The organism is Nonomuraea sp. NPDC026600 (genome assembly GCF_040638335.1).
Lineage (GTDB): Bacteria > Actinomycetota > Actinomycetes > Streptosporangiales > Streptosporangiaceae > Nonomuraea.
Map to the genome: position 1 here is coordinate 57,672 of NZ_JBEZYD010000016.1, position 56,068 is coordinate 113,739.

Here is a 56,068-nt window from a genome sequence, read left to right on the forward strand (position 1 = left end):
GCGTCCAGCGGCACCTACACCGGCGCGCCCGCGAGCCGGACGAACGTGGTCGAGCTGGTCGCGGGCACGCAGGCGTCCGCCGTCACGCTCAACGGCACCGCGCTCACCCAGCACGCCACCAAGGCGGCCTTCGACGCCGCCACCAGCGGCTGGTACAACGCGGGCGGCAACCTGATCGTCGCCAAGTCGGCGAGCACGGGCGTCACGACGGCCAAGACGTTCGCGTTCACGCTCGGGCAGGCGCCGGCGTCGATGACGTTCAGGTGCGACAACGGCACCACCACCGCGGGCCAGTCCGTCTACGCCGTGGGCAGCGTCCCGCAGCTCGGCGACTGGTCGGTGGCGAGCGCGGTCAAGCTGTCGCCGACCGCGTACCCGACCTGGACCGGCACGATCGCCAAGCTGCCGCCGAACACCCCCGTCGAGTGGAAGTGCGTCAAGCGCCAGGAGGCGAACTTCCCCGACACCGCCGATCAGTGGCAGCCCGGCGCCAACAGCACCTTCACCACCCCCGCCTCGGGAACGGGAGGCACTACCACAGGGGCCTTCTGACCGCCGGATCCGGCACGTCCATCGAGGTCGCGATGTTAGCCTCGAAGACGTGCTCGGATCCGGGACCACACTCAACGACCGCTACACGCTGGTCAGCCGCGTGGGCGGCGGTGGCATGGGCGAGGTCTGGCGGGCCTCCGACACGGTGCTCGGCCGGACCGTGGCGGTCAAGGTGCTGATTCCCGCGCTGACCGAGGATCCGAAATTCGCCCAGCGGTTCCAGAACGAGGCCAGGGCGATGGCCACGCTGCACCATCCCGGCGTGGTCGACGTCTACGACTACGGCACCTGCGAGGTCGACGGGCGCCGGGTGAGCTTCCTGGTGATGCAGTTCGTCGAGGGCGAGTCGCTCGACCGCGTGCTGCGCCGCGAGGCGCTCGACCCGGCGACCACCATGCGACTGGTCGCCGAGGTCGGCGACGCGCTGGCCGCCGCCCACGCGCAGGGCATCGTGCACCGCGACGTCAAACCGGCCAACCTGATGATCCGTCCTGACGGCAGCGTCGCACTCACCGACTTCGGCATCGCCCACTCGGTCTCCGCGGTCCAGTTAACGGCCACGGGCGCCATGCTCTGCTCGGCCGGCTACTGCGCCCCCGAGATGGCCACGGCCAGCGACGTCACCCCGGCCGTCGACGTCTACGCGCTCGGCGTGGTCGCCTTCCGGTGCCTGACCGGGCACCTGCCGTTCGATGGCGACACCCCTGTCCAGATCATCTACAAGCACCTGCACGCCCCCGTCCCGGACCTGCCCGCCGACGTGCCGCCGGGGCCGCGCCACGTCGTGACGAGGGCGCTGGAGAAGACGCCGGACCGGCGCTGGCCGACCGCCGCGGTGATGGCCGAGGCGGCGAGGAAGGCCCTCGACGCGCCTGACTCGCTGGTCTCGCTGGAGTCACCGGACCCACCGGACCCACCGGACCTGCCGCCCACGCCGGACTTGCCGGACCTGCCGCCCACGCCGCGTGGCCGCCGCGCGCTGACCGCCGCGCTGGCCGTGGCCGTCGCGGTCCTGGTGACCCTGGCGGTCGTCGGCTCGGTGTGGATCCGCAGCGACCAGGCGGCCGAGCAGAGCGGCAGCGTCCTGCCGCCCGTCACGCCCGCCACGAGCACACACCCGGCCTCCGCCACGCCGAGCAGGAAGCCGCTGGCGCCGCCGTCGAAGCACTCCCCCACCGCGCGGCCGATCGTCTCCCAGACGCCGACCGCCACCGCGACGGCCACCCCCCGCCCGACCGTGACCGCGCCGACGGCCACCCCGACCTCCAGCGACCCCGAGCCGACCGACAAGCCCACCACCACGCCCGAGCCGACGGAGCCCACGATCGAGCCCCCGGCCAGCGAGCCGCCGAGCGACATCCAGTGCATCAAGGCGCCCTGCCCCAGCTAGCGTCTTGAATTCTCTGTAGTTCCCTGAAGGAATCAGGCAACTCGGACGGGCGTGGCCTGGCCTGGGCCGCTCTCGTGCTCGGTGAAGGTGAGCACGGGGGTGGCTTTGGCGTGGTGGAAGCCGGTCCGATGGTGAGAGTTCCTGACATGCCCTGTCCGGTACGGCTGGCGCCGTCCCGGCTTGGGTGCATGGCCCGCCGGACGCTGTCCACCGCCGGTGGGCGATGGGGCGGGCACCGTACGCCGGTCGGGCACACGGCTGAACGTCATCGAGTTGTTTCGTGGGTTGGCTGAGGTGCGGGTGGGCCGTTTCGGGGTGGGGCGGTTCTTGGCTCTGTCGCGTGCTGCCGGTCGGGGGTGCAGGTCTGCTCGGGTGCGGCGGGCGCGGCGGGCCGCCCGGGTGGGTTTGCGCGTTCGGCGGGCGCGGGCCACGTTGCCCTCCACGACGGTGGCGATGGTGCGGGCCCCGGTGGCGCGGCGGGTGCGGGTGGCGTGTTGGCCGAGCAGGCCGCGGGAGACGATCCGCTCGGCCGCTGCCCAGTCCCGGTCACACGACAGGCCGCAGGCCGGGCAGGAGGCCCACCTCCAGCCCCGCTCGGCGAGCCGGTCAGGGGCCGGGCAATGCTTGAGCACCGACGCGCCCTGGCCGCAGCGGGGGCAGTACCTGGAGGTGCCGCGCGCCGGGACGGAGACCACGGCGATGGTGTGCTTGGCGGCCAGGTGCCGGATCGCCTCGACGATCTGCCCGCGCACTTGCCCCGACAGCCGCGCGTTCGCACTCCCCCGGCGTCCGCGCGCCTCCAGGGTGGACAGGTCCTCCACATAGATGACCGTCGCCCCGACGGCCACGGCCTGATCGACCGCCCAGCGTGCCGCCGACCAGGCCAGCGCCTTGTTCAGGTTGCGGATGCGCGCGCACAACCGCTCATGCTCGACCCCGATGCGCTGCCAGGCCGTACTCAACGCGGCGTAGCGGGGATCGGCGACGGTCATGCCCGCCAGGAGCCGTTCCTGGTGCCGGTGCTTGACGGCCAGGTGCTCACGCTCGGCCCGCAGCCGGTGCAGCTTGGCCGCCACGCCGCTCGCGTCGTAGGCGAGCGGCCGCCCATCACAGATCACCCGGCCATCGGTCAGACGCCCGGCGACTCCGGTCAGCAGCGTGTTGAGGCCCCAGTCGAAGCCGCACCCGATCACATGACCGGTAGCGGGCACGAAATCGATCGGGGTCTGGAAGGAGAGATCAACGCGCACCCGGCCTTTGGCCACCCGCAAGGTAGGGGTGCACAACGCCGCCTCCGGCGGCACGGTCGGCGGCAACGCGACCGGCAGCACATGCCACGCCCAGTCCCTAGAAGACGCGGGAATCTCGACCAGCGGAAGCCGCACCCGCAGCCGGGCGCTGCGGTTGCCGATGCGCTCCAGGGTGACCAGTTGCCGATCGGCCGCCGCCAGCACCACCTGCGCCGCAACGTTCGGCGGCTCCTCCAACTCGATCAGATCAGCCGGCAACACGCCATGCTCGTCGAGGTAGGCGCGAATCTGCCGAGTCCGGTTACGGATGTCCGCCGCCGTCACCCCGTCCGGCAGCAGCGCGCGCAGCGCCTCCCACTCGGCGCCGGTACGCGCACCCGGCTCCTGCGGCCAAGTCGCCACGATCGCCGCCACCAGGCGGCGCCGGTGCAGCGCCAGCCGCAACAGGCGAGCGGCCTGCTCCTCCGCGCACCGCATCACCCGATCGCACACATGTACGCCCGCGGGCGGGCTCACGCCCCAGCCGAGCCGGCGCAAGGCCATCCAGCCCTTCGACGGCAGCACCCGCCCGTCCAGCCCCACCCCGCACGCCAAAGCGTCCAGATCAACCGGACTCCACCGGGCGGCCACCAGGCGGGCGGTCAGGTCCCGCACAACAGCGGTCAGCCAGGCCACCCGCCGCACCAGCAGCGCCTGAGAGACGACCTCACCCGTTTTCTCCACCATGGCGGTGTGGGCGGTGCAGGGGGCGGTCGCAGTGAGCTTACTCACGCACCGCCCCCGGATAGGCGGCGGCATCGACACACGTACCGCCCAACCTGCACCCTGCCCACCCCCACCTGCACGATGTGCGACCGTAACGCTACCAAGAGTTGACGCCTTTGGGTAGAACATGTGAGCGATACGCAGCCGCCGGATACCGATACCGGCCACCCCCTCGCCCCACCGTCCCAATGCCGGCATATCTGCTCAGGCCGCACGCCCAAGCACCACCTGCGGGCAGCGCGCCACCATCCACGCCGAAATCCGCTGCACCCAACACTGGCTCGCCATCACCAGCCCGAACCCGACCCACCACCAAGACCAGGCGACGACCATGTCCAACCACCGGGCCGTGGTGGTGAACAGTGGCGATGAACAGCGGATGAACAAGGACCCCGGATCGAGCGGCCGCTACCTCGCCCGACAGCGCGGCGACCACCACACCGGGCCGGAAAATGACGGTCACTGCCCACCCGGCGTGCAGGCGAACGCCACCCCACACCCCATGACCCGGTCGGAAACCCACTCACTCGCCGCGGCTTCCGAAGACGAGACCGGATCCGTGCCACGGACCAGGTTTCACCGGCACAGCACGAACTACGAGCCCAGAGCAGAACCCTAGGTTTTCATAGCGAAGATGCGGAGCGGTTCATACCCTTCTGGCCGCCTCGTCCGGACAGGCGGTCATCCGGCCATGAGAAGGTAATCGGGTGGATACGACTCGCGATCTGCTCGTAGCGCTGGCCAGTCGCTACGCCTTCGCCGACCTCGGGGCGCTAGCCCCGTCCGAGGAGATCGCCGGCGTGTGCGAGTTCGGTCAGCGGCTGCTCTCACTGGACGCGGAGGACTTCGCGGCCGAGGCGAAGGCCGTGCCTGCGGAGCTGCGGCGGCGGGCACGAGCCTGCCACATGCCGCAGACCGCGCGTGAGCAGCCACGCGGCGCCCTGGAGTCGTTGCGGCCCGCCTACGGGCTGCTGCTGGAGGTCATCGCCATCCGCTGGCACCGCCGCGAGCTGAGCTCGATGATCGCCGCGGTCCACATCGCCAGCGAATACCTGCCGCTGCTGGCCTACGAACCCCACCTCGGCCATGCGGGCGACCCCGCGCGCTGGCCCGCGGGGCTGAGCGCGCCGGGCAGCAGGTTCGGCGTGATCGGCGACCGCGAGTGCGACCACACCAAGTCCGAGCAGTCGGCCACCAACCGGACCCTGCGAGTGGCGAGCGAGCCGCCCGAGGGCTGGCGCGCGTACTTCGACCGGCAGCACAGCCAGGTGGCGGGCGCGTTGGCCGTCTGCATCGCCACCTGCCGCAACCCGTGCACGGCGATGGACTGGATCGAGCCGGAGGAGCGCGCCGACCTGCACGTGCGGGCCCGCACCGCGCTGGCGTTCGCGGAGACCCCGCTCGTACGCCTGCGGCATGCGGCGCCCGTCGGCCACGGCTTCGGCGTGCCCTCGCCGGAAGAGGTGCTCGACGCCTGGGAGCGCAGCCGGTCCGTGCTCGACAAGAACGAGATCGGCTCGGCCGCGCTGAAGGACGACGGGTTTCCGCTGCCCGGCCTGCCCGCGCTGTTCTCGGCCATCGCCCGCGCCCCGATCGCGCCCGCCACGCTGCTGGCCGGCGTCAGCGAGCACGTCGCCGGCCTGCTGCTCCGCTGACCCTCTGGAAGCCTCCAGGCTGACCCCGGCGCCTGCCTCGCTTAGAAAGGCGGGGTGGGCGTCGCCTACCGCGGGGGCGCAGGCGACGCCCGCTCTATCGCCGGGCGGTGGCCTGCTCGCCCAGCGTGCCGATGCCGTACAACAGCCCGCCCACCAGGTCGCCGACGCTGAACACAGTGGCCATGGACATCGCGGTCATCCGGCACGCGCTGTCGGGCAGCCTGCGCCGGGCGCTCTCGCCGGTCACGATCTCCAGCGCCCGGCCGGCCACGTCCACGAAGATCACCACCGCCTTGTCGGCCTCGTCGCCGAGCGCGGCGTGCAGCCGCTCGGCGAAGTGCCGCCGACCGCCGACCGGCGCGCCGAGGAAGGCGCCGAAACGCAGGCCGCTGCGCCGCTCCGCGAGGGCGAGTGCCTGCCTGATGTCGTCGGCCTGGGCCGAGGTCAGTCCACGCATCGCCATCACCACCCCGCCGAGGCGCCGCCGACGCGGCTACCGGGTTCGGCCGTCGCCGCCATCGCGACCCAGTCGGACTCGGGCACCGGCGCCCACCGCGCGACCTGGTCGGCCAGCACCAGCCCCGACGTGCTCACGCCGTGCTCGCTGCCGGACGGACCGCCCAGCCACACCGGGCCCGTCTCCGTCCCGCGCGCCGAACCCCGCCCGGGCACCAGTACCAGCAGGCTGATCAGCACGAACAGACCGAGCGAAACCCCCAAGAGAAAAGCCAGAATCTCCAGCGCGCTGTCCACACCACGAACGTAATCCCGGTTCGGCTGTCCGGCCAGACCCGGTCGTGAGAGAGTCTGACTCAAGATCCCCCAGACGAGGTCAACTTAACTGTGGATGCGATCGGAAGGTATCCCGTCGAGCGCGTTCTCGGCTCGGGCGCGTTCGCGTCGGTATGGCTCGGCCGTGACGACCGGCTCGACTCCTATGTGGCGATCAAGGTGCTGGCCGACAACTGGTCCGTCGAACCGGCCGTGCGCGAGCGGTTCGTCAAGGAGGCCCGGCTGCTGCGCCAGGCCGACTCGCCGCGCATCGTACAGGTCTACGACATCGGCGAACTCCCGGACAGCCGTCCATACTTCGTCATGACTTATGCCGACATGGGGTCTTTGGCGGGGCGCGTCCTCGACGGCCCGCTGCCGGTGCCCGAGGCGCTCCGCGTCCTCGGCGAGATCGCCGAGGGCGTGGCGGTGCTGCACCGGCTCGGCATCGTGCACCGCGACCTCAAGCCGTCGAACGTGCTGTTCCGCTCGCTTCCGGGCGGTGGCGAGCGCCTCATGGTGGCCGACCTCGGGGTCGCCCGATCGCTGGCCGACGCCACCAGCCACACCATCGCGGCGGGCTCGCCCGGGTACATGGCGCCGGAGCAGATGCGCCTCGACGGCGCACCGGACGAGCGGGCCGACGTGCACGGGCTGGGCGCCATGGCCTACCACCTGCTCACCGGCCAACTGCCCGCCTCGGGGCCGGTACGCCTGGCACCGCACCGGCTGCGACCGGAGGTGCCGGTACGCGTGGGGGCGGCCGTCATGAAGGCCATCGACCCGGACCCGGACCGCCGCTGGCAAAGCATCGCCACCTTCGCCACCGCCCTTTTGACCCCTGCCGACGGGCTCCCAGAGACGGACTCCGAGCGACGACCGGTGGCCGCCGACGCCGACCCCACGGCCGACGAGGCCACGGTTCACAGGAGCGACCACGCCGGTGCGGGCGCGGTGGTGGGCGATGACGCGGATGCGGGCCCAGGCGCAGAGGCGGACGCGGAAGTGGACGCGGGCGCGGATGTTGACGCAGACGCCGGTGCAGATGCAGGTGCAGATGCAGGCGCGAATCCGGGTGCGGGGCGGGGCAAGGGGGTGGTGGCCGGGGTGGGAGCTGCGGCTCTTGCCTTGGCTCTGGTCGTCGCGGTGCTCACGCTGCGTCCCGGCCACCAGCCGTCCACGGCGCTCGGCTCACCGTCCGGATCTCCAGGCCCGTCCGGGTCGGCAGGACCGACCGGAACCGCACAACCGACCGGAACCGCAGGACCAACCGGGTCGGGGCGGCCGACCGGGACGGGCGCTCTGCGGGCGGGTATGGGGTTGCGGGGCGATACGGACATCCCCCAGAAGTACCGGGGCCTGATCATTCAGGCGGGCACCTGGTGCGGCGACGTCGAGGGGCTGTCGCCGGCGCTGGTGGCCGGCGTGCTCAAGATGGCCAGCGACTTCGACCCCGGCCTGAGCGACCCCACCGCCGACGAGTACGGCATCGCCAGATGGACTCCCAGAGTCCTCCAGTACTGGCAGCCCAACGGCGGCAACGACCCGATGCCCAGGCCGCCCTTCTCCCCCGAGCTGTCCATTCCCGCCATGGGCCGCTTCTTCTGCGGGCTCGGCCCCCAGGTCGCCAATGTGCCGGCGGATCCGGCCGCCAAACTGGCCGCCCTCTTCGTCTCCGGCGTGGTGCCGGTGCGGCGGGAACAGGGCGTGCCGGCCAAGTGGAAGGCCCACGTGCAGCAGGTCCTGAAATATCGGGACCAGTATCAGTCCTGACAGGGGACGCACACCTACGGGCAGCCGCAGGTTGTCACGGCAGCAGTCGCAGGTCCGCGTCCGTGACCAGGTCGAACCGGAGTGCCAGGTTGATCAGCGCGACCCGCTGCCAGTCGGCCTTGCCGCCCTCGTCCGGCTGCTTGACCCGGAGCTTGGTCCTGGCCAGGTAGTCGATGTGGAAGTTCACCCCGCTCCTGGTCAGCTCGTGTCCCGCCAGCCGCTCGATCAGCTGCGGCACCGTCGGGACGACCGTGCTCGACGGGTCGTGCAGCCGGGCCTCGCAGAGCGCGACCAGGATGAGGAAGTACTTGGCCGTCCGGTCCAGCGGGAAGACGCCTCTGGTCGTCGCGCCCGTGCCGGGGACCGCCGCCGACGTGCCGTACACGTGCTCGGGCGCGAACACCAGGAAGCCGGTCGTGCCGTGCTCGGCCGGCAGGATCACCCGCGAGAACTCGAACGGCACCGGCATCCCCATCCGCAGCGGCGGCACCTTGACGAACTCGCCGCCGCCCTCCGGGTTCTCGACCACATAGGTGCGTTCGACGCTGAGGTTGCTGATGAGCCAGTAGTCCTCGACCGCCTGGATCCGCCCGGCCAGCCGCGACACGGCCCGGTCGGCCACCACGATGTCCACCGGGACGTCGTCGGCACCGCGACCGAACGTGGCGGTCTCGCCTGGCTTGAGGTCGGCCGCCACGGCCGTGTCGGTCTGGATGAGTACGGTACGCATGCGGATGGTTGTACGCCTTTGCCGGCGACCCCACCAGCTATAAGGTTCCAGGGCTTACCAGATGGGCGGTCGCCGGTCGCCCCAGAAGCCGCCTCTGGCCGACTCGATCTGGGCCGACAGCGAGATCAGCGTGCCTTCGCCGCCCAGGCGGCCCGCCAGCATGACGCCGATCGGCAGCCCGTCGGCGGTCCAGTGCAGGGGCAGGTTCACGGCGGGCTGGCCGCTGACGTTGTAGATCGCGGGGAAGGCGGCGAACCGCTTCATCCGCTCGAACGTCTCCTCGACGTCGTCCACATCCTCGAACCAGCCCACCGGCCGCGGCGGCTGGGTGACGGTCGGCGTGAGCACCGCGTCGTAGGCGTTGGTCACCGCGAGCCCCGCCCGGGTGGCCAGTTGCAGCGCGCCCTGGGCCTGCAGGAACGCTGGGGCGGAGGTGGCGAAGCCACGCTCACGCAGCCACCTGGTGAGCGGCCGGAGCAGCTCGACCTGGTCGTCGGCCACAGGGTGCATGCAGGCGAAGGCGAACCACATGACGGTGAACTCCGGCACGGTCTCGGCCCCGAACGGCGGGTCGATCTCGACGACCTCGTGGCCGAGCTCGGCCAGCGTCGCGGCGGCGGCCTCGTAGGCGGCGAGCACCTCCGGAGCGACGTCGGCGCCGGGCACGACGGGCCGGGCGTAGCGGGCGATGCGCAGCCGTCCGGGCTCGCGTGTGGCGCACTCCAGGAACGTGCCCTCGTGCGGCGGCGCGAGGTAGAGATCGCCGGGGCTGTTGTGCGCCATCACGTCGAGCAGCGCCGCGGCGTCGGCGACGGTGCGGGCGAGAGGACCGTTCGTCGACAGGCCGGCCAGGTCGGGGATGATCGGCGCGAAACTGATCCGGCCGCGGGTGGGCTTGATGCCGAACAGCCCGCACACCGACGCCGGGATGCGGATCGAACCGGCCCCGTCGCTGCCCTGCGCGGCCGGCGCCAGCCCGGCGGCCACGGCCGCGGCGGCGCCGCCGCTCGACCCGCCCGCGGAGGTGCTCAGATCCCATGGCGAGCGGGCGGGCGGCGAGAGGTAGGTCTCCGTGTAGCAGGGCAGCCCGAACTCCGGTGTCGCGGTCTTCCCCAGCATCACCGTGCCCGCGTCACGCAGGCGCTCGACCACCGTGTCGTCCACGGGAGCGACGAATCCCCGGTATGTCGAGGACCCGAACATGATCGGGACGTCCTTCACCAGGTTAAGATCCTTTATGGGGATCGGCACTCCGGCGAGCGGTCCGTCTGGCAGCATCTTCGTCAGGCGACGCGCCTGTTCGAGTGCTCTCTCTGCGGTCACGGTCACATACGCGCCCACACGCGGATCGATGCGCTCGATCCGATCGAGGTAGTGCTGTGTGAGTTCGACCGGCGAAATCTCCTGGTCACGGATGGCTTGCGCCTGCTCGAGCGCCGAAAGCTCGTGAAGTTCTCGCACGCTACCGCACACTAGGCATCTCTAGAGAAGAACGTAATAGATACCCGGAAAACGGGCGTAGAACACGGTGAGCTGGGCCATAAAACTATGGACAAGGCAACACTAGGAAACGACAAGACCCACGGGCTACGGTGAGTTACGTGGACTCCGATCATCAGCGAGAAGACGGTCACAATTCGTCACCCATCTGGGTGAGTGACCGACCCGAAGGCGAGCCGGCACCCGCCAAGCACTCGGCGCCCACGTCAACCTACGCGCCTATCGAGCGCGCGTCCCTGGGCAGCCTGCTCCAGCAACCGCGTGTCCGCCAAGTGCGCAATCGCGCGCTGCTGGCGATCCCGGTCGGCGTGGTCGTGGGCATCCTCGTGGGCGACTGGCGGGTGGGCGTGACCGCGGGCGTGATCGCGGCCATCCTCGACACCGTCTACCGAGCGCGGTCCAAGTCGACCGTGCCGGCCTGGCGACGTGCCTCCATCGCGGAGCGCCGTACCGAGGCCCAGCTGCGCAAGCTCGAACGGAACGGCTACCGTACGCTGCACGCCAGGGCGATCCCGGACAGCGAGGCCCAGATCGACCACCTCGTGGTCGGCCCGACAGGCGTGTACGCGGTCGACTCCGAGAAGTGGGACAAGCGGCTGCCCGTACGCGTCCAGATGGGCAAGAAGCTCTTCCACGGGCCGTTCGACATGAAGCCGCGCCTCACCGAGGCCAAGTGGGAGGCGTCGCGGGCCAGCGAGCTGATCAGCGAGGCCTACGGCAAGGAGATCTCGGTCGTGCCCTCGCTGGCCATCTACGGGCCACCGGTGCCGTGGAAGATCATGACGATCCGCGGTGTGGACGTCTACGAGGGCGGCCGTGCCCGCAAGTGGATCACCAAGCGGGAGCGGGCGCTGACCAAGGCCGAGATCGATCGCCTGCACGAGATCGCGGCCCAGGTCCTGCCCGCGAGATACGGCGAGGGCTGAGCCGGAAAGCGCGCCGCCGGCAGCACCGAAGGCATCATGCCGTCCAACCGACGCGCCGCAAGGGCGGGCCGAGCCATCGGCTCCTGGCCAGGTAGACCCAACTGGCCGCCGTACGTGTTCCGAGCAATGGACAACTGTCTCAGCAACCGGGCGATGGTCGTACCATGTGAGGACTCGTAACGATGGGAGAAGTCCAATGCCCGCCCTCAGGTCACGTACGGTCACCCACGGCAGGAACATGGTCGGTGCCCGGGCCCTGCTCCGGGCGACCGGCGTAGCCGGGAGCGATTTCGGCAAACCCATCATCGCCGTGGCCAACAGCTTCACGCAGTTCGTCCCCGGCCATGTTCATCTGCGCGACGTCGGCGACGTGGTGTCCGCCGCGATCCGCGAGGCGGGGGCGATCCCGCGTGAGTTCAACACGATCGCGGTCGACGACGGCATCGCGATGGGCCACGGCGGCATGCTCTACTCACTGCCGTCGCGCGAGCTGATCGCCGACGCCGTCGAGTACATGGTCCAGGCCCACTGCGCCGACGCGATGATCTGTGTCTCCAACTGCGACAAGATCACGCCGGGCATGCTGCTGGCCGCCTTCCGGCTGAACATCCCGACGGTCTTCGTCTCCGGCGGGCCGATGGAGGCCGGCAAGACGCCCGGCCGCAAGCTGGACCTGATCGACCCGATGGTCGCCGCCGCCGACAGCAGCGTCTCCGATGAGGATCTGCTGGAGATGGAGGAGAACGCCTGCCCGACCTGCGGGTCGTGCTCGGGCATGTTCACCGCCAACTCCATGAACTGCCTGGCCGAGGCGATCGGCCTCGCGCTGCCGGGCAACGGCACGATCCTGGCCACGCACAAGGACCGCAAGAAGCTGTTCGAGGACGCCGGCCGCCAGCTCGTGGAGATCACCCGCCGTTACTACGAGGAGGACGACGAGTCGGTGCTGCCGCGCTCGATCGCCACCAGCGAGGCGTTCGAGAACGCGATGACGCTGGACGTGGCCATGGGCGGCTCGACCAACACGATCCTGCACATCCTGGCCGCGGCCCGCGAGGCCGAGGTCGACTTCGGGCTCAAGGAGATCAACGAGATCTCCCTGCGCGTGCCGTGCCTGTGCAAGGTGGCTCCGGCGACGAACAAGTACCACGTCGAGGACGTGCACCGCGCGGGCGGCATCCCGGCCATCCTGGGCGAGCTCGACCGCGCCGGGCTGCTCCACCGCGACGTGCCGACGGTCAACGGCGGCACGCTCGGCGAGACGATCGCCGCCTGGGACCCCCAGTCGCCCACGGTGCTGCCCGAGGCCGTCGAGCTGTGGCACGCGGCGCCCGGCAACGTCCGCACGGTCAAGCCCTACTCCCAGGACAACCGCTGGGAGTCCCTCGACCTCGACCGGGCCGAGGGCTGCATCCGCGACCGGGAGCACGCCTACAGCGCGGACGGCGGGCTCGCGGTCCTCTACGGCAACATCTCGCGGGACGGCGCCGTGGTGAAGACGGCTGGGGTCGACGAGTCGATCTGGAAGTTCAGCGGGCCGGCGGTGGTGTTCGAGTCGCAGGATGACGCGGTCGAGGGCATCCTGGGCGACCGGGTGAAGGCGGGCGACGTGGTCGTCATCCGCTACGAGGGGCCGAAGGGCGGGCCGGGCATGCAGGAGATGCTCTACCCGACGTCGTTCCTCAAGGGCAGGGGCCTGGGCAAGGCCTGCGCGCTGGTCACCGACGGCCGCTTCTCCGGCGGCACGTCCGGGCTGTCGATCGGGCATGCCTCTCCGGAGGCGGCTGAGGGCGGCACGATCGCGCTGGTCGAGGACGGCGACACGATCGAGATCGACATCCCCAACCGGTCGCTGGAGCTGCGGGTCCCCGAGGCCGAGCTGGCGGCCCGCCGCGAGCGCCTCCTGGCCGACCTGGGCGGCTACCGTCCGCGCGACCGCAACCGCCCCGTCAGCGCGGCCCTCCAGGCGTACGCAGCCATGACCACCTCTGCCTCCACGGGCGCCTCCCGCGACCTCACCCAGCTTTCTAGATAGCTGTTTTTTCTAGAGCGCTGTTTTACGGCCAAGCGCGGTGGGCCCCACCCACCGTGCGGGGCTGGGGTCTGTCCAGGGGCACGCTCCTCCGGTGGAGACGGCTGGGCGCCGTGACGTGCGTCTTCTTGGCCATGGCTTCCGTGTGGTCGTGATGGCGAGCGATTTCTTGGCCATGGCTTCCGTATGGTCGTGATGGCGGGCGAGTTCCTGGTCGTGGCTTCCGTATTCGGGGCGTGGTGGCAGGCGGCTTTCCTGCCCTTATCTGGGCGATACAGGGTGCTTACCAGGCGTACAGGCTTTCGAAAACTGTCGGTGGTCGTCTCTATTGTGGGGGTATGGCTACAGGCGTGAACTCTCACACTCGCCCGCTGACCACCGCCGAGATCGCTGCCCTCGCCCTGTCCCTCGCTCATCTGGGGACCGGTCCGCAGGCCGTCACCGCCAGGCGCGGTCTGCAACACGCGTTCGAGCATCTGGAGCTCGACGACGACGTCATCGCCACCACGCTCACGACGCTCACCGAACCGTTGCCCGTGGACATCGCGTCGCGGGCCAGGCTCATGGCGGATGCCATCACCAGCCGCCTGATGGTTCGCCTGCACTATCGCGACGCCTCCGGACATGTCACGGCTCGGGATGTGGAGCCCGTGACGTGTCTGGTGCACCGCGAATACTGGTATCTCGTCGGGGTCTGCCGGATGCGGCGGGCCATCCGGGCGTTCCGGTTCGACCGGATTCTCGCGGTCGAACCGACGCTGACTCCGTCCCGGCCGCACCTGGCCGACCGGTTCCTGCCGTTCCAGCGGCGCAAGCGGGCTCGCGCCGCGTAAGAAGCTCCCTGCCGGGAATCTGGGCGAGCCTTGACCCTCCGCGCCCCAGCCGTTGGCGCGGCGGGTGGCAGGCTCCCGCTCATGGTTTTTCGAGGGATCCTGCTGGCTCTGGTGGCCGGGGTGTCCGGCTGCGCCAATGGCGGCGTGGCCGGCGCTCCTCCCGCCTTGGCGGTCGCTCCTGAGCGGCTGCCAGGGGATGGGGCGTCGGGTGCCGCCGCCATGCGGGTGGCCAACGCCCCCCAGTTGCCGAAGGCCGCACGGCAGGCGCTCGACCTGGCGCTGGATCACTACCTGCGGGGGCGGCCGGGCCGGACGGCGGTCTCGGTGCACGACCGGACCACCGGCGTCCAATACGCCTTCCATGGGGAACAGTCGTTCATGCTGGCCAGCGTGGCCAAGGTGGACATCCTGCTGGCGCTGCTGCTGCGGGCGCAGCGCGAGCACCGGCAGTTGGACGCCCACCAGCGCGCGCTGGCCGACCGCATGATCCGCTTCAGCGACAACGAGTGCGCGCACGATCTCTACGTGGCGATCGGCCGCCAGGCGGGCCTGACCAGAACCCTGCACCGGCTCGGCGTGCGCGACACGTATCCCGGCGCGGGACGGTTCTGGGGCTCGACGCGCAGCAACCCGTCAGATCAGGTGAAGGTGCTCGGCGTACTGACCGACCCGGACGGTCCGGTCTCGGCCGCCAACCGCCGTTACGCGCTCGGCCTGATGTCGTCCGTGACCCCGGACCAGGCTTGGGGTGTCAGCGCCGCGGGCGGCAAGGTGGCCCTGAAGAACGGCTGGCTGCCCGCCGAGGCGCACGGCGGCCTGTGGACGATCAACAGCGTGGGCCGCCTGCTCGTAGCGGACCACGACCTTCTGATCGCTGTGCTGTCGGAACGGAGTCCGGACATGCCCACGGGTATCACGACAGTCGAACGCGTGGCCGGCCTGGCGGTCAAGGGATTCACCGGTGCACGTGCGCCCGTCACGGCGCTCGGCCGGTGAACCGGATTTCGTGGACCCTGCGGTGCCGGCGGAGGATTTCACGGTCATATCGATGACGGGCAGGGGGCTCGCATCGACGGTTTCATGTTCTCGCCGGAGTTGGCGGAAGCGATCGTGCCCGACAGTTACCGCGTGCACGTCAGCGGTACCCGTAGACAGGGCGGGCGATCACCGGCCGGTAGCCGCCCGTGTGGGCACTTTGAAGCTCACACGGGCGCATCGGGGCGTGCGACGCACGGCGTCGCGTCTGGGATCAGTCGAATACCCACAGGGCCCAGTAGGGGCTGTCCCAGACGCAGTTGAAGTTGTCTACGAGCCCATCATTGACGAGCTTGTTGCCCGCGCGTTTGCAGGAAGCCAATGTGCCATAGACGCCGTGCACCCACGAGCGCTGGGCCGTCCCTACGGAGGAGTTGGTCGACACCGAGTGCGCGGTGCTGGAGGCGTGGGCGGGAGCGGTGGCCAGAGCGCCGGTGATCAGCAGGGTTCCTGCCAGCAGGGCGCTCCCGGCGAGGTGTTTTGACATGCAGTCTCCACGGTTGGAGCGAGTGCGATCTGCGATCAAGGATGACTGCAAGCGCCACAAATCGGCCATACGGCGGCTACAGGTTGCCCATATGGGGGACAGAAGCCGTCCGCGCCTCCTTCTGCAAGGAAAGGGGACGAGCCGCCTGCCACTACGGCCCGAATAGCCACGACCAGGACATCGCCCGTCATCACGACCGGTGCGACCACACGGAAGCCATGGCCAAGAAGACGCACGTCACGGCGCCCAGCCGTCTCCACCGGAGGAGCGTGCCCCTGGACAGACCCCAGCCCCGTGCGGCGGGTGGGGTTCACCGGGCCGGCCGTAAACAGGAGCCTCTAACCACCAACTGAGCGCGGGCTGATCAACTACAGCAACCCACCACAGCTAACTACAGCACCCTCCACCACAGCACCCACCTGAGCGCGGGGCGGCGGCGCCGCCGGTCATCGCGACCGTGGAGAGCAACCTGACGGTGTCGTCGTGCCCCTCGGGGCACGCGGCCGCCTCGTCGGAGGCGGACATCGGACGGGTCACCTCGAAGGTCGACCCGCAGGCACGGCAGCGAAAGTCATAGCGCGGCATGCCCAAAGACTACGGCAAAGATCCGAAGCTCACCTGGGCGTAGTCGGAGACGGGTTCGTAGCCGATCGACCGGTAGACGGCGTTGCTCGTCGGGTTGGCCAAGTCGGTGAAGAGCACCACCTGCTCGCAGCGCGTCTCCAGCGCGACCTGGCTGGCGAACGCGGTGACCGCGGCACCGTACCCACGCCTGCGACGTGTCGGCGGCGTGTACACCGGCCCGATGCGGCAGACCCCGCCCGCGGCGGGCGACAGGGCGGCCAGCGACACCGGGGCCCCGTCCGCCTCCCACAGGAAGAGCTGCCGGCCGGCCAGCCGGTGCTGGACCTGCTGAGCGGGATCCCGGCCGATGCCCAGCCCCACCTCGTCGCCGAACGCCAGGAACCAGGCGACCAGCAGGGGGAAGTCGGCGACGGCCGCCAGACGGCCGCGGCCGTCCGTGTCGGGGATGGTCAGGGTGCCGAGGCGGTAAAGGCGCTCCGACAGCACGGAGCCGGGTTCGCCGAGCGCCTCGGCGAGCGCTTCGGTCAGCTCCAGCGGGCCCATGACCTCAGGGATCTCCCCCTTCAAGGCGGCGACCAGCGGCGCGATGGACTCGACCGGCATGCGGGCCAGCCCGACCGGATGCGGCGGCGTGCGGAAGGCCGCCCCGCGGACTTCGCCGTCGCTGGTCCACCAGCCGAAGTAGGCGTCGTCGGCCGGCATTCCGGCGCGGATGTTCGCCAGCACGGTCAGCGGCACCGTGTTGCCCACGGGGTCGGCGAGCAGGAACGCCTCGGCGACGGCCGCGTACTCCTCTACGTCGGTGGTGAAGGTCCACATGTCCTGGGATCCTGCCAGGAGCCGCGAAGCCGGACAAAGACATTTCAGGCCCGGATCCGAGGGATCCGGGCCCGAAGGTCAGGCAGCCGCTTCCAGGTAGGGCGCCCATTGGGGATCGCCGACGAGTGAAGCGCCGATGAGCCGCCAGTGAGCGCCCCGTGGCACCGCCGGGGCGACGCGTAGCGTCCACCCCAGCTCCTCCAGGAACTTGTCGGCCTTCCGGTGGTTGCACGGCGTGCACGAGGCGACGCAGTTCTCCCAGGTGTGGGGGCCGCCCCTGGACCGGGGCACGACGTGGTCGATGGTCTCGGCCCGCAGGCCGCAGTAGGCGCAGCGGTAGTCGTCGCGCCGCATGAGCGCGGCCCTGGTCAGGGGGATGCGAGACCGGTAGGGAATACGGACGTATCTGCGGAGCCGGATCACCGAGGGGACGTCCAGCGTGCAGGTCGCGGAGCGCAGGACCGCGCCCCGGCCGTCGCGATGGACGATGTCGGCCTTGTCCCGCAGCACGAGCACGATGGCGCGATGCAGCGAGAGCGTGGTGAGTGGCTCGTAAGTGGCGTTGAGCAGCAGGACTTGGCGCGTCATCGGGCCTCTCCCTGCTGCATACGTATCAAGGGGGACATGCCGTGGCATGTCCCGGCTGTCGGCCCCTCCTGGGGCACTGGTGCTTCCGTCACGTGGACCTCCGCCGGACGGTCCAGCGGATGGTCACCACGGCACCGTCCTATCACCAAGTCTGACGTTTACCGCATGCTCCCCGCCACCCCATAACCCCCAGCCGGAATGACCAGAGGGACGCACGGTACGTTTTATGCCCACTTCACCAGGGCTTTACGCGCGCTGCATGGCAGTAGGGTTCGGGCATGACGCGAGAGCCCTACCCCACAGCACGCCGCGCGGAAAGCGACGAGATTTTGCACGACACTCCCGTCGCGGACCCCTATCGATGGCTTGAGGATCCCGACAGTCCGGAGACGCAGGGATGGCTGCTCGCGCAGGCCGACCTGTTCAAGCGGCAGAGTGAGCCGCAGCGGTTCAGGGACCGCATCGCCGAGTTGCTCAGGTCGGGTTCCGTGGGGGTGCCCACGTGGCGCGGCACGCGTCACTTCTTCAGCCGCCGCACGCCGGACCAGGAGCACGCGGTCTACTACGTCGCCGAGGACGACGGAGCCGGCGGCAAGGAGCGGGCGCTGATCGACCCCATGGCGATCGACCCGTCGGGCCTGACCACGCTCGACGCCGTACAACCCGACAAGGAGGGCCGCCTGCTCGCCTACCAGATCTCGGTGGGCGGCAACGAGGAGTCGGTCCTCTACCTCATGGACGTGGCCACCGGCGCCCGGGTGGAGGGCCCGATCGACCGGTGCCGCTACTCCCCCATCGCCTGGCTGCCCGGGGGCGAGGCGTTCTACTACGTGCGCCGGTTGCCGAGCACGGAGCTGCCGGAGGGCGAGTCGCAGTTCCACCGCCGCGTCTACCTGCACCGCGTCGGCACGTCCACCGAAGACGATGTGATGATCTTCGGTGAAGGCCTGAAGATGACCAACTACTACGGCGTCTCGGTCTCGCGTGACGGCCACTGGCTGCAGATCTCCGCCAGCGAGGGCACGGCGCCGCGCAACGACCTGTGGGTGGCCGACCTGACCGCGTCCCCGCCCGACCGGCCCGATCTCCAGGTCGTACAGGAGGGCGTGGACGCCCAGACGGGGCTCTCGTTCGGCCGCGACGGCAGGCTGTACGTCCACACCGACCGCGATGCGCCGCGCGCCCGGATCTGCGTCACCGATCCGGCGACGCCCGGTGCCGAGGCCTGGCGCGACCTGATCCCCGAGGACTCCGAGGCGGTGCTGTCCGACTTCGCGATCCTCGACGACCTCGACCGCCCGGTCATGCTGGTGGGCTGGACCCGCCACGCGATCAGCGAGATCACGGTGCACGACCTGGCCACCGGCGAACAGATCGGCGAGGTGCCCGCGCCCGGCCTCGGCTCGATCGGCGGCATCGCCGAACGTCCGGAAGGCGGCTACGAGGCGTGGTTCGGCTACACCGACAACACCACGCCGCCGACCATCCAGCGCTATGACGCCAGGACCGGCGAGACCACGCTCTGGGCCGCCTCGCCGGGCGCGGTGGACGTCCCAGCGGTGCGCACGTCCCAGGTTGTCTACCGGTCGAAGGACGGCACCGACGTCCGCATGCTGATCATCTCGCCGGTCGACGGCGACGGGCCGCGGCCGACCATCCTGTACGGCTACGGCGGCTTCGGGCTGTCGATGACCCCCGGCTACTCCGCGTCGGTGCTCGCCTGGGTGGAGGCGGGCGGCGTCTATGTGATCGCCAACCTGCGCGGCGGCGGCGAGGAGGGCGAGGACTGGCACCGCGACGGCATGCTCGGCAACAAGCAGAACGTCTTCGACGACTTCCACGCCGCGGCCGAGCACCTCATCGCGACCGGGGTGACGACGCCCCAGCGACTGGCGATCTCCGGCGGCTCCAACGGCGGGCTGCTGGTGGGCGCGGCGCTGACACAGCGTCCCGAGCTGTACGCGGCCGTCGCCTGCTCCGCGCCGCTGCTCGACATGATCCGTTACGAGCAGTTCGGGCTGGGGGCGACCTGGAACGTCGAATACGGCTCCGCGGCCGATGCCGAGGGGTTCGACTGGTTGTTGAGATACTCGCCGTATCACAATGTTCGGGAAGGCGTGGCGTACCCCGCGACGCTGTTCACGGTCTTCGGGTCGGACACGCGGGTGCATCCGCTGCACGCGTGGAAGATGTGCGCGGCGCTCCAGCACGCGTCCACGGGTGAGGGGCCGATCGTGCTGCGCAACGAGACCGAGGTGGGCCATGGCGCCCGTTCGATCAGCCGGTCGGTCGAGCTGTCGGCTGACACGCTGACGTTCCTGGCCAGGCATACCGGCCTATAGTCGGAAATATGAGCATGCTGGGGCTGGCCATGGTGGAGGCCGTCCCCAGCTTTGCTCTGCGACCGTACGTGACGCGGCTGACCGCGTACCGGGAGCACTACGCCTCGCCGTTGACGCGGTCCGAGGCGGCGATGCCGGGTGCGGTGCTGATCCTCGGGTTCGGCGCGGCGATGGGGGTGGGCGGGGCGCGCGTCACGTCGTTCACCGGCGGGCTCGGTGACCGCTTCACCGTGACCCGCACGCTCGGCCCGGCCGAGGGCGTGCAGGTGTTCCTCACTCCGTTCGGGGCGCGGCGCCTGTACGGAATGCCGATGCGGGAGCTGACGAACCTCGTGGTCCCGATCGAGGACCTTCTGGGCGCCTGGGCCCGCACGGCCGTCGAGCGGCTGGCCGAGACGGCGTCCTGGCCCGAGCGGCTGGCCCTGACCGACCGGCTGCTGACAGAGCGCATCCTGGCCGGGCCGGAGATCGGCCCGGAGGTCCCGTGGGCGTGGGCGCGGCTCCTCTCCTCTGGCGGCGGTGTGGGGCCGTCGTGGCTGGCCTCGTCGCTCGGCTGGAGTCACCGCCATCTCGTCGCCCGCTTCCACGACCAGGTCGGCCTCACGCCGAAGACGGCCGCCCGGGTGATCCGCTTCCAGTCCGCGCTGCGCCTGCTCCGCTCCGGCCGGGCGATCGCCGGCGTCGCCGCCGACTGCGGCTTCTACGATCAGGCGCACATGAACCGCGAGTTCAGGGCGCTGGGCGACACGACGCCCGGTCAGATTCGTCCAAGACCCGCGGCCGTCCCCGTCTGATACTGACCGCATGACACGAACGGTTTACGCCCTGGCCCGCTACCGGAACTGCGCGACGGCCATCGACTTCCTGACCGCCGCCTTCGGGTTCCGGGTGCACGAGGCGTCCAAGAACGACCAGGGCGTGGTCAACCACGCCGAGCTCCTCGTCGGGGACGATCTGATCATGGTCGGGGAGGGCAAGCCGGGCGGTCCCGGCATGTACATCGCCGTCGACGACCCCGACGCGCACCTGGCCCGCGCCCGGGCCGCCGGGGCCACGATCACGATGGAGCTCACCGATCAGCCTTACGGGTCGCGCGAGTACGCCTGCCAGGATCCCGAGGGGAACGTCTGGTACTTCGGGACTTACCGCCCTTGAGCCTCGATCCACCGACCGATGCCTTGCGGTGATCGACCGGACCAAGCAGGGCCACCGGCATCCTGGTGTCATCCCCCGCGAGAGCTACCCAGGCCGTCCGCACTGCGGCTGACGAACTCAGGTGCCGGCCGCGGATAGCGTCGCAGCAGCGCCGGGCGGCCCGGCAGCGACAACTCGTCCGGGGAGACAGAATGACCCGCAGCACCCCCGTACCGTCCGGCCGGTACGCCGCATCCCCATCGTCCGAGCCGACCACAAGGAACCGGCGCGCGACGGATCAGCGTAGTGAGGCGACCGTGAAGACCCATGTGTCGCGGGTACTGAACAAGCTCGGGCTGCGGGACCGGGTGCAGGCTGTCGTGTACGCGTACGAGACGGGCGTCGTGGCGCCCGGGGACAACCCTCCCTGACCGGCTGAGCCCTTTGGGTGGCCCTGCCGGTGCCCGTCTTGACGCGGCCTTCCTCACCCGCGCCGGGACCGGCAGGTTGGGGCGTATGACCAGCGAAACAACGGCCATCGGCCGTCCGATACGGGTTGAGGTGTACGCCGACCTCGCGTGCCCCTGGTGCCGACTGGGCACGCACCGCTTCCACCGCGCGGTGGCGGCGTTCGGTGGCGCCGCCCAGCTCGTCCACCTGCCCTACCAGCTCGCCGCCGACGCCCCGCAGGAGGCTCGGCCGCTGATGGAGGCGATGGCCGAGATGTTCGGCCGTGACCAGGCGGCCTCGATGACCTCGGGCATGGCCGAGTTGGGGGCGAGTGAGGGGGGTGGAGTATCGCTTTGATCGGGCGGTGGCGGTCAACACGTTCACCGCGCATCGGCTGCTGTGGTTCGCGCTGCGGGAGCACGGCGCGGGGGTCCAGGCGACGCTCGCTACGGCGCTGTACGAGTCGCACTTCCGTGACGGCGGCGATCTCGGCGACCACGCCGCGCTGAGCGACGCGGCGGCGCGGGCCGGGATGCAGGGGGCCGGGGCGCTTCTCGCCTCGGCGGAAGGCGTCACCGAGGTACGCGAGCAGGTCGCCGCGGCTCGGGCGGCCGGGATCACGGCGGTGCCCACCTTCGTCTTCCCCGGCGCCGAGCCGCTCAGCGGGGGGACCGACACCGCCACCCTGCTCGCCACCTTGCGGCGGTCATCCGGCACATCTCCCGGTCCCGAGTCCTGGCCACCCGCCGCGCCTCTCGATCCGGTGTCGCAACCGTCCGCCGCGACCCGCACCGGCCGTCGGGGATCGCGGGAGGGGGCGTGACCACGTTCACCGAGGCGGAGATCTCGTATCTGACCAGCCAACCTCTGGGCCGCTTCGCCACGGTCGGCGCCGGGGGCGGGCCGCACGTGACGCCGGTGGGTGTCTTCTACGATCCCGAGGCCGAGGTCATGGTGATCGGCAGCGTCGCGGACATGGTGGCGAGCAAGAAGTTCCGCGACCCAACACCCCATGCGCCCTGAACGGCCGCTCAGGCGCGGTGCGCCGCCGACGTGAAGTGCGTCTCCTCTGGAGCGGGGACCGGGAGTGGGTGGGCGGCCGCGGGACGCAACCCATCGAACATCATGCTGAGATAGCGCCGCCAGAGCCCCGGCACCGTGTCACCGAGTGGCGCGGTGGCCTGCGAGGCGGCGTTGATCAGCAGCACGATGTCGTGTCCGGTGACGTCGTCGCGGACGGACCCCTCGCGCCTGGCCTCGGCCGTGAGCGCCTCCGCGACGGCCGCCAGCCGCTGACTGGCCCGCCGCACCTGCGGATCGGCCCGCGCGATCGCCCCCGCCGCCTGGCAGAAGGCCCGATCACCGACCTGCGCCTCGACACCCGCGCTCATGAACGCCAGCAACGCGTCCGCGCCACGCACCGCCGCCACAGGGCCCGCTCCCGTCCCCCGCAGGAGCGCCTCGCCGATGGCGGCCAAGCCGTCGAGTTGGTCGGCGAAGATCGCCGTGATGAGCTGCTCCTTGGTGGCGAAGTGGCGGAACACGGTCCCCTTGCCGATCCCGGCCCGTACCGCGATCTGCGCCACCGAGACGTCCATCCCATGCTCCGCGAACTCCGCGGCAGCCGCGTCGAGCAGCAACCGCCTGTTACGCATGGCATCGGCCCGCATCGTCCCCACAAACCGACCCTATCCCAACCGGACCGGCCGGTCATATTATGCTGGGCACTCATAACATGACCAACCGGTCCGGTTAAGCGAGGAGACGCCCATGCGGGCATTGGTGGCAAGGCAGTACGGCTCGGCGGACGTACTGGCGATGGACGACATCCCGGCACCGGAACCGGGCCCCGGCCAGGTGCGAGTGCGGATCACCGCCGCGGGACTGAACCCGGCCGACCTCCGCACCCTGAGCGGGGTGATGCGGGAGTCGGCTCCGCTGGTGTTCCCGCACGTCCCGGGCAGCGACTTCGCCGGTACGGTCACCGGCGTCGGCGACGGCGTCTCCCGATTCACCCCAGGGGACGAGATATTCGGCCTCGGCCTCCCCTACGCGGCCAAGGCCATGGCGGACCTCGTCGCCACACCGCCTTCCCTGACCACGGGCACCATGGCCGAATACGCGCTCTTCGACGCCGACACCCCGGCCCTGGCCCACCGCCCGCCGGACCTGCCCGCCGACCACGCCGCCACTCTCCCGATCGCCGGCCTGACAGCTCTGCCCCTGCTGCGCGCCGGAACGTTCGCTCGCGGCATGAAGGTGCTCGTCATCGGCGCGGCCGGCGGGGTCGGCGGCGCGGTGGTCCCGCTGCTGGCCGCGCGGGGCGTCCATGTGATCGCCACCGCGATACCCGACGACGAGCCGTACGTTCGCGCGCTGGGAGCCGCCGAGGTGATCGACTACCGCTCGGCCGATCCGGGCGCGGAGACCCTGCGCCGCCACCCGGACGGCGTGGACACCCTGGTCAACCTGGCCCAGTCGGGCCCCGCCCTGGTCGGCACGGCCCGCGCCATCCGGCCGGGCGGGCGGCTGCTGAACATCGCCTTCCCCAGCCCCGACCCCGCGGCCTTCGCCGGCGTACGGGTGGACACCCTCTACACCCAGGCCGGCCCCGGCGACCTGGACGAACTGGCCGCACTGGCCGTACGTGGAACCCTGCCGAACACCATCACCCACCGCTACGGACCAGCGGAAGCCATGCGAGCCTATACAGACCTCGCGAACAGCCACACGATCGGCAAGCTCCTCGTCATGTGGTCATAAGGCCGCGGGTCAGCGGGGGAAGATGACCGTCTTGTGGCCGTCGAGCAGCACCCGCTGCTCGGCGTGCCACGTCACGGCCCTCGCCAGCGCGACGCACTCCACGTCCCGGCCGAGCGCCACCAGGTCCTGTGAGGAGTGGCTGTGGTTCACGCGCGCCACCTCCTGCTCGATGATCGGGCCTTCGTCCAGGTCCGACGTGACATAGTGCGCGGTCGCGCCGATCAGCTTGACGCCCCGGTCATGAGCTTGGTGGTACGGCCTGGCGCCCTTGAACGACGGCAGGAACGAGTGATGGATGTTGATGGCCCGGCCCGCCAGCTTCTCGCAGAGATCCTCCGACAGCACCTGCATGTATCGCGCCAGCACCACCAGGTCCACCTGATAGTGCTCGACCAGCGCCAGCACCTCCGCCTCCTGCCTGGCCTTGGTCTCAGGCGTAACGGGCAGGTGGTGGTAGTCGATGCCATACGACTGAGTCAGGGGGCGGAGGTCGGGATGGTTGGACGCGACGGCGACGATCTCGATGTCCAGGGACTTGGCGCGTACGCGGTAGAGCAGATCGTTCAGGCAGTGGTCGAACTTGCTGACCATGATGAGCACGCGCGGCTTCCTGGCCACCTCACGCAGCTTGACCTCCATGCCGAACTCCGGCGCCAGGGCGGCGAAGGCCGTACGCAGGTCGTCTTCCGGCAGCGGCGCCGCGAACTGGACCCGCATGAAGAACCGCTGCGCCTGCTCATCCCCGAACTGCTGGCTCTCGATGATGTTGCAGCCGCGCCCGGACAGCAGGCCGGAGACCGCGGCCACCACACCGGGCCGGTCGGGGCAGGACAGGGTCAGGATGTACTCGGCAGAGCTCATGGTTTCACTCTCGCGGGCAGGGGATCGTGGGGTGGCTTCTGGCTGACCTGGGCAGACTACCTCCGACCGGCCTACTCATGGAGCGCCCGCCGTTGGAATCCGCCGTACTGATCGCGATCGCGTGCCTGTTCGCGTTCGTGTCCGGGATGAACGACGGGGGCGCCCTGCTCGCGACCGGGCTGAAACTGCCGGCGATACGTCCTGCGGTCGGCATCCTCACCCTGGTGGTGCTGGTGGCGTTGGTGCCGCTGGTCACCCATCGGGTGGCGTTGGCGTTCGTGAATCGGCTGGCCACGTTCCAGGGGGCGGGGGCGAAGATCGCGATGGCGGTCGCGGTGGTCGCCGCGCTGATCGTGGTCATGACGCTCAGCGCGAAAGGCCGCCCGACCAGCCTCACCCTGGCCATCGTCGGCGGCCTCACCGGGGCCGGCCTGGGCTGGGGACTGCCGGTCTCGGCCGGGTCGGTCTCCCTGGTGCTGGCCTTCGGCCTGGCCGCGCCCGTCGTCGGCGGCTTGCTGGCCTGGGGGGTGATCCGGCTGCTGGTCAGGGTGACGACCAGCCACGGGCTGCCGCGCTGGCACTGGGCGGGCTTCCTGTCGCAGACCATCGCCTACTCCGCCAACGACGGCCAGAAGATGCTCGCCGTCTTCATGATCGTGATGGGCTTCTCGGACGCGCCGCTCACCTACACCTCGCTGGGGGCGCTGCTGTTCGGGCTCGGCACCGTGTACGGCCTGCCCAGAGCGGGAGGTGCGCTCAGCCGGGAGATCATCGTCTCCCGGCCCCTGCACGGCGTGGCGGCCGAACTGGCCTCGGGCATCGCGGTGATCGCCTGCTCGGCACTGGGTATGCCGGTGAGCATGACCCAGGCCATCGCCGGCGGCCTGATCGGCGCCGGCGTGGCGCAGGGCGCCGGCCGGGTCCGCTGGTACGCCGCCGTCAAGATCGTCATCGCCTGGCTGCTGACGCTACCGGCGAGCGCGCTGCTGGCCGGGGTCACGGCGTACGCGGTGAAGGCGGTGACGGCGTGAACCACCTGGGACACGCCGACGGGGCTGGGGTGCGGAGAGGGGGCTGGGTGTGAAGCGGTTGCGGCGGATCCGGGCGCTGATGTCGGGACGCATGGACAACGCGCTGAGCGAGGCCCTGCTCGGCCAGTTGGCGGCGACCAAGGAGGGCGCCTGGCTGGCGATGGCCATGATCGGCGGAGAGGTGGGCAGGACGGGCGCGCACGAGAAGATGCGCGTGATCGAGCACCTCGGCGACGAGGAGCGGCGCCACCTGGTGGAGGAGCTCAAGTCGGCCCTGGTCACGCCGATCGACCGGGAGGACCTGTTCCGCCTCTCCCGCTCGATCGACGACGTACTGGACTCGCTGCGCGACTTCGTCCGGGAGTCGTACCTCTATCGGGTGCCGGACCAGATCCGCTTCACACCGCTCCTCGACCAGGTCATCGAGGGCATCGACGCCCTGGAGAACGCCGTACGCGTCCTCGCCTCCCACCCCTCCGCCGTGGTCCACGACGCGCTGGCGGCGAAGAAGACGGGCGGCTCCATCAGGCGTATGTACCAGTACGAGATCGCCCGCATCTTCTCCGGCGAGCTGACGGCGAACGCGATGAAGGAACGCGAGCTGGTGCGCCGCCTGGAGATCGTCGGCATGGCCATCGGCGAGGCCGCCGACGCCATCGCGGACGGCGCCATGAAGCGCTGACGACACCAAGTACGATACGCGCTTGGCAGAAGGAGGCCCAGATCAACAGTGACCGTCCCGCCGCACGGGTGGTCTGCATGGACGCCGACGGCCGGGTACTGCTCCTGCGGTGGCATGACCACGTCAGTGGCGAGGCGCTCTGGGAGCCGCCGGGTGGCGGGATCGACCCCGGCGAGACGCCGCTGGAGGCGGCCGCCCGGGAGCTGACCGAGGAGACCGGCCTGCCGGGGGCGGCGGTGTCCGATCGGTGGGTGCCCGTCCATCGGGACTTCACCTGGCTCGGCGTGCGGTACGTGAAGACCGAACCGTTCTACCTGGCCTGTTTCACCCGGCGAACCCCCGAGGTGGATCCGGGTGAGCTCACCGAGGAGGAGACTCGGGCCTACCTCGGCTACCGGTGGTTCACCACCGACGAGCTGCCGCACGGCGTCGAGCCGCCCGAGCTGGCCGAAGTGATCGCCGAGCTCACCGCACCGGCCTGAGGCCGATACGAGCGCACGGTCACAGTTCCAGGGTGAGGCCGCCCGTCGCCACGGCGAGTTCGCCGCCATACGTCTCGGCGGCCGCTGCCAGCGCGGGCTCGGGTGGGCTGTCCGGCCACAGGTGGGTGAGCACCAGCCGGGCCACACCGGCACGAGCCGCCGTACGGCCCGCGTCGAGGGCGCTCGACAGATAGGGCGCGTCCTCGTCGGGCACCCGTTCCGGATAGGTCGCCTCGGCCAGCAGCACGTCGGCGTCCCGCGCCAGCTCGGCCAGCGCGGGGGCGGGCCCGGTATCGCCCGTGTACGCGACCACCCGGCCGCCACCGGTCAGCCGGAGTCCCGCGTTGGGCACATGGTGCGGAAGCGACCAGGCGTCCAGGCGGAAGGGCCCGATCTCGTACGGCCTGCCGGGAGCCAGGTCGTGCAGGAGGAAACTGCCGGCCAGCATGCGAGCCTTGTCCAGCGCGAGCACGGCGGTGAGGGCGTCAGGCGGCGCGTACACCGGCAGGGCGGCCGGCGGCGCGTCGCCCAGGGCGCGGGCCCGGAGCAGCGGGTTCAGGTCGGCGCAGTGGTCGGGGTGGCCGTGCGTGACCAGCACCGCGTCGATCGCCTCGGCGGCCGTCGAGGCCAGCAGCCTGGGCAGCGTGGCGTAACCGGGGTCGATGAGCACCCGGAACCCCTCATGCTCGACCAGATAGCCGCTGCACGCCTGCCCGGCCGCGGGCCACGCGCCGCAGCCGCCCAGCACCGTGATTCTCACCATGGCCAGGAAACATAGCGGCTTCAGCCCGCGCGGCGGTGGCCCAGCTCGGTCAGTGTGGTCAGCATCAGCCCGCGCAGCAGGCCGCCCGCCACCTTCTCGTGTTCGCCCTCCACCGGCAGCCCCTCGGTCACCCGAGCCCGGTAGATCTCCCGCTCCCGCGGATCGGTGTAGGGCTGCGCCGTCATCCCCACCACGACCGTCGCCCGGGTGCCGCCCCTGGGCAGCACCGCCACGGCGTGCGTGCGCAGGCAGGTCTCGTCCGGGGCGCCGTACCAGCCGCACTTGATCCCGGCCTCCGGCGAGCCGAGCGCCTCGCGGGCGCCGAACTGCTGCTCGCCCGTGACCTCGCGCATCCACCCGAGGATCGTGCCCGCCACCGCGTCGCCGGCGGCGGCGGTCTGGGCGAGCGCGGCGTAGGCGGTGGCGACCTCGTCGGCCGCCACCTCCACCGAGCCGAACCTCGACGGGTCCCCGTTGGGCGGCGCCCAGAGGACGCCCGTGCGCTGGTAGATGTCGTCCAGGATGACCCGGGGCCCGACCGCGAGCCAGAGGTTGAGCGTGTCGGCGTTGGACGAGACGACCACGGCCGGCTCGGCGTGACGGCGCCAGCGTTCGTGGTCGGGGAAGTGCGCGGCCGTCACCCACGCGTACAGCGGCTTGAGCAGCGAGGCGCAGCGCAGCCGGGCCAGGCCGGAGCGGACGTTCACGGCGCGGGCGGGCGGGCCGCCGTAGCCACGCCTGATGCCCGCCGCCTGGGCACTGGCTCCTTCTTGGAGGTCACGCAACAGCTCGTCGAAGGACACAGGTCCAACCGTAGCCCTAGTGAGTGACCTCCCAGCGCGCTTCGTACCACTCCGTCTCCGGAGAGTCGCCGGGCGGCGGGATGGCGCCCGGCGCACGCGGGCCGTCTGGGGCGATGGCCAGGAGGCGTGCTGGTTCCCCTGTTCAGCCCTCCAGTGCGGCGTCGAAGCGGGCGCGGAGGTCGGACAGGCGTTCGACGGGCTCGGCGCTGAAGACCAGCCGGACGTGCCGGCCCGCCACCGCCTCGCCCCACGCGGTCATCGGCGTGGCGGCGATCCGGCCCTTCTTCAGCAGCCGGGCGGACAGCTCCGGCGCCGTCAGGCCCACGGCCGTCGCGTCGAACAGGCACGACCAGCCGCCACCGGCCCGCACCACGGGCAGGCCGGACAGCTGGGCGATCACGGTGTCGTGGCGGGCCTGGTACTCGGCCACCGCCTCGTCGACGCCCGCGCCGGCCGGGTCGGCGAGCGCCGCCGCCGCGCCGAGCTGCGCGTAGCCGCCCGCCACCGTCGTGTTGTAGATGGCCGCCACCCTGATGCGGGCCATGATGTCGGCCGGGCCGGCGATCCAGCCGATCCGCCAGCCGATCATGCGGTATTCCTTCGACACCGACCCGATCGTGATCGTCCGCTCCGCCAGGCCGTCCACCTGGCAGGGGTTGATCCGGGGCTGCCCGTCGAAGACGATCCGTTCCATGGCCGCGTCGTAGATGAGGTACGCCCCGGTGCGGGCGCAGGTCTCCGCGATCGCCTGCCAGTCCTCCAGGGAGAAGATCACGCCGGACGGCATCGAAGGGCTCATCAGCAGCAGCGCCGCCGCCTGGCGTACCTGGCCGAGGGCGTCCCGGTCGAGCCGCCAGCGGCCGCCGTCGACCGTCAGGGGCACGAGGTGCGGGCGCGCGCCGGACAGCCGTACGCGCTGGAACAGGCCGGCGTAGGTGGGGTCGGTGAGGACGACGGGGTCGCCCGGCTCCGTCGTGGCGAGCAGTGTCGGCATGACCGCCGACGTGCCGCCGGAGGTGATGACCACCTGGCTCAGCGGGTCGTGGTCGAGGCCGGTGCGCCGGCGTAGCTCGGCCGCCACCGCCTCGCACAGCACGGGCAGACCGGTGAGCGGCAGCCAGCTGTTGCCCGTCCCCTCCGCGAGCGCCCGCGTGGTCGCGGCCACGGCGACGGGCGGGGGCGGGACGTCGGTGTCGAGGTTCTCCAGGCGGAGTACGTCGGGATCCGTCCCGGCCGCGGCGGCGACCTCGTCGAGACCGATGGGCTGGACCTGGGCGAAGCGGGAGTTCGGCCGCATGACGCACCTCCACTGTTCCGTATATGGAACGACGCTCTCCCAGACCGGCCACCGTGTCAAGAGGCATGCCGTTGGGCGAGCCACCGCATCAGGTGCGCCACCGTTGACCGGGCTATGGGCCGCGCCACCACCAGGCCAGCGCGATCGCGCCGAACACGAGAGCCGGCACGCCGACCGAGACGACCAGCCGCCTGCCCCTGGCGACCTCCCCGTCCGTCACGAAGGCCGCCATGGCGCCCGCCACCGCGAACGCCGCCGCCGCCGTCACCACGTGGGCGAACCTGAACGACCAGGACGGGAGCACCTCACCCGCCAGCCTGACGAGCACCAGCATGGCCGCCGTCACCCAGGCCACCCGGAAGGCCGGGCGTACCTCCACCCGATTGAGCGCCACCACCGACAAGGCGAACGTGCCCACGGTGATCACCAGGAGGGTGCCGAGGGCAGGGGGCAGGCAGTTCCAGCTCTCGCAGGCGATGGCCGTCCATCCGATGCGGGCGGTGGCCCACCAGAGAACGCCCAAGGCGGCGTAGACGGCGGCGGCCCTGGCCACCCGTTGCTTCGGCATGCCTACATACTGGTCGACCGGAGAAGGGTCGCCTGCTCGTCGTCGACCGCCGCTTCGGCCGGGTGGCCGAGGGCCCGATGGACGACGGCGCGGTTCTCGAAGAGGGCGGGCTGGCCGGGTTCCAGCGTGATGGCCCGCGTCAGGTCGGACAGCGCGCCTGCCCAGTCTCCCGATTCGTAGCGCAGGACGCCCCGGTTGCCCCAGGCCGACGCCAGTTCGGGAGCCGCGCCGACGGCCAGGTCCAGCGCCCGGCGCGCGTCGCTCAGCCGACCGGCCGCGGTCTCCAACTGGCCCAGCACGACCAGCAGGTACGGATTGCCGGGCGACTGGACGAGCCCGATCGTCACGTCGGCCCTGGCCTCCTCGTCCCGCCCGAGCATGGCCAGCAGGCCCGCCCGGTTGATGTAGGCGTCGAGGTAGACCGGGTCCAGCTCGATCACCCGGCCGAGGTCCAGGAGGGCGCCGGTGAAGTCTTCGCGCACGATGCGCAACTCGGCCCGGTTGTAGTACGCCTCGGGCAGCGGCGGTCCGGCCAGCATCGCCCGCTCGTAGTCGGCCAGCGCCTCCTCGTGCCACCCCAGCCGGTAGAGCAGGTTGCCGCGGTCGAGGTAGTGGTCGGGGAACGTCGGGTCGATCGCGATGGCCGCGCCGTACTCCTCCAGCGCCTCCTTGTCGCGCCCGAGCGACGCCAGCAGCTGGGCGCGATTGGCCAGCAGCACCATCCGGTGCACCGGGTGCCGCTCCCCCAGCTCGCGGGCCAGGTCGAGGGCCGACTCCACCAGGGTGAGCGCCTCGTCGGCGGAGCCTCGCCGCAGCTCGATCAGCGCGAGCCCGTTGCGGTCGAAGCCGAGCTTGAAGGCGCGTTCCACGGGGTCGGGCAGCAGGCTGGAGATGGCTATTGCCTGGTTCATCCAGCCCGTGGCCCGGCCCAGGTCGCGCTGGGCGGCGTCGGGGTGGCGGGCGTCGAGCATGGCGGTGCCGTACGCGCTGGCCGAGTGGACGGCGGGATCCTGGCTCGACCGGCGGGCGGCCTCCCACAGTATGCGGGCCTCGAGTGTCTGGCCGAGCGCGCCGAGCGCGGTCGCGGTGCGCTGGGCGAAGAACCACCACTGCGCACCGCCGGGCTCAGTGAGTGAGAGCCCGCGCTGCCCCAGCTCGGCCAGCGCGTGCAGGAAGCCCTCCCTCGTGCAGCGGTCGACGAGTTCCAGCAGCTCATCGGCATCGCGCGAATCATCGGGAGGCTCCGGCCCATCGGCGTAAACCATGATCATCAGGATGTCCGGCGGGATCCGGCGCATCATCACGTCGAGCAGTTCGACGTCAGTGGGGTCGGCCTCGGCGGCGTTGCACACCGCCAGCGCGCTGCCGGGCGGCACCACCGCGCGGACGAACTCCGCGATCCCGTTGGCCAGCCGCAGGGACCGGCGCGGCGCGGGCACCAGAATGCGCTCGTCATCGGCCAGGTCCGCGTCCAAGGACATCCTTCGGGCGGGCACCCGGTCGCGTAGACCGGGTGCCGCCGCTCGGATCTCGATGTCATGGGCCGCCACGAGATCCTGGAAACTGTCCATGGCGGCCGGGACCAGGTGGTGCAGCAGCGCGGAGCCGACGGTGTAGGGACCGAGCGGTCGTCTGTGCCCGTTGATCACCGGCATCAGCAGCTCTACGGCCTCCCATCGGGCGGGCGGTGCCCCCTGAGCCCTGAGATGGGACCTACCCTCAGTCACCCCTTATGGATGACGCTGGAGGTCCCAGCGAGCCTCGCGGTGCCAGGCTTGCGGACGGCGATGCGCTTCATGATGCACCTTCCACTGTGGGTTAATATTCACCACTATCGGACACTTCAGCGAATATCAAGATTTATGGCGAATAAGTGGTCGGTGCATCAATAAGAACCTCTTGTTTTTTGACTGCAATTAGTGGCCTATTGGGACCGAAACCAGCGGGAGATTGACACCGTCCTCTTCTGTCCAGATTTTTCGACCAGCGCGCACAGACAACGGCCGGTGAGGTCGATCGACTGGCAGCCTTCGTGGGAGAGATTCTTCGCTTTGACGATGTTGATGGCCTGTTCGATCAACCGATCAAGGCTGGGCTCCCTTGTCCCCTTGTGCGAATGCGCGTTCCACGGGCACGCCTCAGGGCGTGCACAAGCGCTCTTCGTCGGGTACGACACCGCGGACCGCTCTAACTTCAGCGGGTCGTCCCGCTTGGCCTTCAGGTCGGCCAGCACCTTCCTGGCCTTCCTGGTCGCCATGACCAGAGACCGGTCGGGCCCGCCTCGCGGCGAGCCTCTGCCGGGCACCGCCAGGAGCATCGCCACGGCCATCAGCCCGCCGCCTACGATCATGCTCAGGCCCACCTGCTCGTGGAACCAGATCACCGCGATCGCCGTCACCCAGAGTGGCTGCGACGACATCAGCACGGCACTGGGGACGGCCGGCACGTGCGCCTGGCCGTACGAGCGGGCCAGGAAGCCCAGAGCGCACGAGACGACGGACAGGTGGGCGAGTATCCCCCAGTCGGGCAGGGTGGCCGGCACGGCGAACCCGTCGCGCGCGGCCAGCACGCCGGTCATGGCGCCGATGGTGGCGAGCTGGATGACGGTGAGCGCGTACGCGTCGAAGACCTTCTCGGCCCGCGAGAGCCGCGCGAGCAGCAGGGTGTGGCCGGAGTAGAGTGCGGCGGCGCCGAGCGTCACCACGAGCGCGAGCACGGAGATCTCCCGGTCCTCCGTGCCACGCATCAGCGTGAACACGGTCATGCCGGCCAGAGCCAGCCCCACCCCCGCCCAGACCCGGCGGGGCACCCTGGCCCGGAACATCACCAAGGCCAGGATCGGCGTGATGACCACGTTGCATCCGACGGCGAACCCCGACACCGCCGAGGGCAGGCTGTCGAGCGCGATGGCCTGGGCAGACTGCCCAACCCCGAACATGATGCCCAGGACGACCCCGTTGATCCAGGTGTCCCGCGACAGGCGCCGGAGGCTGCGCGGCCGGATCAGAAAGAGCGTCAACGCCGCGAGGGCGTATCGCTCGGCGAGCAGATCCTCGACGGGTAACCGCAGGATGAGATCTTTCATCAGCGGGAACGCCGACCCCCATGCGGCACTGACGAACAACAGAAGCACGGCTCCCATGAGGGGTCGGGGAGCGGGCACGACTGCCATGCAAAAAAGCATCTCACTACTATCAGCAGCCGTCGGTGTACAGGCAGCAGCCGGTGATGTTCCTCTACCACCGAGAGGAACGAGCCTCACCCGCAGTTGCGTACATCCGTATCCGCAGGAGTGTTCAGTGCACTATTTCCGCCACATCCGCTCGCCCGCACCCACGACGTGACTACGGAGCGTGCCCGCCCGCACAGGAGCACGGGCGGGCGCGTCCGCGTAAGGGCACGTCCGTAAAGGAGAGAGCAAGGGTGGGCGAGTGCGGCGCTACGACTCCAGCGCGTCCGCCGACTCGACGGCCAGCCGGCCACTGCCCGGCCGGAGGCGTTTCTCGCCATAGACGACGATCAGGTCTCCGACCTGCCGCCGGGAGATCTCCCGCCAACCGTGCCGCTCGTACAGCGCCAGAGCGGCTCCCTGGTTGAGCGTGGTGTCGCCGCGTACAAGGTGGAATCCCAGCTCCACCGCTCGTTCCTCCAAAGCCAGCAGCATGGTGGCGCCGAAACCGCGCCTCTGGAAGCCGGGATGGACCCGCAGCCGGCACACCTCGGCCGTCTCCGAGTCGATGGGTCTCAGGCCGCCTATGGCCACGACCCGCGAGCCGAGCTCGCCGACGAGGAAGTCGCCACCGCACGCCAGGTAGAGCTCCTGGATGCGGGGGAAGTCGTCGTCGTAGTAAACACCGTCGCCCGGCGCCAGTCCCACCTCGGCGAGGCAGATCTGATGCAGGGCGAGGATGGTGTCAAGGTCAGACCAGCGATAGCGCCGGATCTTCAGCTTCATGCACCGCCATTCCCTTCCCCGATGGCCAGTTCAGAAGGACGCAGCTCTTCCTGGAACGCGGCCAGGTCGGGATGATTAGCGTCCCGCGCCTTGATCGACTGTTCGAGCGCGACAGCCGGGCGCATGATGAAATCGGTGCGGTATTCGGGGCTGAGCAGCTTCATCGCCTCGATGCCCATGGCGATGGCCTCCCCGACCTCCCCCTCGATCACGCGGCATTGCGCGCGGTCGAGCCTGATCAACGTCTGGTCGATGATGTGATCCTGGTATTTGTCGAGGGCCTGGTCGAGTACGACCTCGGCCTCCAGGGTCTGGCCGAGCTTCGTGAGCACGTCGCCCTGGTAGAAGTACAGCTGGCGTTCGGTGTAGCCGAAGGCCATGTCCTCGCGTTCGTGTGACTTCATGTGCGAGAAAGCGTTCCTGGCCCGCGCCAGCGCGCGTTTGGCCTGGTCGACGACCTCTTTCTTGCTGTCGGTGCCCGAGATCATAGCCAGCGCGCGGGCCTCGACGACCGGGGCCATGGCCTGCGCGGCACACGGTGTCTGGCCGGCCAGGTCGCGGCTCTTCTTGGCCAGGTTGAGCGCCTCGCGGGCGTCGCCGTAGTAGAGCGGGACGAGCGCCTCGCGGGCCGTCACCCAGGCGCGCAGCGCGCGGTCGCCGGTCTCGTCGGCGGCCGTGCGGCCGGTGCGGAAGAACGAGCGGGCCAGCCGGTGGTCGCCGAGGTTGATCATGATCATGCCGCTCAGCCCGGCGAGCTGCGCGGCCATGCGGCACAGGCGTTCCTGCAAATCGATGGGCTGGCGGAAGGACATGGCGCTGCGGACGGCGCTGAGTTCGAGCAGCACGTCGCACAGCAGCCGCAGCGGCGCGGTGGTGGTGTATTGCCGGCCGAAGGCGAGCGTGGCCTCCTCCCACTGGTCGAGCATGGCGGGAGAGACGGTGGCCGACACGAGGATGTTGTCCATCCGCCGTCTGATGCCCTCGGCGGCGCCCAGCACCTCGCCGTCGAACTTGGCGGTCTGGGTGCTGTTGGACAGCAGCTTCAGCAGCGTGCGGCGCAGGATGTTCTCGTCCTCCTCGTCGGAGGGGGCGGGCGCCGTGTCCGGTCGCTGGTGGACCAGCAGCTCGCGCGGGGAGCCGCTCCCGGTGTGGGTCCGCTCCTTGACCTCGGCGCCGAGCACTCCCGGCATCCGGTGGCCATGGCCGCAGATGCACGGACCGTCATAACCGAGGGCGCCCGGCTCGACCCGGTAGACCGAGCAGAGGTAGTGGAGATATTCGGGACCCGGCCGTTTCAGCCCGCTCTCGTAGGCGGACAGCAGGGTCTCGCCGATGCCGGGCGGGGCCTTGGCGTCCCGATCGAACAGAGCCCTGACCTGCTCGATGACGTCAGCCAGCGCGATGCCGTGCGCGAGACGATGTCCTTTGATCTTGGTGGTGCCGAACTGGGGCCCACAGTTTTCGTGGATCTCCTCAGCGATCTGAGCGGAGGTGCGCCCGACGGCGAGCCCTTTGGCCCGGATCCGGCGCGCCATCTCCGTCTCTCTGTGCTGCCTGCCGGACATCCCGGCCCCTCTCACGCATGTCCCGTCGGTCCGCAACTGCTAACCGAGCGTAGCCTTCAGGTCGCGCTGCGCCTACCAATGACTATGGCCCATTGCTGACAGGTTGGAAACGCCTTCTTGGAGGTTGTGGTTAAGGATCGTCCTCCGGCGGACTGTTTCTTACAACCTACGAGGTAGAAGCGACTCCCCGTGAGCAGAAACATGTCGTTGCGCGCTCCGCCGAGTTGAGTCATCTTTGGCCCACCAGCAACGATTCAAGGGAGGGACGAAAGGTGGGGGACGACAACTTCGGGCACCTGGAGCGTTTAGTGTCAGAACTCGACGCTCGCGGGTTGCTCGCACGAGTGGTTCGAACCCAAAGCGGGCGGGTGTTCGTCCGGGTAATCAACCCGAACGCGACAAGCCTTACCGAGAACGTCACCTGCCGGCCTACTGCGGTCGCCGAGCTTCCGGACTGGTGGTACTGCTGGTCCTGGGGCGAGCGCATGCACACGGCCGACGACCCGGCTGGTGCGGCGACCAAGGTCGCACGCGTACTCGCCGCCGTGGGCGAGTGATCCAGCGGTGATCCGGGTGGAGCGCAGCCACCACGGCTCATCGCACCCATGGCGGCTCCTCGGAGCCGGCGGGGTGGTCGGTGCGGAGGGTCTCCTGCCACGCAGGGGCTCTGGCCATCCCGCCGGTTCCGCTTATCGCGGGACTCGTGCTTGTACGGCCAGCCAGCCGTACACAGGAGATGCCCTCCAGGTCCGCCTGGAGGGTGTTCGGGGGACCCCTCCCGGAAACGGCGCGGGACATGCTTCCGGGTGTGTGTCCCAGCCGAGCCGTACGTCACCGGAGCGTCAGGCCTCGCCCTCCGCGGCCCAGGGGGCCTGATGACCCCGTCTTCCCCGGCGTGATGTGACTGCGGCCGGTTCGGTCGGCGGTATCTTTTGGAGCGATCCGCTCGAAAAGACCGTCGACCGAACTGCTTCCGGAAGGGGATCCAACCAGTGCTCCTGCTGGCAACGCCTGTGCTTATGTCGGGTCCGTTCGACCCCACGCAGCTCGCCAATCAGGTGGGCAAGGCCTGCGAGAGTGACACGTTCCTCTGCGGGTTCCTGCAAAGCTGGCTACCTGTGGGCGCCTTCGCACCGATCATCGCCACGATCATCACGGTCGTCCTGATCCTGCTGATCGCCCTCATCGTGCGGAACATCGCCAAGCGCCTGATCACCCGGGTGGTCACCAGCGCTTCGGCCGGCAGCTCGATCACCGGCCGGTTCCGCCGGTCCGGCGCCGCGACCGAGGGCATCGACGCGCTCCTCAACGAGCGCCGCAAGCAACGCGCCGAGACGATGGGGTCGGTGCTCAAGCACATCTCCTCGGTCGTCATCATGGGCACCGCCGTGCTGACCGTGCTCGACCGGCTGACGATCCCCATCGCTCCCCTGCTCACCAGCGTCGGCATCCTCGGCGTGGCGATCGGCTTCGGCGCGCAGGAGCTGGTCAAGGACTTCATCGCGGGCATGTTCATGCTGCTGGAGGACCAGTACGGCGTGGGCGACGTGATCGACACGGGCGCCGCCGTCGGTACCGTCGAGGCGGTCACCCTGCGGGTCACCCGGCTGCGTGACGCCGACGGCCGCGTCTGGTATATCCGCAACGGCACCATCACCAGGATCGGCAACGAGTCGCAGGGCTGGTCGCGGGCCTACCTCGACGTCCCCGTCGCCTGGAACAGCGACATCACGACCGTACGGGCCATTCTGGAGCACGTGGCCGAGGAGATCTGGGCCGACCGCGACTTCCGCGAGACGCTCATCGTGGAGGAGCCGGACGTGTTCGGCGTGGAGCAGCTCTCCGACAGCTCGCTGGTGTTCCGGATCTCCGCCAAGACGCTGCCGTCCAGGCAGGCGCAGGTCGCGCGGGAGCTCAGGCTCCGGGTCAAGTCCGCGCTCGACTCCGCGGGCATTCCCATGGTCGCCACCGCATAGGCTTGTACGGTGACTGAAACCTCCTTCTACGACGCCGTCGGGGGCGAGGAGACCTTCCGGCGACTCGTACACCACTTCTATGAGGGGATCAAGCAGGATCCGCTGCTGCTCCCGCTCTACCCGGAGGAAGACCTCACCGGGGCCGAAGACCGGTTGCGGGGGTTCCTCGTCCAGTACTGGGGCGGCCCCAACACCTACAGCCAGGAGCGCGGGCATCCGCGGCTGCGGATGCGCCACAACCCGTTCGTCATCGGCGAGGCCGAGCGTGACGCCTGGCTACGGCACATGCACGACGCCGTCGAGTCGCTGGAGTTGCCGCAGGAACTGGAGACCAAGCTCTGGGACTACCTGGTCTACGCGGCCCACAGCATGGTGAACTCCCCGACGTAGCGGGCATGACCGCCCCATGGACATCCCCTGGTGGCGTGACGCCGTCGTCTACGAGATCTATGTCCGCAGCTTCGCCGACGCCTCGGGAGACGGCGTCGGCGATCTCGCGGGAGTACGCGAGCGCCTGCCGTACCTGGCGGAGCTCGGAGTCGACGCGATCTGGCTGACCCCCTTCTATCCCTCCCCGATGGCCGACGGCGGCTACGACGTGGCCGACTACCGCGGCGTCGATCCGCTGTTCGGGACGCTGGGCGACTTCGAGTCGCTGGTCACGGACGCGCACGAGCTCGGGCTGAAGGTCATCGTCGACGTGGTCCCGAACCACAGCTCGTCCGAGCACCCGTGGTTCCAGGCAGCGCTGCGCGGCGAGCACCGCGACCGCTACATCTTCCGCGACCGGCCGAACAACTGGCAGTCCACCTTCAGCGGCCCGGCCTGGACGAAGCTGCCGGACGGCCAGTACTACCTGCACCTGTTCGCCCCCGGCCAGCCCGACTTCAACTGGCGCAACCCCGAGATCCACCGGGAGTTCCTCGACGTCCTGCGGTTCTGGCTCGACCGGGGTGTCGACGGGTTCCGCATCGACGTGGCGATGGGCCTGTACAAGGCGAAGGGGCTGCCCGACGTCAAGGACCAGTCGTTCAAGGCGGTCTCCCCGGTATGGGGCCAGCCCGAGGTGCACGAGGTCTACCGGGACTGGCGCGAGCTGCTCGACGGCTACCCCGGCCGGCGGATGGCCGTGGGCGAGGTGTGGACGGACAGCTCCGAGGACCTGGCGCTCTACGTGCGCCCCGACGAACTGCACCAGAGCTTCAACTTCGCCTGGCTGCAGGCGCCCTGGTCGGCGACCGCGTTCAAGAAGGTCATCGACGACACGCTGGCCGCGGTGCCGTTCGCCACGTGGGTGCTGTCCAACCACGATGTCGTACGGCACCGCACCCGCTACGAGACCGCCGACCCGGGCACGGGACTGATGAGGGCCAAGGCGGCGCTGCTCATGATGCTGGCGCTCCCCGGGTCGGCATATCTCTACCAGGGGGAGGAACTTGGCCTCCCTGAGGTGAAGGATCTTCCCCCGGAGGCGCGGCAGGACCCGGTCTTCATCCAGTCGAAGGGCAAGCTGATCGGCCGTGACGGCTGCCGGGTGCCGCTGCCGTGGTCGGCCGACGGCGGGTCGCTCGGGTTCTCCCCCGATGGGGTGGCGCCGTGGCTGCCGCAGCCGGCCGGCTTCTCGGCGCTCAGCGTGGCGGCCCAGACCGCCGACTCCGCCTCGACACTGGCCTTCTACCACCGGGCCCTGGCCTGCCGTCGTGAGCTGGTGCGCTCGATCCCGTACACGCTGGAATGGCTGGACTCCCCCGAAGGTGCGCTCTTCTTCACCCGCGGGTCGCTGATCTGCGCCGTCAACTGCGGCACCGAGCCGGTGCGGCTGCCGCCGCACGACGGCGTCCTGCTGCCCAGCGGGCCGCTCGATGGCGACCTGCTGCCACCTGACACCGCCGTCTGGCTACGCGCCTCGTCCTGACCCGCCTTCTCATGAGGGCGGGGGCACGTCCTGTTCCTTGGTGGCGTGCCGCTCGCCGCGGGCGGGGATGACGGGCAGCGAGATCAGCGCGCACACCAGCCCCGCCGCGAACCCGGCCCAGTAGCCGGTGGCCGTGATCAGCACCCCGGCCAGCGGCGTGACGGCCAGGGACACGACGTTCTGGATGGTGTTGTGGGTGCCGAGCACACGCCCCGCCGACGCGGAACCGGCGAGCTCGCCCGCCGAGAGGTAGGCGAGGCCGTTGCCCGCCACGGTGATCACCGCGGCCAGCGCCAGCATGGCCGGGCCGAGCCAGGATTCGGTGACCGTGCCCAGCACCAGCAGGGCCAGCACGGCCAGCGAGCCGAGCGTCAGCAGCCGCAGCGGCGCCATGCGCAGGCCGGTCCTGTCGGACCAGCGTCCGGCCGCGATGCGCACCGCCGCGCCGCCGATCGCCGCCACGCCGAAAAGCTGCCCCGCCTGTACGCCGTCCCAGCCGTAGTCGCCGACCAGACAGGCCACCCCGTACGTGCTGACGACGACCTGAGGCACCACGTGCAGCGCGCTGGTCGCGTGCACCCGCCAGAGCGCGGGCTGCCGGTACGGCGAGGCGGCGGGTGCCGTCCGCGTGCCCGAGATCGCGCGTGGCGGCTCGGCCAGGAAGAGGGCGGCCAGCACGGCGGCGAGCAGGCTGACTCCGGCGCAGATGACGAACACGCCCGAGATGCCGTGGGCCCGCGCGATCGGCGGCAGGACGAACGCGGCGACGGCCATGCCGAGGGTGTAGGAGACCTGGCGCAGGCCCATCGCGACGCCGCGCTCCGGCGGCTCGAACCAGCGCAGCACGATCCGGCCGCCGCCGACCATGGCCGCGGACCCCATGGCCCCGGCCAGGGCGAGCAGCGGGATCACCGCCCAGATCTCGGTCACGAAGGCCGCGGCGGCGAGCAGCGCGGCGGCCAGCCCGACGCCGATGCCGAGCACCAGCCGCTCGCCCCGCCGGTCGGCCAGCATGCCCCAGGCGACCAGGGATAACAGGATGCCGAGGCCGGGGGCGTTGCCGATGATCGCGGCGACGGGCAGCGAGACTTCGAAATATCGCTGGATATCCGGCATGACGAGCGGCAACCCGAACAGTCCCAGCGTGACGCTGGCGTGCGCGTTGACCCCCAGCCCGAGCATCACCCAGCGCTTCATACGGCCATGAATCGCCGCAGATAGCTGAGTTCGTCGGAGGTGAGCCGGCGCGGCGCGGCGCGTTCCACGTCGTAGGCGACGATCACCGAGGTGGCCCGGACGAACAGCTCGTCGTCGTCGCGGATCTCGTGCTCCAGCGTGAACCGGACCGCTCTGAGGTTCGTCACCCACGTCTCCACCCGGACCGGCTCGGCGCGGAAGCTGAGCGGGCGCAGGTAGTCGATCTCGTGACGGGAGACGACGAGCCCGTTGAAGGGGGCGTCACCGGCCTTGTACGGATCGATGTGGAGCATCCCCAGGCGGGCGTCCTCCAGATAATCGAAGAAGCGGACGTTGTTCACGTGCCCGAGAGAATCGATGTCCGCGAATCGCACCATTCGGGGGAAGATATGCCGCTGGGCTAGGGAATGTTCAACCACGGTGGCCACCGTACCCGTCCCGGTCAGGTGGCCCTGCTCCGGGCCGTACAGGCTGGTGCCCTGTTGTTTCTAGATTTCGATACTAGAATTCAGTTCGCATCGTCAGGCAGTCGAGGAGCGAGGTGCCACATGAGCGGGATCGTCGAGGGTCGCGTGGTGATCGTCACGGGCGCGGCCAGGGGCATCGGGCGCGGCCACGCGCTCGAGTTCGCCCGGCAGGGCGCGAAGGTGGTGGTCAACGACCTGGGCGCGGAGGTCGACGGCACGGGCTCGTCCGACGCGGCGGCCGCGGTGGTCGAGGAGATCGAGGCGCTGGGCGGGGAGGCGATCGTCAACGGCGAGGACGTCTCCGACTTCGACGGGGCGGCCCGGCTGATCCAGGCGGCCGTCGACCGCTTCGGCGACCTGCACGCGCTGGTCAACAACGCGGGCATCCTGCGCGACCGGATGCTGGTCAACATGACGGCCGACGAGTGGGACGCGGTCATCAGGGTGCACCTGCGCGGCACGTTCGCGCCGCTGCGCCACGCGGCGGCCTACTGGCGGGCCAAGTCCAAGGCCGGCGAGCGGGTGGACGCGCGGATCATCAACACCACCTCCTCCTCCGGCATCTACGGCAACCCGGGCCAGGGCAACTACGGCGCCGCGAAGGCGGGGATCGCGGGCCTGACGGTCATCGCGGCCAAGGAGCTGGAGCGCTACGGCGTGACCGTGAACGCGGTCGCCCCGGCCGCGCTCACCCGGATGACCGAGAACCTCGCCCCGGGCGGCACCGGCGCCGATCCCGACGACATCGCCCCGCTGGTGGTCTGGCTGTCCAGCGCGGAGGCCCGGGGCATCACCGGACGGGTGTTCAACGTGCGGGCGGGGGTGATCAGCGTGGCCGAGGGCTGGCACGCCGGTCCCGGCGTCGACAAGGGCGGCCGGTGGGACCCGGCCGAGCTGGGCGCGGTCATCCCGGCCCTGGTCGACAAGGCCGCGCCCAACGCGCTGACCAACGGCCGGATCCCCGGACGGGAGGACTGACATGGCGCAGGCGCCGTCCGGGCGGCGGCTCGCCCCCTGGTGACCAGCGAGGCCCGTGCCGTGGACCGGGAGAGCGGCGAGCCGGTGATCACCAGCCGCAGTGCGGTCTTCATCAGGGGCGAAGGCGGCTTCGGCGGCGACCGGGGGCCGCGCGACGAGTGGGCGCCGCCCGACCGCGCGCCCGACCACAAGGTGACCTACCCGACCCGTCCGGAGCAGGCGCTGATCTACCGGCTGTCGGGCGACTGTTCCGGACCGCCAAGGACGACGGGACCGTGGTGATCGACAGAGGGCGGGCGGTGATCAGCCCGCGGTCGTAGACGAGTGGCGATCAGCCCTCGGCCAGCACCCTGAGGGGGTCGAGGCGGCGGATCAGCGTCATCGCCGCCTCGATCACGTCGTGGGCGTCGGTCTCGGTGTCGCTGGTGGCCACCTCGCGGGCCGCCTCGCCGATGATGCTGGTCAGCGCGGCGACGGTGAACCGGTCGAGGGGGTCGGCGCCGGCGCCGAGCAGCACGGCGTTCTGGCGTACCCACTCTCTGCCCCGGGTGCGGCGGACCAGCTCGAACCCCGGCGGCCCGTCGCCGTCGATGAACAGCCTGACCAGGTCGCGCCGCTCCCACGCACCCGCCAGGTAGGCCCGCGCCCCGGCGATGAGCAGCTCGACGGGGTCGTCGACGCCCGCCTGCTTGGCCCGCGACACGCTGGCGGCCGCGGCCTCCTCGTGCGCCGCCTGGTGGTCCTCGTAGAGCGCGAGGAACAGCTCGGTCTTGCCACCGAAGTGGTGGTAGAGGCTGCCGACGCTGGAGCCGGCGCGGGCCACGACCTCGGAGACGTTGGCCTCGGCGAAACCGTGCTCGCCGAAGACCTCGCGGGCCGCCATCAGCATGCTTTGGCGGGTCTGGGCGGTACGGCTCCACTCCCACGACGACTTCCTTGCCATGCGTCCCATCGTACCGGGATCAATTCTAGAATTTCATTCTTGACAGGAGCGCGTTCCGGCTGGCTTCCTAGAGGAACGTTCTAGAAATTGGGGAGGCGGTCATGGACTTCTCGCTCAGCGCCGAGGAACGTCAGATCCGCGACACCGTCCGCTCCTTCGTCGAGAAGGAGATCATGCCGCTGGAGCCAGAGGTCCTGCGCAACGAGCGCGAGGGCCGCCCGGCGCTCGCCCCGGCGGTCCTCCGCGACCTGCGGGACAGGGCGAGGAAGATGGGCTTCTGGGGCATCAACACCCCCGAGGAGTACGGCGGAGCCGCGCTGGGCCCGGTGATGTCCGTGATCATCGTCATGGAGCTGGGCAGGACCTTCGTCCCGTTCATGTTCGGCGGCAGCGCCGACAACATCCTCTACGCGGGCACCGCCGAGCAGCGGGCGCGTTACCTGCTCCCGACGATCGAGGGCGAGCGCCGCTCCTGCTTCGCGATCACCGAGCCGGGCGCGGGCTCCGACGCGCGTAACATCCGCACCCGCGCGGTCCGTGACGGCGCCGAGTGGATCATCAACGGTGAGAAGACGTTCATCACCGGCGGCAGCGAGGCCGACTTCGTCATGGTGTTCGCCGTGGCCGAGCCGTACGGCGTGACCTGCTTCCTCGTCGACCGCGACATGGGCTGGACGTCCGAGCCGATCAAGACCATGGGCGAATGGGGTCCGGCGTCGCTGGTGTTCCAGGACGTCCGGGTCCCGGAGGCGAACATCCTCGGCGAGCTGGGCAAGGGCTTCGAGCTGGCCATGCAGTGGATCGGCCAGGGTCGCTACATGATCCCGGCGCGGGCCATCGGCTCGGCCGAGCGGATGCTGGGGATGGCCATCGACTACGCCAAGATCCGCAAGTCGATGGGGCAGACGATCTCCGAGTACCAGGCGATCCAGTGGATGATCGCCGACTCGCAGGTGGAGATCGAGGCGGCCAAGTGGCTGACGCTGTACGCGGCCTGGCGGGTGCAGGAGGGCCTGGACGCCCGGCACGCCGCGTCGATCGCCAAGCTCAACGGCGCGGTCATGGCCAACCAGGTCGTGGACCGGGTGCTGCAGATCCACGGCGGCATGGGCTACACCAAGGAGTTGCCGATCGAACGCTGGTATCGCGAGCTGCGCCTGCTGCGCATCTTCGAGGGCACCGACGAGATCCAGCGCCGCACGATCGCCCGCAATCTGATCAAGGGCCACGCCCGGCTGGGCACCATCGGGGAGTGATGTGTCGGTCGGGGCGCTGTGCAACCCGGGGTCGGTCGCTGGCCGGCGTGCCTTGGGAGCCGGCCTTGGTCCACGCGCCCGAGGAGCCGGCCTCGACGGGCGCGTCCCGAAGAGCCGGGTCTTCCAGGTTCCGGCGAAGCTCAAGGGCTGGGGACTCCGTTGCCGTTGCGGCCGTGACCGGCGAGCACGTCGTCCAGCGACGGCCGGGGCTCCGCGCCGCGGGGACCCACCTGGGCGAGCTGGATCAGTACGCCGTGCACCTCCTTGGGGTGCAGGAACACCTCGCGCCAGCGCTGGTCGCGGACGTTCAGACCATGGAGCCGATAGCCGCGCTCGGTCAGCCTGGCCACGGCGGCGTCCAGGTCGTTGACGTGGAAGTTCAGGTGGTGGACGCCGCCCCTGCCGCGGGTCAGCTCGAAGAAGCTGTCGAAGAAATCCGACCCGGCCAGCGGCTCCATCAACTCGACCTTGCCGCCGCCCTCGTACGTGAGCTGCAGGGTGCGGTAGCCACTACGCCGGTTGTCGCCACCGCCGCCGAGATGCCGGCCCCCGAGCAGGTCGCGATAGATCGGCAGCAGGTCCCGGATACGGGCCGCCGCCACGGCCGTGTGGTCGAAGGTCACCTCTAGCCCGTCCAGTTCCAGATCCATACCTGACTCCCTTCCTAGAATTCGATTCTAGATCTTAGCGGAGCGCACCGCACTCTTGACGTGGGGCGTTGTGAGGCGCAGCATTTCGTAAACGGATTCTAGAGCTACCTTCTAGAATTCGCGGCGGGGGCCTGCACGACGAGAAAGGCGAGTCATGAGGCTGACCTACGTTCGCGAACTCGACGAGTACCCCACCGGCGCCCGGCGCATGAAGATCCTCGCGATGGCCGTGCTCGCCATCCTCATCGGTTCGTACGAGGGGCAGATCGCCCCCGTGGTCCCGCTGCTGCTCAAGGACCTGCACATGACGCTGGCCACCTACGGCGCCGTGTCGGGCGCCGCGGCCGTCTCCGGGGCGATCGCCTCCATCCTGGGCGGCCGGCTCACCGACCGGGTCGGCCGGGTGCGGCTGCTGGTGCCCCTGATGATGCTGACCGCCGTGTGCTGTTTCGTCATGACACTCGTGCACAGCCCGCGCGACCTGCTGCTCGCCCGCATCCTGCTGGCGTTCGTGGACGGCGCCGCCATGGCCGGCACCGCGCCCCTGGTCCGCGACTTCTCGCCGCGGCTGGGCCGGGCGCAGGCGTTCGGCTTCTGGACCTGGGGGCCGGTCGGCGCCAACTTCCTCGCCGCGGCCATCGCGGGCTGGACATTGCCGATCTTCAACGAGTCATGGCGCTCGCAGTTCGTCATCATGGGCTGCTTCTCGCTGGTGATCTCGCTCGTCATCGCCGTCAACATCGCCGACCTCTCCCCCGAACTGCGAGCCAGGATCCAGCACACCGAACAGGCCGCCACCCAGGTCGTCGATCTGAGCGAGCCGGCCCGCCTCCGCTCGCTGTTCGCCAGGCGCAACATCTGGGCGCACGTGGTGGGCATCTCGCTCTGGCTGGTGCTCTACCTCACGCTGTCGCTGTTCGGGCCGACGATGCTCGTCCAGTCACTCGGCATCAGCACCGCCCAGGCGTCCACCATCATGGCGGCGTTCTGGAGCCTGAACCTGATCACGCTGATCATCACCGGACGCCTCTCGGACCGTACGCAACTGCGCAAGCCGTTCTCGCTGGGCGGCACGATCGCCGCGGTGCTCGTCACCGCCTACCTCGCCGTAGTGCTCGGGCAGGAAGACGTCTCCACGGGCACGCTCATGCTGGTGGGCGCCCTGCTCGGCGGCTCGCTCGGCGTGGCGTACGCGCCCTGGATGGCCAACTACTCCGAGGACGCGGAGGACGCCGACCCGCGCCTGCAGGGTACGGCCTGGGGGCTGTTCGGGTTCCTCACCAAAGGCATCGCGGTGATCGGCCTGCTCGTCATCCCGTACGTGGTCAAGGCCACGAACTGGCAGACCTGGCTGTTCATCGCGCTCGGCTGCCTGATCCTGTTCATCCCGGCGATCGTCATGTTCAACGGGCCATGGCGGCGCACCGCCCGCACCCCTGTCACCGTCGCCCTCGGGGAGGCCGAAGGATGACTTCCGCAGTCGCGGGGTCCGGCCTGCGGGGATTCCGCATCGACATGCTCACCTACGTGCGCAGCGAGCTCAAGCGACTGCCCGAGCCCTGAAAGCGCCGCCTACGCCGGCGGTGGGACGTGCCTTCACCTCAAACGTCGTCGGACGCCGTTGGCTAATTTGCGCGCAGACCACTGCGACCTCCCTCTTAGCGATCTTGTTTGAGGGCCGTTGGTGTTTCGCGGATGCCCGGCACTACGATGGGCGGCCAATTGCTCAGATCATTTAGGAGGGCATGTCGGTGGATTTCGGGGTGCTGGGCGTGCATGCGCATCCGGACGATGAGGCGATCTGGACGGGTGGGACCCTGGCCAAGTACGCCGACGAGGGGGCCAGAACCGCCGTCGTCACGTGCACCTGGGCAGAGGGAACCCAACGGGCCGATGAACTGGCGCGTTCTCTGGACATCCTCGGCGCGGGCAAGCCACGGGTGCTCGGTTACGCTGACGCGCGCAAGCCCGAGTCCGCGCCGGACAGCCCCCGCTTCGTGGACGTGCCCTTCGACGAGGCGGTGAGACGGGTGGTCGAACAGATCAGGGAGTTCAGGCCCGACGTCGTGCTCACCTTCGATGGGTACGGGTCTTCCGGACATCCCGACCACATACATGTGCATCGGGTGACCCTGGCCGCGGTCGAAGCGGCCGGCTATGACCAGCTCTACCCCGAGGCGGGCGATCCCTGGCGACCGCGCGCCCTCTATCTGGCGACCATTCCGCGATCTGTCGTGATCTCACACTGGCAGGCGGTGTTCGGAACGCCTCCTGAGCCGGGCCAGACACTGCCGGGCGTCTCCGATGAGCAGGTCACCACCCACCTCGACGTCGCGCGGTGGGCTGAGCGCAAGTGGGCGGCCATGCACGCGCACGAGTCCGAGGTTGGACGCGGCGCGTCCATGACCTTGCTCACTTCACTGCCGGAGCAGGCCCGCGCCCAGATGCTGGCGAACGAGTGGTATCGGCGCGTCTCCTACACCGGCGCCCAGGAGACCACCCTCGCAGGGTCTTGATCTTGAGGCGGGGCACCGCCGAGCCCCGCTGTGCGCTCCTGAGGGAAGCCGCGCGAGCCACCGCCACGGTGGCTGCCGGAATCCGGTCTGACCCTGTCGAACGCAGCGACCCCCACGACTCCATCCGCGAGCAAGAACAACGATAGCGGCCCCATTGATCATGGGGCCGCTACTCTTTGCTCTACTTCGCCCACGGTGTCGTACGGAGGGCGGCTGGCCGTACACGGGCCTGAAACGCCCAGCCGCCTCCACCGACACCCGGGCGGGTGGGGCGGAAATCAGTCGCGGTGGAGCTTGCGGTACGTGATCCGGTGGGGGCGGGCGGCATCCGCGCCCAGGCGCTCGATCTTGTTCTTCTCGTAGTCGGCGTAGTTGCCCTCGAACCAGAACCAGTTCGACCCTTCCTCCCACGCCAGGATGTGCGTGGCGATGCGGTCGAGGAACCACCGGTCGTGGGAGGTGATGACCGCGCAGCCCGGGAAGTCGAGCAGCGCGTTCTCCAGCGAGGAGAGCGTCTCGGTGTCGAGGTCGTTGGTGGGCTCGTCGAGTAGGAGGACGTTGCCACCCTGCTTGAGGGTGAGCGCCAGGTTGAGGCGGTTACGCTCGCCGCCCGACAGGACGCCGGCCTTCTTCTGCTGGTCGGGCCCTCTGAAGCCGAACGCCGCGATGTAGGCGCGGGACGGCATCTCGACGTTGCCGACCTTGATGTGGTCGAGCCCGTCGGAGACGACCTCCCAGACGTTCTTGTTCGAGTCGATGCCGCCGCGGCTCTGGTCGGCGTAGGAGATCTTGACGGTGTCGCCGACGGTGACCGAACCGCTGTCGGGCGTCTCACTGCCAGTGATCATGCGGAACAGCGTGGTCTTGCCGACGCCGTTGGGGCCGATGATGCCGACGATGCCGTTGCGCGGCAGGTCGAACGACAGCTTCTCCATGAGCAGCCGGTCGTCGAAGCCCTTGGTGAGGTCGTCGGACCTGATCACCGTGGTGCCCAGACGGGGGCCCGGCGGGATCTGGATCTCGTCGAAGTCGAGCTTGCGGTGCTTGTCGGCCTCGGCCGCCATCTCCTCGTAGCGCTGCAGACGCGCCTTGCTCTTGGTCTGGCGGGCCTTCGGGTTGGAGCGAACCCACTCCAGCTCGTCTTCGAGGCGCTTCTTACGCTTGACGTCCTTCTGGCCCTCGACCTTGAGGCGCTGCGTCTTGGCCTCCAGGTACGTGGAGTAGTTGCCCTCATAGGCATAGGCGCGGCCGCGGTCGAGCTCGAGGATCCACCCGGCGACGTTGTCGAGGAAGTAACGGTCGTGGGTGACGGCCAGAACGGTGCCCGCGTACTTCTCCAGGTGCTGCTCCAGCCACTGCACACTCTCGGCGTCGAGGTGGTTGGTGGGCTCGTCGAGCAGCAGGAGGTCGGGCGCCTCCAGCAGCAGCTTGCACAGGGCAACGCGGCGGCGCTCACCACCGGACAGCGTGGTCACGTCGGCGTCGGGGGGCGGGCAGCGCAGGGCGTCCATGGCCTGTTCGAGCTGGCTGTCGACGTCCCACGCGTTGCGGTGCTCAAGCTGGTCCTGCAGCTTGCCCATCTCGGCGAGGAGCTCGTCGCTGTAGTCGGTGGCCATCTCCTCGGCGATCGCGTTGTAGCGCTCGAGCATCGCCAGCGTCTCGGCGACCCCCTCCTGCACGTTGCCGAGGACGGTCTTCTCCTCGTTGAGCGGGGGCTCCTGCTGGAGCATGCCCACGGTGAAGCCCGGCATGAGTTTGGCATCGCCATTGGAGGGCTGCTCCAGGCCGGCCATCATCCGGAGCAGCGTCGACTTTCCGGTGCCGTTCGGGCCGAGGACGCCGATCTTGGCTCCCGGCAGGAACGACAGCGTGACGTCGTCAAGGACAACCTTGTCGCCGTGCGCCTTGCGCACGCGCTGCAGCGTATAGATGTACTCCGGCATGGCATCTAGCTTAGGGGCTCTCGACCCGGGCTTCCGCCGCTATTCCGCCCGGCTGCGGTACAGCGGGCCAGACAGGCGCGTCATGCGGTGGGACGGTGGTGCGTATGGGCATGGTGGTGGGGGCCTCGTCACACGGGACGATCCCGCTGCGGACCCGTCGGGCGGCCCCTCTACCAGCAGACCCACCCCAACACCGGGCGGCCGGCCCTCTGGGCGAGGGCGAGGACATTGGGTGCTGTGCTGGACGGTCGACTCCGCAAAAGGCAGGGAAATCAGATACGGCCCCAGACAGCCGACTGTCCGCGAAACGCACAGAAACAGATATTGCGCCAGGCAGGCACCTCCCCGGGAAGCACGCAGCGATCAAGTGCAGCGTCAGACTGCCAGCCCTCGGGGACATGCGCGAAATCGCGTACGGCGTCAGCAACCGGGCGTCGCAGCAGGTCCGTCACCGCTGACCGAGGCCCTGCCACCGTACGGCGATCCGAACGAACAGCCTCGACGCGTGTGACGAATCTGACATTCTCCTCAATTGCCACACATTTCATACTGATCTTGCATGTAAACGATCTTTATGTCTCTGGAGACGAAAAGTGCATAAATCGGCATTAACCCTGGTCTCGGCCACCGTACTGGCCTTGGCCGCCACCGGGATCGCCGTCATAGCGCAACCGACCCCCGCCGCGGCCGCCCGCAAGGAGGTGCAATGCACCGGGACAGACGATGCCACCACCATCAACAACGCCATCAAGGCATCGAAGGCCGGCGACGAGATCGTGATCTCAGGACGCTCGGTGACCGCGGACGAGCCGGCCGTATGCGTCATCAACAAGACCCTCGTGCTGCGCGGAGATCGCACGTACCGCGGTGACTCACGAACCGGCCTGAGGATCAAGCAGGCGGACAGCGTGAACCTGCCCGCCATGCTTGCCTCGGACACGTGGGACGCGGATCAGGCGTACTCGGGCAACCCCATTCGCGTTGAGCGGCTCACCCTGGACGGCAACCGCGCCAAGAACACCACCGGGACCGTCGGCCTGATGCTGCGCTCCTGGGGCAGCAGAATCTCGGACATACAGATCGAGCAGACCTCCTCGGACGCCATCCGTCTGAGCAACCCGTCGAAGAACGGGACGACCATCGATTCCGCCAGCAACACGATGGTGAACGGGGTGATCAGTGACGTCTACATCACCGGCTCCGGCGGCGCGGGCGTCAAGGTCCTCGACCCGGCGGGCGGCGTGATCACCGACTGGACGTTCACCCGCTCATGGGTGCGCGACAGCGGCACCAGCGCCGTCGAATCGGACAACGCCGCCGGCTGGCTCCTCAGCGACCTGCACCTGTACGGCAACGCGAGCAGCGCCCTCGACCTCAACCGCTGCTTCGGCACGTCGATCCAGGGCAACTACATCGAGGATTTCGGCTACAAGGCCACCACGGAACAGGCGTGGTTGTACGGCATCCGCTGCGTCGTGCAGCCGGGGGCGACCACGACGATCTTCAACAACAAGATCCACAACTTCCGCGACGAGGGCAAGACGCCGCCGACGGGCCCCTATTACTACTACATCGCCGTGGACGGGGTGGAGTCGGGCGACGGGAGCGTGGTGGTCACCGGCAACGCCATCCTGGGCAACGGCACCGCCGATCAGACAGGGCTGCAGTACGAGAAGAAGAGCGGCGCGTCGCTGACCGTCGTCTCCACCGGAAACCTCGTCAAGAACGTGTCCAAGCCCCTGGTCAAGGTGCCGAATGACGCGACGGTCACGGTGAGCGCCGGCCTCTGACCGTTCCTGAGAACTGAGCGGGAGTGAGTCCTGTTGCCAGGACTCATGCTCAGCCGCGCGCCCCGGACGGTGGTGGGCGTGCTGGTCGCCCGCGTTCCGGCCGCATTCGGGCGGCGCAGATCGTGTCCATGGTCCGGGTACGCGGAGGCGGGGCTCCTCACGCCCCAGAGCGTCCGGTATCCGGGCGGCGCCGATCGCGTCCGGAAAGATCACGAAGGATCCAGGTACGGCCCCAAGCGACCGAACTTCGGGAAGGGCGAGGAAACCGGGTGTGCGTCAGGCGGCCAAGTCCTCAGAGAGCACAAGGAAACCAAGCACAGCCCCGAACCACCGAACTTCGGCAAGGACGAAGAAATCGGTGCGGCATCAGGCGGCTGGGTCTTCGGGGAGGGCGGGTGGGGGTGGTTGGACGGCGGGGATGCAGACGCGGTCGCGGCCGAGTTCTTTCGCTCGGTACAGGGCCAGGTCGGCGGCGGCCAGGAGTTCGATCAGGTCGTCGCCGTGGACGCTCATCAGGGCCACGCCCGCCGAGACCGTGACGCTGATCATCGCCTCGTCGGCCGGGATGGACATGCGGCCGATGCAGTAGCGGAGGCGTTCGGCCACTCGGCGGGCCTCGTGGACGTCGGCGCGGGGCAGGAGGACCACGAACTCCTCCCCGCCGAAGCGGCCCACCACGTCGTAGTCGCGCAGTTGGCTGCGAAGGGTGGCCGCGACGCCGACGAGGACCTGGTCGCCGGCGAGATGGCCATGCGTGTCGTTGACCCGTTTGAAGTGGTCGATGTCGATGATCAGGAGGGCGAGCGTCTCGCCGGTGCGGCGGGCGCGGACGATCTCGGTGTCGGCCTCCCGCTGCCAGGCGGCGGCGTTCAGCAGGCCGGTCTTGGAGTCGGTGCGGGCCGCCGCCTGAAGCTGGGCGTGCAGGAGGCTGCGCTGAAGGAGGACGACCGGCGGCAGGGCGAGGATCAGCAGGGCGAGGTTGAGCCCGCAGGCGATCGCGACCGTGACTCCCAGGCAGAGCTCCACGACGTCGAGGAGCACACTCTCCCTGTCCCAGAGCACCTCGCGCCAGGACATGTCCGGGTTGGCGGTGTGCGCGGCGATCGCGATGAGGATGGTGTTGAGCAGGGCGAAGATCATGGCGGCGCCGACCGCGAAGGCGATCGGGGGGCCGCTGCCCCGCGAGAGCACCGCCGAGTTGGGCACGAGCCAGTGGAACGTCACGGACGCCGTGCAGGCCGCCAGCCCGATGACCGCCGCGCTGCACACCCGGCGATAGAGAACCGTCGCACGGACCCGCCATTGCAGCAGGACCTGCAGCACGATCGGGGCGAACAGCGAGTAGACCGGCGGTAGTAGCAACGCCACCGGCAACCACCACGCCGACAGCAGGTCACGGGACACACCGGCGGGCATGCCCAGGCGCCTGGTGGCCTCGATGCAGACCGCGCCGCAGCTCATGAGGGCGCCGAACGTCAGCAGCTCCGGCCATCGGAGCTCGGTTGACATCATGAAAAAGACGGTCGCGGCGAGATTGAGAGTGACAATTCCACTCAGGTAGTACATAAGTGGGCGGCGCTGTCCGAGCAGCGGCCAGCGGTCGGCCAGCGTTGACACACCGTTACGAGGCCTGACCGAGGTGTGACTGGTCGCCGCCATCTCGTCCCCTCCCTGACTAACGATGTGTAACACATTAATTGCGGAGTGTGCGTTGCGCGATGGGAACCCACTACGTTTGACGTTGTGACCACATACGTGCTGTAGTCGGCGAATGACACCGCTCACTCCGCGAGCGGACCGTGCTGGAAAGGAGCAGCCATGGTGCAGGGCGTGACCTGGACCTGAATGACGCTCTAGTCATCTGAAACCGGCAACGCCATCGGCCGAGTTTCGGTGCCAGGTCCTTCGGGGCTCCATGGCATCACCGCGTACGGCCGGTGCACCCCTCCTCCCTCCCGCTCTCTCTCCTTGCGGGCGCATGAGCGGGCACCGGCTTGATCGACCGATGCTCCGCTCATGCGTGAGCCGTTGTGCCGCAGAGCCTTTTACGCCGCCGCCCGCTCCTCAGTCGGCCAACCGGCGTCCTCTGCCTCGGTCTTGTTGTCGCCAGCGCCCAAGATCCGTACGGTTGCGCCGCCGCTCCTGTCTGTGGGAGTGGGAACGGCTGCGGACGAGGACCTCGTTGACGAACCACCGGTAGACGCGGCACCAGTTGGCGTAGAGGCGGTCGGCGCAGCACCAGTTGACGCGGCACCGACTGGCGTAGAGGCGGTTGGTGCAGCACCGGTTAGCGCAGCACCCGGTAGCGAAGGGCCGGTTGATGAAGCGCCCGTTGATGACGAGGCGAGGGGCTTGGCGCTGGGCTGCTTGGTGGCTGAGGTGCCGCCGCTCTGCTTGGTGGCGCCTGTCGTAGTGGTGCTTTCGAGGGTGCGACTGCGGCGGGTGCCGGTGCCGGTGCCGAGCACGCTGGCGGATGTCTGCTCCCTGGCGCGGCCAGTCAGTGCACGCCTCTCTCCGACCGGGCCGCTCTCCCCGGATGTGTTCATCTGTGAAGCCGGGCGACCCTGCTGCGATATCGGGCGGTCCGGCGATGCCGCGACCCCGTCTACGAGAGCCCGCGTCTCCGTCAGGTGCTCGGGCGCGCGCTTCTGCTCCTCCTCGACGCGAACTACGGCACCTTCATCCCGCGCGTCCATCCGCACGTCCCGCGCATCCGCCCGCGCATCCATCCGCGCATCCGCCTGAGCATCCGCTCTGACGTCTGCCCGAGCATCCACCCGAGAATCCGCCCCCATATCCACCCACGCATCCGCCCGGGCAACGGCCTGAGCATCCGCCCTGACGTCTGCCCGAGCATCCAGCCGGGTTGCCGCGAAGCGGTCGGGGGTGGGTTTGGTGCCCAGGGCCCAGTCCTGGGTTTCCTCGTCCAGGCGGTCGCGCATCTCCTTGCTCACCGAGACGGTGCCGCCGCCGCGCTCCGGCTTGGCGAAGACGCCGGTGCCCCAGCGGAGGTCGTGGCCCACCGAGCTGGCCTCCACCTCGGGCATGAAGCGCCGGTCGTCCTCGGGGCCGAACTCCCTGATGCGGAGCTTGCCAGAGACGACCACAGGCTGCCCTACCTGCACAGATTTGGCGACATTGTCACCAAGGGCGCGCCAGCAGCGGACCGCGAAGCACACCCGCTCCCCATCTGCCCACTGCCCGGTCTTCTTGTCGAAATAGCGATGGGTGGTGAGCACCCGGAGCGAGGTCACCCTGGCCCCGTCGTCGAAGCTGTATTGGCGTGGCTCTGCTGCGACGTTGCCGGTGAGCGTGATGTAGATGTCGTTCATCCCGTTGCCTCCCCTGTGGCGGGCGGAGTGCCCGCGACCTGGGAATACGGTGCCTCAGGAGTGCATGGGCGGGAGGAGGCGAACGGGGTTCTGTGGATAAGGCCACCGCTGGGGCGGTGGCCTGTGGACGGAGTCACCTGGACCAGCCGCGCGCAGCACTGCGGAAGCCGACCACATACAGCGAAACAGAGAAGTCAGCCGGACAAGCCACGCATGGCGCTGTAGAAGGCGTGGTGGCGGCCGAGTTCGCGTTCGACCGGCTCCACCACCATGCTCTCCGACACCGCGGCCACCCGGCGGCGCATCTCCCGCTCCAGCCGTTCGCGTTCCCTCGACGCCCCGAGCACGACGAAGTTGCGCGACGCGATGCCCGACAACGCCCCCAGCCCCAGTACGGAGGCCATCATCAGCCCCACCCAGGGCAGCGCGGCGCTGTCGCCGAGCAGTTGGAGCGCCGCGGGCAACTGGCTGGGGACGGTCAGCCCCACCGCCAGCCAGGCCAGTCCGCCGACGAAGGCCCCGACCAGGAAGTACTGCCAGATCTTCAGCAGCCGCCACCAGCCAGGAACCCGGTCGAGCTCGGGCGCGACCTCCGTGAGGTCCTCGGTCAGCGCCTTGGGCAACTGGCTGGAGCGGGAGCGGGCCGCGCGGTGCACGGCAGTGCGCCACACCGGGTGCATCCCGACCGACAGCCCGTCGGCCAGCGCCTGCACGGCGT

The 56,068-nt window shown here is 69.8% G+C and carries 56 protein-coding genes and 1 pseudogene (2 of these 57 only partly in view); 30 read left to right on the forward strand and 27 right to left on the reverse strand.

The window, feature by feature from the left end:
• Together AB0F17_RS32050 and AB0F17_RS32055 are read left to right on the forward strand one after the other, a co-directional pair.
• Positions 1-552, forward strand: the 3' portion of a protein-coding gene (locus tag AB0F17_RS32050) for a TIM-barrel domain-containing protein (protein WP_358030537.1). It extends 2,277 nt beyond the left edge of the window; only the last 552 of its 2,829 coding nucleotides appear in the window; its start codon lies off the left edge, out of view; the stop codon is at positions 550-552.
• 49 nt (positions 553-601) lie between these two features.
• Positions 602-1,942, forward strand: a complete 1,341-nt coding sequence (locus tag AB0F17_RS32055) for a serine/threonine-protein kinase (protein ID WP_358030540.1) — start codon at positions 602-604, stop codon at positions 1,940-1,942.
• A 32-nt stretch (positions 1,943-1,974) separates the two neighbouring features.
• Here the strand turns inward: AB0F17_RS32055 and AB0F17_RS32060 are convergent, their stop codons facing one another.
• Positions 1,975-3,963: a transposase gene (locus AB0F17_RS32060; RefSeq protein WP_358030543.1), complete on the reverse strand. Its 1,989-nt coding sequence runs from the start codon at positions 3,961-3,963 to the stop codon at positions 1,975-1,977.
• Positions 3,964-4,288: 325 nt separating this feature from the next.
• Here AB0F17_RS32060 and AB0F17_RS32065 point away from each other — a divergent pair, with 325 nt between their 5' ends.
• The gene (locus AB0F17_RS32065; protein WP_358030545.1) at positions 4,289-4,576 is read left to right on the forward strand and encodes a hypothetical protein; all 288 of its coding nucleotides are present in this window, start codon (positions 4,289-4,291) and stop codon (positions 4,574-4,576) included.
• Positions 4,577-4,664: 88 nt separating this feature from the next.
• Positions 4,665-5,612, forward strand: a complete 948-nt coding sequence (locus AB0F17_RS32070; protein ID WP_358030547.1) for a hypothetical protein — start codon at positions 4,665-4,667, stop codon at positions 5,610-5,612.
• A gap of 94 nt (positions 5,613-5,706) precedes the next feature.
• Here AB0F17_RS32070 and AB0F17_RS32075 read toward each other — a convergent pair whose 3' ends face one another.
• Together AB0F17_RS32075 and AB0F17_RS32080 are read right to left on the reverse strand one after the other, a co-directional pair.
• Complete coding sequence (locus tag AB0F17_RS32075; RefSeq protein ID WP_358030550.1) at positions 5,707-6,069, reverse strand: DUF5130 family protein; 363 nt, start codon at positions 6,067-6,069, stop codon at positions 5,707-5,709.
• 5 nt (positions 6,070-6,074) lie between these two features.
• Positions 6,075-6,332 carry a hypothetical protein gene (locus tag AB0F17_RS32080; protein ID WP_358030553.1) on the reverse strand — a complete coding sequence of 86 codons (258 nt, stop codon included), beginning with the start codon at positions 6,330-6,332 and terminating at the stop codon, positions 6,075-6,077.
• 123 nt (positions 6,333-6,455) lie between these two features.
• On the opposite strand from AB0F17_RS32080, the gene AB0F17_RS32085 reads away from it, so the two are divergent.
• Positions 6,456-8,156: a serine/threonine-protein kinase gene (locus AB0F17_RS32085; protein WP_358030556.1), complete on the forward strand. Its 1,701-nt coding sequence runs from the start codon at positions 6,456-6,458 to the stop codon at positions 8,154-8,156.
• A gap of 34 nt (positions 8,157-8,190) precedes the next feature.
• Here the strand turns inward: AB0F17_RS32085 and AB0F17_RS32090 are convergent, their stop codons facing one another.
• Both AB0F17_RS32090 and AB0F17_RS32095 read right to left on the reverse strand, forming a co-directional pair.
• Complete coding sequence (locus AB0F17_RS32090) at positions 8,191-8,886, reverse strand: winged helix-turn-helix domain-containing protein (RefSeq protein ID WP_358030559.1); 696 nt, start codon at positions 8,884-8,886, stop codon at positions 8,191-8,193.
• A gap of 54 nt (positions 8,887-8,940) precedes the next feature.
• On the reverse strand, positions 8,941-10,347 hold the full coding sequence (locus AB0F17_RS32095; protein WP_358030562.1) for an amidase: 1,407 nt from the start codon (positions 10,345-10,347) through the stop codon (positions 8,941-8,943).
• A gap of 191 nt (positions 10,348-10,538) precedes the next feature.
• On the opposite strand from AB0F17_RS32095, the gene AB0F17_RS32100 reads away from it, so the two are divergent.
• From AB0F17_RS32100 to AB0F17_RS32115, 4 genes are all read left to right on the forward strand, one after another.
• Positions 10,539-11,312, forward strand: a complete 774-nt coding sequence (locus AB0F17_RS32100) for a nuclease-related domain-containing protein (protein WP_358030564.1) — start codon at positions 10,539-10,541, stop codon at positions 11,310-11,312.
• Between the two features lie 196 nt (positions 11,313-11,508).
• Positions 11,509-13,347 carry a dihydroxy-acid dehydratase gene (gene ilvD, locus AB0F17_RS32105; protein WP_358030567.1) on the forward strand — a complete coding sequence of 613 codons (1,839 nt, stop codon included), beginning with the start codon at positions 11,509-11,511 and terminating at the stop codon, positions 13,345-13,347.
• A gap of 347 nt (positions 13,348-13,694) precedes the next feature.
• A complete protein-coding gene (locus tag AB0F17_RS32110; protein WP_358030569.1) occupies positions 13,695-14,177 on the forward strand; it encodes a WYL domain-containing protein in 483 nt (160 codons plus the stop codon).
• An 81-nt stretch (positions 14,178-14,258) separates the two neighbouring features.
• Complete coding sequence (locus AB0F17_RS32115; protein ID WP_358030572.1) at positions 14,259-15,173, forward strand: serine hydrolase; 915 nt, start codon at positions 14,259-14,261, stop codon at positions 15,171-15,173.
• 253 nt (positions 15,174-15,426) lie between these two features.
• Here the strand turns inward: AB0F17_RS32115 and AB0F17_RS32120 are convergent, their stop codons facing one another.
• The 4 genes from AB0F17_RS32120 to AB0F17_RS32135 form a co-directional block, all read right to left on the reverse strand.
• On the reverse strand, positions 15,427-15,699 hold the full coding sequence (locus tag AB0F17_RS32120; protein WP_358030575.1) for a hypothetical protein: 273 nt from the start codon (positions 15,697-15,699) through the stop codon (positions 15,427-15,429).
• A gap of 387 nt (positions 15,700-16,086) precedes the next feature.
• Positions 16,087-16,284, reverse strand: a complete 198-nt coding sequence (locus tag AB0F17_RS32125) for a zinc ribbon domain-containing protein (RefSeq protein ID WP_214637382.1) — start codon at positions 16,282-16,284, stop codon at positions 16,087-16,089.
• Positions 16,285-16,293: 9 nt separating this feature from the next.
• Entirely contained in the window at positions 16,294-17,103 is an 810-nt protein-coding gene (locus AB0F17_RS32130; protein ID WP_358030578.1) for a GNAT family N-acetyltransferase, read from the reverse strand.
• 78 nt (positions 17,104-17,181) lie between these two features.
• Positions 17,182-17,691 carry an HNH endonuclease gene (locus tag AB0F17_RS32135; protein WP_214637380.1) on the reverse strand — a complete coding sequence of 170 codons (510 nt, stop codon included), beginning with the start codon at positions 17,689-17,691 and terminating at the stop codon, positions 17,182-17,184.
• Between the two features lie 278 nt (positions 17,692-17,969).
• On the opposite strand from AB0F17_RS32135, the gene AB0F17_RS32140 reads away from it, so the two are divergent.
• The 7 genes and pseudogenes from AB0F17_RS32140 to AB0F17_RS32170 all read left to right on the forward strand — a co-directional run bounded on the left by AB0F17_RS32140 (position 17,970) and on the right by AB0F17_RS32170 (position 22,640).
• On the forward strand, positions 17,970-20,033 hold the full coding sequence (locus AB0F17_RS32140; protein ID WP_358030581.1) for a prolyl oligopeptidase family serine peptidase: 2,064 nt from the start codon (positions 17,970-17,972) through the stop codon (positions 20,031-20,033).
• An 8-nt stretch (positions 20,034-20,041) separates the two neighbouring features.
• A complete protein-coding gene (locus tag AB0F17_RS32145) occupies positions 20,042-20,827 on the forward strand; it encodes a helix-turn-helix domain-containing protein (protein WP_358030584.1) in 786 nt (261 codons plus the stop codon).
• A 10-nt stretch (positions 20,828-20,837) separates the two neighbouring features.
• Positions 20,838-21,188: a VOC family protein gene (locus tag AB0F17_RS32150; RefSeq protein WP_358030587.1), complete on the forward strand. Its 351-nt coding sequence runs from the start codon at positions 20,838-20,840 to the stop codon at positions 21,186-21,188.
• A gap of 284 nt (positions 21,189-21,472) precedes the next feature.
• Positions 21,473-21,598 (forward strand): annotated as a pseudogene (locus AB0F17_RS32155) (LuxR C-terminal-related transcriptional regulator); the annotation flags it as partial.
• An 85-nt stretch (positions 21,599-21,683) separates the two neighbouring features.
• Positions 21,684-21,974: a DsbA family protein gene (locus tag AB0F17_RS32160; protein ID WP_358030590.1), complete on the forward strand. Its 291-nt coding sequence runs from the start codon at positions 21,684-21,686 to the stop codon at positions 21,972-21,974.
• 7 nt (positions 21,975-21,981) lie between these two features.
• Positions 21,982-22,440 (forward strand): DsbA family protein, encoded by a 459-nt coding sequence (locus AB0F17_RS32165; protein WP_358030593.1) that lies wholly within the window; start codon positions 21,982-21,984, stop codon positions 22,438-22,440.
• Positions 22,437-22,640, forward strand: a complete 204-nt coding sequence (locus AB0F17_RS32170) for a pyridoxamine 5'-phosphate oxidase family protein (protein ID WP_358030596.1) — start codon at positions 22,437-22,439, stop codon at positions 22,638-22,640. The genes AB0F17_RS32165 and AB0F17_RS32170 overlap by 4 nt, the downstream gene beginning before the upstream one ends.
• 8 nt (positions 22,641-22,648) lie before the next feature.
• Here the strand turns inward: AB0F17_RS32170 and AB0F17_RS32175 are convergent, their stop codons facing one another.
• Complete coding sequence (locus AB0F17_RS32175; RefSeq protein WP_358030994.1) at positions 22,649-23,287, reverse strand: helix-turn-helix domain-containing protein; 639 nt, start codon at positions 23,285-23,287, stop codon at positions 22,649-22,651.
• A gap of 100 nt (positions 23,288-23,387) precedes the next feature.
• Between AB0F17_RS32175 and AB0F17_RS32180 the strand changes: the two genes are divergently transcribed.
• A complete protein-coding gene (locus tag AB0F17_RS32180) occupies positions 23,388-24,380 on the forward strand; it encodes an NADP-dependent oxidoreductase (protein WP_358030599.1) in 993 nt (330 codons plus the stop codon).
• 9 nt (positions 24,381-24,389) lie between these two features.
• Here the strand turns inward: AB0F17_RS32180 and purU are convergent, their stop codons facing one another.
• Positions 24,390-25,241: a formyltetrahydrofolate deformylase gene (purU, locus tag AB0F17_RS32185; RefSeq protein WP_358030602.1), complete on the reverse strand. Its 852-nt coding sequence runs from the start codon at positions 25,239-25,241 to the stop codon at positions 24,390-24,392.
• A gap of 92 nt (positions 25,242-25,333) precedes the next feature.
• Here purU and AB0F17_RS32190 point away from each other — a divergent pair, with 92 nt between their 5' ends.
• The 3 genes from AB0F17_RS32190 to AB0F17_RS32200 are packed head-to-tail and all read left to right on the forward strand — an operon-like array spanning position 25,334 to position 27,436.
• Positions 25,334-26,272, forward strand: coding sequence for an inorganic phosphate transporter (locus tag AB0F17_RS32190; RefSeq protein ID WP_358030605.1), 939 nt, complete (start codon positions 25,334-25,336; stop codon positions 26,270-26,272).
• 49 nt (positions 26,273-26,321) lie between these two features.
• A complete protein-coding gene (locus AB0F17_RS32195) occupies positions 26,322-26,954 on the forward strand; it encodes a DUF47 family protein (protein WP_358030608.1) in 633 nt (210 codons plus the stop codon).
• Between the two features lie 41 nt (positions 26,955-26,995).
• A complete protein-coding gene (locus AB0F17_RS32200; protein WP_358030998.1) occupies positions 26,996-27,436 on the forward strand; it encodes an NUDIX domain-containing protein in 441 nt (146 codons plus the stop codon).
• A gap of 19 nt (positions 27,437-27,455) precedes the next feature.
• Here the strand turns inward: AB0F17_RS32200 and AB0F17_RS32205 are convergent, their stop codons facing one another.
• The 8 genes from AB0F17_RS32205 to AB0F17_RS32240 form a co-directional block, all read right to left on the reverse strand.
• On the reverse strand, positions 27,456-28,199 hold the full coding sequence (locus tag AB0F17_RS32205) for an MBL fold metallo-hydrolase (RefSeq protein WP_358030611.1): 744 nt from the start codon (positions 28,197-28,199) through the stop codon (positions 27,456-27,458).
• Positions 28,200-28,219: 20 nt separating this feature from the next.
• Positions 28,220-29,002 (reverse strand): hypothetical protein, encoded by a 783-nt coding sequence (locus tag AB0F17_RS32210; RefSeq protein WP_358030613.1) that lies wholly within the window; start codon positions 29,000-29,002, stop codon positions 28,220-28,222.
• A gap of 142 nt (positions 29,003-29,144) precedes the next feature.
• Positions 29,145-30,299, reverse strand: coding sequence for a pyridoxal phosphate-dependent aminotransferase (locus tag AB0F17_RS32215; RefSeq protein WP_358030616.1), 1,155 nt, complete (start codon positions 30,297-30,299; stop codon positions 29,145-29,147).
• 112 nt (positions 30,300-30,411) lie between these two features.
• Positions 30,412-30,867: a hypothetical protein gene (locus AB0F17_RS32220; RefSeq protein WP_358030618.1), complete on the reverse strand. Its 456-nt coding sequence runs from the start codon at positions 30,865-30,867 to the stop codon at positions 30,412-30,414.
• A 2-nt stretch (positions 30,868-30,869) separates the two neighbouring features.
• Positions 30,870-32,594, reverse strand: a complete 1,725-nt coding sequence (locus AB0F17_RS32225) for a tetratricopeptide repeat protein (protein WP_358030620.1) — start codon at positions 32,592-32,594, stop codon at positions 30,870-30,872.
• Between the two features lie 197 nt (positions 32,595-32,791).
• On the reverse strand, positions 32,792-34,000 hold the full coding sequence (locus AB0F17_RS32230) for a DMT family transporter (protein ID WP_358030623.1): 1,209 nt from the start codon (positions 33,998-34,000) through the stop codon (positions 32,792-32,794).
• 306 nt (positions 34,001-34,306) lie between these two features.
• Complete coding sequence (locus AB0F17_RS32235; RefSeq protein ID WP_358030627.1) at positions 34,307-34,822, reverse strand: GNAT family N-acetyltransferase; 516 nt, start codon at positions 34,820-34,822, stop codon at positions 34,307-34,309.
• A complete protein-coding gene (locus AB0F17_RS32240; RefSeq protein ID WP_358030629.1) occupies positions 34,819-36,357 on the reverse strand; it encodes an XRE family transcriptional regulator in 1,539 nt (512 codons plus the stop codon). The genes AB0F17_RS32235 and AB0F17_RS32240 overlap by 4 nt, the downstream gene beginning before the upstream one ends.
• A gap of 398 nt (positions 36,358-36,755) precedes the next feature.
• On the opposite strand from AB0F17_RS32240, the gene AB0F17_RS32245 reads away from it, so the two are divergent.
• The 4 genes from AB0F17_RS32245 (at position 36,756) to AB0F17_RS32260 (ending at position 40,278) form a co-directional block, all read left to right on the forward strand.
• On the forward strand, positions 36,756-36,944 hold the full coding sequence (locus tag AB0F17_RS32245) for a hypothetical protein (RefSeq protein ID WP_250905750.1): 189 nt from the start codon (positions 36,756-36,758) through the stop codon (positions 36,942-36,944).
• Between the two features lie 462 nt (positions 36,945-37,406).
• Positions 37,407-38,363 carry a mechanosensitive ion channel family protein gene (locus AB0F17_RS32250; protein WP_358030632.1) on the forward strand — a complete coding sequence of 319 codons (957 nt, stop codon included), beginning with the start codon at positions 37,407-37,409 and terminating at the stop codon, positions 38,361-38,363.
• Positions 38,364-38,372: 9 nt separating this feature from the next.
• A complete protein-coding gene (locus AB0F17_RS32255) occupies positions 38,373-38,753 on the forward strand; it encodes a globin (protein WP_358030634.1) in 381 nt (126 codons plus the stop codon).
• Between the two features lie 16 nt (positions 38,754-38,769).
• Positions 38,770-40,278 carry a glycoside hydrolase family 13 protein gene (locus AB0F17_RS32260; protein ID WP_358030637.1) on the forward strand — a complete coding sequence of 503 codons (1,509 nt, stop codon included), beginning with the start codon at positions 38,770-38,772 and terminating at the stop codon, positions 40,276-40,278.
• 9 nt (positions 40,279-40,287) lie between these two features.
• Here the strand turns inward: AB0F17_RS32260 and AB0F17_RS32265 are convergent, their stop codons facing one another.
• Positions 40,288-41,475: an MFS transporter gene (locus tag AB0F17_RS32265; RefSeq protein ID WP_358030639.1), complete on the reverse strand. Its 1,188-nt coding sequence runs from the start codon at positions 41,473-41,475 to the stop codon at positions 40,288-40,290.
• Positions 41,472-41,852, reverse strand: coding sequence for a thioesterase family protein (locus tag AB0F17_RS32270; RefSeq protein ID WP_358030642.1), 381 nt, complete (start codon positions 41,850-41,852; stop codon positions 41,472-41,474). Before AB0F17_RS32270 ends, AB0F17_RS32265 begins: the two co-directional genes overlap by 4 nt.
• Positions 41,853-42,023: 171 nt before the next feature.
• Between AB0F17_RS32270 and AB0F17_RS32275 the strand changes: the two genes are divergently transcribed.
• Both AB0F17_RS32275 and AB0F17_RS32280 read left to right on the forward strand, forming a co-directional pair.
• A complete protein-coding gene (locus AB0F17_RS32275; protein WP_358030644.1) occupies positions 42,024-42,920 on the forward strand; it encodes an SDR family oxidoreductase in 897 nt (298 codons plus the stop codon).
• Positions 42,921-42,959: 39 nt separating this feature from the next.
• Positions 42,960-43,202 carry a hypothetical protein gene (locus AB0F17_RS32280; protein WP_358030647.1) on the forward strand — a complete coding sequence of 81 codons (243 nt, stop codon included), beginning with the start codon at positions 42,960-42,962 and terminating at the stop codon, positions 43,200-43,202.
• Positions 43,203-43,251: 49 nt separating this feature from the next.
• On the opposite strand, the gene AB0F17_RS32285 is transcribed toward AB0F17_RS32280, so the two are convergent.
• Positions 43,252-43,863 (reverse strand): TetR/AcrR family transcriptional regulator, encoded by a 612-nt coding sequence (locus AB0F17_RS32285; protein ID WP_358030649.1) that lies wholly within the window; start codon positions 43,861-43,863, stop codon positions 43,252-43,254.
• Positions 43,864-43,964: 101 nt separating this feature from the next.
• On the opposite strand from AB0F17_RS32285, the gene AB0F17_RS32290 reads away from it, so the two are divergent.
• The gene (locus AB0F17_RS32290) at positions 43,965-45,119 is read left to right on the forward strand and encodes an acyl-CoA dehydrogenase family protein (RefSeq protein ID WP_358030651.1); all 1,155 of its coding nucleotides are present in this window, start codon (positions 43,965-43,967) and stop codon (positions 45,117-45,119) included.
• Positions 45,120-45,259: 140 nt separating this feature from the next.
• Here AB0F17_RS32290 and AB0F17_RS32295 read toward each other — a convergent pair whose 3' ends face one another.
• Complete coding sequence (locus AB0F17_RS32295; protein WP_358030654.1) at positions 45,260-45,769, reverse strand: VOC family protein; 510 nt, start codon at positions 45,767-45,769, stop codon at positions 45,260-45,262.
• Positions 45,770-45,923: 154 nt separating this feature from the next.
• On the opposite strand from AB0F17_RS32295, the gene AB0F17_RS32300 reads away from it, so the two are divergent.
• Both AB0F17_RS32300 and AB0F17_RS32305 read left to right on the forward strand, forming a co-directional pair.
• Positions 45,924-47,240, forward strand: a complete 1,317-nt coding sequence (locus tag AB0F17_RS32300) for an MFS transporter (RefSeq protein WP_358030657.1) — start codon at positions 45,924-45,926, stop codon at positions 47,238-47,240.
• Positions 47,241-47,514: 274 nt separating this feature from the next.
• Positions 47,515-48,285 (forward strand): PIG-L family deacetylase, encoded by a 771-nt coding sequence (locus AB0F17_RS32305; protein WP_358030661.1) that lies wholly within the window; start codon positions 47,515-47,517, stop codon positions 48,283-48,285.
• A 278-nt stretch (positions 48,286-48,563) separates the two neighbouring features.
• Here the strand turns inward: AB0F17_RS32305 and ettA are convergent, their stop codons facing one another.
• Entirely contained in the window at positions 48,564-50,228 is a 1,665-nt protein-coding gene (ettA, locus tag AB0F17_RS32310) for an energy-dependent translational throttle protein EttA (RefSeq protein WP_358030663.1), read from the reverse strand.
• A gap of 593 nt (positions 50,229-50,821) precedes the next feature.
• On the opposite strand from ettA, the gene AB0F17_RS32315 reads away from it, so the two are divergent.
• Positions 50,822-52,018 carry a right-handed parallel beta-helix repeat-containing protein gene (locus AB0F17_RS32315; protein ID WP_358030666.1) on the forward strand — a complete coding sequence of 399 codons (1,197 nt, stop codon included), beginning with the start codon at positions 50,822-50,824 and terminating at the stop codon, positions 52,016-52,018.
• A 366-nt stretch (positions 52,019-52,384) separates the two neighbouring features.
• On the opposite strand, the gene AB0F17_RS32320 is transcribed toward AB0F17_RS32315, so the two are convergent.
• The 3 genes from AB0F17_RS32320 to AB0F17_RS32330 form a co-directional block, all read right to left on the reverse strand.
• Positions 52,385-53,530, reverse strand: a complete 1,146-nt coding sequence (locus AB0F17_RS32320; RefSeq protein ID WP_358030669.1) for a GGDEF domain-containing protein — start codon at positions 53,528-53,530, stop codon at positions 52,385-52,387.
• 533 nt (positions 53,531-54,063) lie between these two features.
• A complete protein-coding gene (locus AB0F17_RS32325; protein WP_358030672.1) occupies positions 54,064-55,350 on the reverse strand; it encodes a single-stranded DNA-binding protein in 1,287 nt (428 codons plus the stop codon).
• A gap of 194 nt (positions 55,351-55,544) precedes the next feature.
• Positions 55,545-56,068, reverse strand: the 3' end of a protein-coding gene (locus AB0F17_RS32330) for a GTP-binding protein (RefSeq protein WP_358030675.1). 1,099 nt of this gene lie beyond the right edge of the window; 524 of the gene's 1,623 nt are visible here — the last part of the coding sequence; its start codon lies off the right edge, out of view; the stop codon is at positions 55,545-55,547.

What these genes read in the sequence shown, in the direction of transcription:
- AB0F17_RS32065 (WP_358030545.1), top strand. Translation starts at nt 4,289, where the DNA reads ATGTCCAACCACCGGGCCGTGGTGGTGAACAGTGGCGATGAACAGCGG.
- AB0F17_RS32075 (WP_358030550.1), bottom strand. Translation starts at nt 6,069, where the DNA reads ATGCGTGGACTGACCTCGGCCCAGGCCGACGACATCAGGCAGGCACTC.
- AB0F17_RS32090 (WP_358030559.1), bottom strand. Translation starts at nt 8,886, where the DNA reads ATGCGTACCGTACTCATCCAGACCGACACGGCCGTGGCGGCCGACCTC.
- ilvD (WP_358030567.1), top strand. Translation starts at nt 11,509, where the DNA reads ATGCCCGCCCTCAGGTCACGTACGGTCACCCACGGCAGGAACATGGTC.
- AB0F17_RS32115 (WP_358030572.1), top strand. Translation starts at nt 14,259, where the DNA reads ATGGTTTTTCGAGGGATCCTGCTGGCTCTGGTGGCCGGGGTGTCCGGC.
- AB0F17_RS32120 (WP_358030575.1), bottom strand. Translation starts at nt 15,699, where the DNA reads ATGTCAAAACACCTCGCCGGGAGCGCCCTGCTGGCAGGAACCCTGCTG.
- AB0F17_RS32125 (WP_214637382.1), bottom strand. Translation starts at nt 16,284, where the DNA reads ATGCCGCGCTATGACTTTCGCTGCCGTGCCTGCGGGTCGACCTTCGAG.
- AB0F17_RS32130 (WP_358030578.1), bottom strand. Translation starts at nt 17,103, where the DNA reads ATGTGGACCTTCACCACCGACGTAGAGGAGTACGCGGCCGTCGCCGAG.
- AB0F17_RS32135 (WP_214637380.1), bottom strand. Translation starts at nt 17,691, where the DNA reads ATGACGCGCCAAGTCCTGCTGCTCAACGCCACTTACGAGCCACTCACC.
- AB0F17_RS32140 (WP_358030581.1), top strand. Translation starts at nt 17,970, where the DNA reads ATGACGCGAGAGCCCTACCCCACAGCACGCCGCGCGGAAAGCGACGAG.
- AB0F17_RS32145 (WP_358030584.1), top strand. Translation starts at nt 20,042, where the DNA reads ATGAGCATGCTGGGGCTGGCCATGGTGGAGGCCGTCCCCAGCTTTGCT.
- AB0F17_RS32150 (WP_358030587.1), top strand. Translation starts at nt 20,838, where the DNA reads ATGACACGAACGGTTTACGCCCTGGCCCGCTACCGGAACTGCGCGACG.
- AB0F17_RS32160 (WP_358030590.1), top strand. Translation starts at nt 21,684, where the DNA reads ATGACCAGCGAAACAACGGCCATCGGCCGTCCGATACGGGTTGAGGTG.
- AB0F17_RS32175 (WP_358030994.1), bottom strand. Translation starts at nt 23,287, where the DNA reads ATGCGGGCCGATGCCATGCGTAACAGGCGGTTGCTGCTCGACGCGGCT.
- AB0F17_RS32180 (WP_358030599.1), top strand. Translation starts at nt 23,388, where the DNA reads ATGCGGGCATTGGTGGCAAGGCAGTACGGCTCGGCGGACGTACTGGCG.
- purU (WP_358030602.1), bottom strand. Translation starts at nt 25,241, where the DNA reads ATGAGCTCTGCCGAGTACATCCTGACCCTGTCCTGCCCCGACCGGCCC.
- AB0F17_RS32205 (WP_358030611.1), bottom strand. Translation starts at nt 28,199, where the DNA reads ATGGTGAGAATCACGGTGCTGGGCGGCTGCGGCGCGTGGCCCGCGGCC.
- AB0F17_RS32215 (WP_358030616.1), bottom strand. Translation starts at nt 30,299, where the DNA reads ATGCGGCCGAACTCCCGCTTCGCCCAGGTCCAGCCCATCGGTCTCGAC.
- AB0F17_RS32220 (WP_358030618.1), bottom strand. Translation starts at nt 30,867, where the DNA reads ATGCCGAAGCAACGGGTGGCCAGGGCCGCCGCCGTCTACGCCGCCTTG.
- AB0F17_RS32235 (WP_358030627.1), bottom strand. Translation starts at nt 34,822, where the DNA reads ATGAAGCTGAAGATCCGGCGCTATCGCTGGTCTGACCTTGACACCATC.
- AB0F17_RS32240 (WP_358030629.1), bottom strand. Translation starts at nt 36,357, where the DNA reads ATGGCGCGCCGGATCCGGGCCAAAGGGCTCGCCGTCGGGCGCACCTCC.
- AB0F17_RS32250 (WP_358030632.1), top strand. Translation starts at nt 37,407, where the DNA reads ATGTCGGGTCCGTTCGACCCCACGCAGCTCGCCAATCAGGTGGGCAAG.
- AB0F17_RS32260 (WP_358030637.1), top strand. Translation starts at nt 38,770, where the DNA reads ATGGACATCCCCTGGTGGCGTGACGCCGTCGTCTACGAGATCTATGTC.
- AB0F17_RS32265 (WP_358030639.1), bottom strand. Translation starts at nt 41,475, where the DNA reads ATGAAGCGCTGGGTGATGCTCGGGCTGGGGGTCAACGCGCACGCCAGC.
- AB0F17_RS32270 (WP_358030642.1), bottom strand. Translation starts at nt 41,852, where the DNA reads ATGGTGCGATTCGCGGACATCGATTCTCTCGGGCACGTGAACAACGTC.
- AB0F17_RS32275 (WP_358030644.1), top strand. Translation starts at nt 42,024, where the DNA reads ATGAGCGGGATCGTCGAGGGTCGCGTGGTGATCGTCACGGGCGCGGCC.
- AB0F17_RS32285 (WP_358030649.1), bottom strand. Translation starts at nt 43,863, where the DNA reads ATGGCAAGGAAGTCGTCGTGGGAGTGGAGCCGTACCGCCCAGACCCGC.
- AB0F17_RS32290 (WP_358030651.1), top strand. Translation starts at nt 43,965, where the DNA reads ATGGACTTCTCGCTCAGCGCCGAGGAACGTCAGATCCGCGACACCGTC.
- AB0F17_RS32295 (WP_358030654.1), bottom strand. Translation starts at nt 45,769, where the DNA reads ATGGATCTGGAACTGGACGGGCTAGAGGTGACCTTCGACCACACGGCC.
- AB0F17_RS32300 (WP_358030657.1), top strand. Translation starts at nt 45,924, where the DNA reads ATGAGGCTGACCTACGTTCGCGAACTCGACGAGTACCCCACCGGCGCC.
- AB0F17_RS32305 (WP_358030661.1), top strand. Translation starts at nt 47,515, where the DNA reads ATGTCGGTGGATTTCGGGGTGCTGGGCGTGCATGCGCATCCGGACGAT.
- ettA (WP_358030663.1), bottom strand. Translation starts at nt 50,228, where the DNA reads ATGCCGGAGTACATCTATACGCTGCAGCGCGTGCGCAAGGCGCACGGC.
- AB0F17_RS32320 (WP_358030669.1), bottom strand. Translation starts at nt 53,530, where the DNA reads ATGATGTCAACCGAGCTCCGATGGCCGGAGCTGCTGACGTTCGGCGCC.
- AB0F17_RS32325 (WP_358030672.1), bottom strand. Translation starts at nt 55,350, where the DNA reads ATGAACGACATCTACATCACGCTCACCGGCAACGTCGCAGCAGAGCCA.